39 protein-coding genes and 1 pseudogene are annotated in these 45789 nt (G+C 70.5%); 16 read left to right on the top strand and 24 right to left on the bottom strand.

What is annotated here, in order from left to right:
• Positions 1–78: 78 nt before the first annotated feature.
• From NOD94_RS20495 to NOD94_RS20460, 8 genes are all read right to left on the bottom strand, one after another.
• The gene (locus tag NOD94_RS20495; RefSeq protein WP_281207456.1) at positions 79–2667 is read right to left on the bottom strand and encodes a SpoIIE family protein phosphatase; all 2589 of its coding nucleotides are present in this window, start codon (positions 2665–2667) and stop codon (positions 79–81) included.
• Positions 2668–2852: 185 nt separating this feature from the next.
• Positions 2853–3281, bottom strand: a complete 429-nt coding sequence (locus tag NOD94_RS20490; RefSeq protein WP_281207453.1) for an ATP-binding protein — start codon at positions 3279–3281, stop codon at positions 2853–2855.
• A gap of 154 nt (positions 3282–3435) precedes the next feature.
• On the bottom strand, positions 3436–3870 hold the full coding sequence (locus tag NOD94_RS20485) for a (deoxy)nucleoside triphosphate pyrophosphohydrolase (RefSeq protein WP_281207452.1): 435 nt from the start codon (positions 3868–3870) through the stop codon (positions 3436–3438).
• A 94-nt stretch (positions 3871–3964) separates the two neighbouring features.
• Complete coding sequence (locus NOD94_RS20480) at positions 3965–4159, bottom strand: SPOR domain-containing protein (protein WP_281207451.1); 195 nt, start codon at positions 4157–4159, stop codon at positions 3965–3967.
• A gap of 160 nt (positions 4160–4319) precedes the next feature.
• Positions 4320–6002, bottom strand: coding sequence for a hypothetical protein (locus tag NOD94_RS20475; RefSeq protein WP_281207450.1), 1683 nt, complete (start codon positions 6000–6002; stop codon positions 4320–4322).
• A 173-nt stretch (positions 6003–6175) separates the two neighbouring features.
• Entirely contained in the window at positions 6176–6928 is a 753-nt protein-coding gene (locus NOD94_RS20470) for a GntR family transcriptional regulator (protein ID WP_281207449.1), read from the bottom strand.
• 150 nt (positions 6929–7078) lie between these two features.
• A complete protein-coding gene (locus NOD94_RS20465; protein WP_281207448.1) occupies positions 7079–8236 on the bottom strand; it encodes a DUF4190 domain-containing protein in 1158 nt (385 codons plus the stop codon).
• A 146-nt stretch (positions 8237–8382) separates the two neighbouring features.
• The gene (locus tag NOD94_RS20460; protein WP_281207447.1) at positions 8383–9957 is read right to left on the bottom strand and encodes a S8 family peptidase; all 1575 of its coding nucleotides are present in this window, start codon (positions 9955–9957) and stop codon (positions 8383–8385) included.
• Between the two features lie 209 nt (positions 9958–10166).
• Here NOD94_RS20460 and NOD94_RS20455 point away from each other — a divergent pair, with 209 nt between their 5' ends.
• The 3 genes from NOD94_RS20455 (at position 10167) to NOD94_RS20445 (ending at position 13262) form a co-directional block, all read left to right on the top strand.
• Positions 10167–11279: a pyridoxal-phosphate dependent enzyme gene (locus tag NOD94_RS20455; RefSeq protein ID WP_281207446.1), complete on the top strand. Its 1113-nt coding sequence runs from the start codon at positions 10167–10169 to the stop codon at positions 11277–11279.
• Between the two features lie 120 nt (positions 11280–11399).
• Entirely contained in the window at positions 11400–12218 is an 819-nt protein-coding gene (locus tag NOD94_RS20450; RefSeq protein WP_281207445.1) for an isocitrate lyase/phosphoenolpyruvate mutase family protein, read from the top strand.
• 45 nt (positions 12219–12263) lie between these two features.
• The gene (locus tag NOD94_RS20445) at positions 12264–13262 is read left to right on the top strand and encodes an EamA family transporter (RefSeq protein WP_281207444.1); all 999 of its coding nucleotides are present in this window, start codon (positions 12264–12266) and stop codon (positions 13260–13262) included.
• Here NOD94_RS20445 and NOD94_RS20440 read toward each other — a convergent pair.
• The 4 genes from NOD94_RS20440 to NOD94_RS20425 all read right to left on the bottom strand — a co-directional run bounded on the left by NOD94_RS20440 (position 13238) and on the right by NOD94_RS20425 (position 16974).
• On the bottom strand, positions 13238–14005 hold the full coding sequence (locus NOD94_RS20440) for a trypsin-like peptidase domain-containing protein (RefSeq protein ID WP_281207443.1): 768 nt from the start codon (positions 14003–14005) through the stop codon (positions 13238–13240). The two genes, NOD94_RS20445 and NOD94_RS20440, sit on opposite strands and share 25 nt — an antisense overlap.
• A 17-nt stretch (positions 14006–14022) precedes the next feature.
• Positions 14023–15102 (bottom strand): alpha/beta hydrolase-fold protein, encoded by a 1080-nt coding sequence (locus NOD94_RS20435; protein WP_281207442.1) that lies wholly within the window; start codon positions 15100–15102, stop codon positions 14023–14025.
• 175 nt (positions 15103–15277) lie between these two features.
• Positions 15278–16399 (bottom strand): alpha/beta hydrolase-fold protein, encoded by a 1122-nt coding sequence (locus tag NOD94_RS20430; RefSeq protein WP_281207441.1) that lies wholly within the window; start codon positions 16397–16399, stop codon positions 15278–15280.
• Positions 16400–16536: 137 nt separating this feature from the next.
• Positions 16537–16974 (bottom strand): MarR family transcriptional regulator, encoded by a 438-nt coding sequence (locus NOD94_RS20425; RefSeq protein ID WP_281207440.1) that lies wholly within the window; start codon positions 16972–16974, stop codon positions 16537–16539.
• 83 nt (positions 16975–17057) lie between these two features.
• Here NOD94_RS20425 and NOD94_RS20420 point away from each other — a divergent pair, with 83 nt between their 5' ends.
• The gene (locus NOD94_RS20420) at positions 17058–18038 is read left to right on the top strand and encodes an SMP-30/gluconolactonase/LRE family protein (protein WP_281207439.1); all 981 of its coding nucleotides are present in this window, start codon (positions 17058–17060) and stop codon (positions 18036–18038) included.
• Positions 18039–18055: 17 nt separating this feature from the next.
• Here the strand turns inward: NOD94_RS20420 and NOD94_RS20415 are convergent, their stop codons facing one another.
• Positions 18056–19786, bottom strand: coding sequence for an AAA family ATPase (locus tag NOD94_RS20415; RefSeq protein ID WP_281207438.1), 1731 nt, complete (start codon positions 19784–19786; stop codon positions 18056–18058).
• A 368-nt stretch (positions 19787–20154) separates the two neighbouring features.
• Between NOD94_RS20415 and NOD94_RS20410 the strand changes: the two genes are divergently transcribed.
• Both NOD94_RS20410 and NOD94_RS20405 read left to right on the top strand, forming a co-directional pair.
• Positions 20155–20736 (top strand): Uma2 family endonuclease, encoded by a 582-nt coding sequence (locus NOD94_RS20410; RefSeq protein ID WP_281207437.1) that lies wholly within the window; start codon positions 20155–20157, stop codon positions 20734–20736.
• Positions 20737–20861: 125 nt separating this feature from the next.
• Positions 20862–21194, top strand: a pseudogene (locus tag NOD94_RS20405) (DNA-binding protein).
• Between the two features lie 13 nt (positions 21195–21207).
• Here the strand turns inward: NOD94_RS20405 and NOD94_RS20400 are convergent.
• From NOD94_RS20400 to ychF, 4 genes are all read right to left on the bottom strand, one after another.
• Complete coding sequence (locus NOD94_RS20400) at positions 21208–24354, bottom strand: DEAD/DEAH box helicase family protein (RefSeq protein WP_281207436.1); 3147 nt, start codon at positions 24352–24354, stop codon at positions 21208–21210.
• Positions 24354–25532, bottom strand: a complete 1179-nt coding sequence (locus tag NOD94_RS20395) for a hypothetical protein (RefSeq protein WP_281207435.1) — start codon at positions 25530–25532, stop codon at positions 24354–24356. Before NOD94_RS20395 ends, NOD94_RS20400 begins: the two co-directional genes overlap by 1 nt.
• 17 nt (positions 25533–25549) lie before the next feature.
• Positions 25550–27295 carry a class I SAM-dependent DNA methyltransferase gene (locus NOD94_RS20390; protein WP_281207434.1) on the bottom strand — a complete coding sequence of 582 codons (1746 nt, stop codon included), beginning with the start codon at positions 27293–27295 and terminating at the stop codon, positions 25550–25552.
• 289 nt (positions 27296–27584) lie between these two features.
• Positions 27585–28673 (bottom strand): redox-regulated ATPase YchF, encoded by a 1089-nt coding sequence (ychF, locus tag NOD94_RS20385; protein WP_281207433.1) that lies wholly within the window; start codon positions 28671–28673, stop codon positions 27585–27587.
• A gap of 288 nt (positions 28674–28961) precedes the next feature.
• Here ychF and NOD94_RS20380 point away from each other — a divergent pair, with 288 nt between their 5' ends.
• Positions 28962–29360: a DUF6542 domain-containing protein gene (locus NOD94_RS20380; protein ID WP_281207432.1), complete on the top strand. Its 399-nt coding sequence runs from the start codon at positions 28962–28964 to the stop codon at positions 29358–29360.
• A gap of 47 nt (positions 29361–29407) precedes the next feature.
• Here NOD94_RS20380 and ppgK read toward each other — a convergent pair whose 3' ends face one another.
• Complete coding sequence (gene ppgK / locus NOD94_RS20375; protein WP_281207431.1) at positions 29408–30154, bottom strand: polyphosphate--glucose phosphotransferase; 747 nt, start codon at positions 30152–30154, stop codon at positions 29408–29410.
• 55 nt (positions 30155–30209) lie between these two features.
• Complete coding sequence (locus NOD94_RS20370) at positions 30210–31217, bottom strand: 4-hydroxy-3-methylbut-2-enyl diphosphate reductase (protein WP_281207430.1); 1008 nt, start codon at positions 31215–31217, stop codon at positions 30210–30212.
• 86 nt (positions 31218–31303) lie between these two features.
• On the opposite strand from NOD94_RS20370, the gene NOD94_RS20365 reads away from it, so the two are divergent.
• The 4 genes from NOD94_RS20365 to NOD94_RS20350 all read left to right on the top strand — a co-directional run bounded on the left by NOD94_RS20365 (position 31304) and on the right by NOD94_RS20350 (position 35028).
• Positions 31304–32701, top strand: a complete 1398-nt coding sequence (locus NOD94_RS20365) for an APC family permease (protein WP_281207429.1) — start codon at positions 31304–31306, stop codon at positions 32699–32701.
• 9 nt (positions 32702–32710) lie between these two features.
• Positions 32711–34033 carry an exodeoxyribonuclease VII large subunit gene (xseA, locus tag NOD94_RS20360; RefSeq protein ID WP_281207428.1) on the top strand — a complete coding sequence of 441 codons (1323 nt, stop codon included), beginning with the start codon at positions 32711–32713 and terminating at the stop codon, positions 34031–34033.
• 56 nt (positions 34034–34089) lie between these two features.
• On the top strand, positions 34090–34338 hold the full coding sequence (locus tag NOD94_RS20355; protein ID WP_281207427.1) for an exodeoxyribonuclease VII small subunit: 249 nt from the start codon (positions 34090–34092) through the stop codon (positions 34336–34338).
• Between the two features lie 99 nt (positions 34339–34437).
• Entirely contained in the window at positions 34438–35028 is a 591-nt protein-coding gene (locus NOD94_RS20350; RefSeq protein ID WP_281207426.1) for a malonic semialdehyde reductase, read from the top strand.
• A gap of 109 nt (positions 35029–35137) precedes the next feature.
• On the opposite strand, the gene NOD94_RS20345 is transcribed toward NOD94_RS20350, so the two are convergent.
• Complete coding sequence (locus tag NOD94_RS20345) at positions 35138–35665, bottom strand: DUF4245 domain-containing protein (protein ID WP_281207455.1); 528 nt, start codon at positions 35663–35665, stop codon at positions 35138–35140.
• A gap of 229 nt (positions 35666–35894) precedes the next feature.
• Here NOD94_RS20345 and glpX point away from each other — a divergent pair, with 229 nt between their 5' ends.
• Positions 35895–36926, top strand: a complete 1032-nt coding sequence (glpX, locus tag NOD94_RS20340; RefSeq protein ID WP_281207425.1) for a class II fructose-bisphosphatase — start codon at positions 35895–35897, stop codon at positions 36924–36926.
• 138 nt (positions 36927–37064) lie between these two features.
• Here glpX and NOD94_RS20335 read toward each other — a convergent pair whose 3' ends face one another.
• The gene (locus NOD94_RS20335) at positions 37065–37442 is read right to left on the bottom strand and encodes a WhiB family transcriptional regulator (RefSeq protein WP_281207454.1); all 378 of its coding nucleotides are present in this window, start codon (positions 37440–37442) and stop codon (positions 37065–37067) included.
• 194 nt (positions 37443–37636) lie between these two features.
• The gene (locus NOD94_RS20330; RefSeq protein WP_281207424.1) at positions 37637–38290 is read right to left on the bottom strand and encodes a DUF1707 domain-containing protein; all 654 of its coding nucleotides are present in this window, start codon (positions 38288–38290) and stop codon (positions 37637–37639) included.
• A 147-nt stretch (positions 38291–38437) separates the two neighbouring features.
• Here NOD94_RS20330 and NOD94_RS20325 point away from each other — a divergent pair, with 147 nt between their 5' ends.
• Positions 38438–40105 (top strand): fumarate hydratase, encoded by a 1668-nt coding sequence (locus tag NOD94_RS20325; protein WP_281207423.1) that lies wholly within the window; start codon positions 38438–38440, stop codon positions 40103–40105.
• Here the strand turns inward: NOD94_RS20325 and NOD94_RS20320 are convergent.
• Positions 40102–40473 carry a hypothetical protein gene (locus NOD94_RS20320; protein WP_281207422.1) on the bottom strand — a complete coding sequence of 124 codons (372 nt, stop codon included), beginning with the start codon at positions 40471–40473 and terminating at the stop codon, positions 40102–40104. The two genes, NOD94_RS20325 and NOD94_RS20320, sit on opposite strands and share 4 nt — an antisense overlap.
• A gap of 53 nt (positions 40474–40526) precedes the next feature.
• Here NOD94_RS20320 and NOD94_RS20315 point away from each other — a divergent pair, with 53 nt between their 5' ends.
• Complete coding sequence (locus tag NOD94_RS20315) at positions 40527–41294, top strand: glycerophosphodiester phosphodiesterase family protein (protein WP_281207421.1); 768 nt, start codon at positions 40527–40529, stop codon at positions 41292–41294.
• Between the two features lie 88 nt (positions 41295–41382).
• Here the strand turns inward: NOD94_RS20315 and NOD94_RS20310 are convergent, their stop codons facing one another.
• Positions 41383–42915: a ricin-type beta-trefoil lectin domain protein gene (locus NOD94_RS20310; RefSeq protein WP_281207420.1), complete on the bottom strand. Its 1533-nt coding sequence runs from the start codon at positions 42913–42915 to the stop codon at positions 41383–41385.
• Between the two features lie 107 nt (positions 42916–43022).
• Here NOD94_RS20310 and NOD94_RS20305 point away from each other — a divergent pair, with 107 nt between their 5' ends.
• Both NOD94_RS20305 and NOD94_RS20300 read left to right on the top strand, forming a co-directional pair.
• Entirely contained in the window at positions 43023–44426 is a 1404-nt protein-coding gene (locus tag NOD94_RS20305; RefSeq protein ID WP_281207419.1) for a class II fumarate hydratase, read from the top strand.
• 113 nt (positions 44427–44539) lie between these two features.
• Positions 44540–45259 (top strand): DUF402 domain-containing protein, encoded by a 720-nt coding sequence (locus NOD94_RS20300; protein WP_281207418.1) that lies wholly within the window; start codon positions 44540–44542, stop codon positions 45257–45259.
• The last annotated feature ends 530 nt before the right edge of the window (positions 45260–45789 follow it).

Genomic DNA, 45789 nt, shown 5'->3' with positions numbered 1-45789 from the left:
CCCCCCCCCCCCCCCCCCCCCCCCCCCCCCCCCCCCCCCCCCCCCCCCCCCCCCCCCCCCCCCCCCCCCCCCGCCCGGCTATCCGTACATGCCGAGGAGTTGTTCCGCCGTCAGTTCGGTGACGGACTCACCGGGACCGCCCGCCATGGGCAGGGGCAGTTCGAACCAGACGGTCTTGCCGCGGTGGGTGCGGCGGGTGCCCCAGCCCGCGGAGAGCAGGCCGACCAGTTGGAGGCCCCGCCCGCCCTCGTCGGTGTCCCGGGCCCGACGGCGGCGGGGCTGGGCCAGGTTCGCGTCCCACACCTCGCACACCAGGGTCCGGTCCAGCAGCAGCCGGAGCCTGATCTCGCCCTCCCCGTACCGCAGGGCGTTCGTCACCAGTTCGCTGACCAGCAGTTCCGTGGTGTCGAGCAGGCCCTCCAGACCCCATGCGGGCAGTTTGCCCCGGGCCAGTTCACGGGCGCGGCCGACCGAGCGGGCCTCGCGCGGGAGCTGCCAGTCACCGACGGCGTCCAGCGGCAGTCCCTGGACGCGGGCCATGAGCAGGGCGATGTCGTCCTCCCCGTGGCGCGTGTCGAGGGTGTTCAGCACGTGGTCGCAGACGTCCTCCAGCGGGCGCACCGGGTCCGCGAGGGCCTCGCGCAGTCCCCGCAGCCCCTCCTCCAGCGGGTGGTCCCGGGATTCGACGAGTCCGTCGGTGTAGAGGGCCAACAGGGCGCCCTCCGGCAGTTCCACCTCGACCTCCTCGAAGGGCTCGCCGCCCACGCCGAGCGGCATCCCGGTGGGGATCTCCAGGAGCAGGCCGGGGCGGGGGACGCCGCCGTCCTCGGCGGGCTCGACCAGTACGGGCGGCATGTGGCCCGCGTTGGCGATGGTGCAGCGCCGGGTCACCGGGTCGTAGACGGCGTACACGCAGGTGGCGAGGTACACCTCGGACCGGTCGGCGTCCCGGGAGTGCAGGGCTGCGCGGGAGGCCTGCTGGGAGCCGCCGGGGGCGCCGAGACCGCGCGCGACCTCGTCGAGCGCGGTGAGCACCTCCGCCGGTTCGAGGTCCAGCAGGGCCAGGGTGCGCACGGCGGTGCGCAGTTCTCCCATGGCGACGGCGGCCCGCAGGCCGCGGCCCATCACGTCGCCGACGACGAGCGCCGTGCGGTGTCCGGGCAGTTCGATGACGTCGAACCAGTCCCCGCCGACCTCGGTCGCCGCGTTCCCCGGCAGGTACCGACAGGCGATGTCGAGTCCGGCGGCCTCCGGGTCGCCGGGGGGCAGCAGGCTGCGTTGCAGTATCAGGGCCCTTTCGTGTTCCCGCCGGTAGAGGCGGGCGTTGTCGATGCAGACGGCCGCCCGCGCGGCCAGTTCGACGGCGACGGCCCGGTCCCGCTCGCCGAAGGGCTCGCTGCCCTTCGTACGGGAGAACTGGGCCAGGCCGACCACCGTGTCGTGGGCCACCATCGGCACGAGCAGCGTGGACTGCACGAGGTCGTCCGATCCCCCGGCGGGTGCGAGCCGGGGCCGTGCCGTGCGCAGGGCGAGCGCCCCGGGCGAGGCGGCCGGATAGCGGTGGATCTCCCCTACGGAGACCAGTGCGCCGGGCCCCGACAGCGGGGCGTCCGACACGGCGGAGGCGAAGGCGACCCGCCGCAGCGGCGCGGACGGGGCGCGCCCGGCGCCCTGCCCGGGCAACGAGGGCACCCCGGGCCCCTGCGGGCGGGCGGGGCGGTCGTCGTCGCCGAGCAGCAACCCCTGGTAGAGGTCGACGGCGGCCAGGTCGCAGAAGCCGGGGACGGTGACGTCGAGGAGTTCCCGGGCGGTGGTCTCCAGGTCGAGGGAGTTCCCGATCCGGTGCCCGGCCTCGTTGAGGAGGGCCAGGTTGCGGCGCACCCCGGCGGCCTCGCGGGCCGCGAGGTGACGGCGGGTGACGTCGGTGCCGAGGCCGGCGATGCCGATCGGCAGGCCGGTGCCGCCGTGGACCCGGTAGAGGTTGATGGACCAGTGGCGCTTCTCGCGGCTGCCCGGGGCCGCGCCGGTGATCCGCAGGTCGGTGACGGATTCGCCGGTCTCCAGGACCCGGCGCAGGGCTTCGGCCATCCGGTCGGCCTCGTGGGCGGGCAGGTAGTCGTGGACGGTCCGGCCGCGGTGCTCCTCCACGGCTCCGCCGAAGACGGTCGCGAAGCGGCGGTTGGCGCGCTGCACTGTGAGGTCCGTGCCGAAGAGCAGGAACCCGAAAGGAGATTGGCCGAATATCGCCTGTGAGGCCGCGAGATCGGATTCAATCCGCCGCAGCGCGCGGACGTCGACCACGACGCACAGCGCCGCCCGCTCGGCGGTCTCGGTGAGCGTCGGCATCACATAGATCTCGGCCACCCCGTGCGCCCCGTCCCCGTCGGGGATCCGGAAGGGGATCAGGCCCGTCCACTCCTTGCCGTCGAGGATCTCCGCGACCTTGCGGTGCCCGCCGGCCCGCAGCTCCGGGGGCATGAAGGCCTCGACCGGATCGCGCCCGACCGCCTGGGCGGCGGTGAGCCCGAACAGCTCCTCGGCGCGCAGGCTCCATTGGTCGACGAGCCCGTCGGGACCGATCGAGAAGGAAGCGACCTTTATGTAGTCATATATCGAGCCAGGCGGACTGCTGTGCCACAAGGAGTCGTGCCATGTCTCCCTGGGCACTCGGCCCTGATGTGCCTGCGCAGGTATCTCGCTCACGCGACCGTCCCCTCCAGCTCACCGCAACCGGACCGGCCATGACCGAAGTATTCAGCACCACGGCCCCGGACGGCACGGCGTTCACGATCACAAAAAGGTCCCGTTGTTTTCGAGCCACGTCCGGTGATCGTTGGCCACCCTTCACCTTGTTACTCACCAGGAAGAGCCAACTCGAACCACACAGTCTTGCCCGATTTCCCGTGGCGGGTTCCCCAACGTTGCGCCGAGACGGCCACGAGGTGGAGTCCCCGGCCCCCTTCGTCGTCCGGCTGGGCGACCTTCGCGCGGGGCGGATCCGGAAGCGGATCGGAAACTTCCACGAGCAGCGCGTCGCCGCCCACCGTATCCCCGGCGGCCGGTTTGCGCCGTACCAGACGGACCCCGATGGGGCCGGAGGCGTAGCGCAGGGAGTTCGTCACCAGCTCACTGACCAGCAGGACGGTCACGTCTCCGACGGAGTCCAGGCCCCAGGAGCGCAGCGTGCCGCGGACTGCGTGGCGGGCGGTGCGGACGGCACCGGGTTCGGCGGGGAAGGCCCATTCGGCACGTTCACCGTCTGCGTCGATCACGCCGATCACTTCCCGGGCCAGCAGTGACCCCAGTCCGGTTCGTCGGGGACGAAAGGGGGACGAGATAGGGATTAATAGCGACATACCCGATATTCGGGGCGTCGTACCACTCGATCCCCCACGCACCGGCGCACGGTGGCGCAGACGGCCTACCGCGTGAGCGTCACGCGCCCCGGTGCGCCCCGTCGTGCGGCTCCGGGAGCGCGGCGGCGCGCAACCGGCGCCCGGCCTCGGCGACCGCGGGCCGGTCCTGATCGAGCCAGTCCACGGAGTCCAGCTCCGCCGGCTCCAGCCAGCGCAGCTCGTCGTGGTCCTCCAACGGGGCGGGCTCCCCCGACACCAGCCGGGCCGTCCACACGTGCAGTACGAGCCCCGGCTTGAGCGGCCACTCCCCCGGGATCCGTTCCAGCGCCTCGGTCTCGACCCCGAGCTCCTCGCGCAGTTCGCGCACCAGGGCCTCGGGTACGGATTCGCCGGGCTCGGCCTTGCCGCCGGGGAGTTCCCAGCGGCCGGCCAGCTCGGGCGGGGCGCTGCGCCGGGCGGCCAGGAGGCGCCCGTCACGGCAAAGGGCTCCGCCCACGACCACGCGTTCAGTCATGGACGGAGCCTATGCCAGTGCCGTCGGCGTCCGGCTCGCCGGGACCGCGGCGGCGGGCCCGCGCCCGGTCGACCGTCGGCCCGACCGCCGGGACTCAGTTCGTCGTGGCGGTCTGCGTGCCCTGCCCGATCCGCTCGACCCAGTAGAGCTGCTTGTGTCCCCGGTCGTCGAGGCTGTCGACGACCTTCTGGGCCTCGGCCCGGGTGGGGTACCGGCCCACCCGGTAGCGGTTGCCGTTGTCGTCCTGACGTATGACCAGCCACGGGAGCAGGGCACCGCTGTCGTTCATCGCGCTTCACCCTCCGCCGATGTACCTGCCCAGGAAACCGCATTGCGCATATGCCCGAGCTTACGCCCGACCTTTACTGTGCGGATACGGTTTTTCACGAAGAGGTACCTCGGGGGCGTACGCATCCGGCCAGGCGTACGAAAGGGCCGTGCAAGCCGGTTCAGACCCGGCGCACGGAAGGCATCGGCAGGACCACCGCCCCGGCCGCGGACCCCTTGCGGCAGACGTCGCCGCAGGTGGCGTCGAGGGAGCAGCACAGCGAGCAGATCGGCCCGGCCTGGGCCGGGCAGTCGGCGATGTCCGGGAGCTCGTACGCCGTTTCGCAGACGGAGCAGGTGTGCGTGGCGGTGATGTCCGCGACCTCCACTCCGGGACCGTTCACCACGTTCGGCCTGGCCAGGTAGTACTTCCCGCGGGTCGCCCACGCGATCAACGGGCACAGGACGAGGGAGAGTCCGGCGGCGATGAAGGTGGAGAAGGCCTCGGCGTGGGTCCCGAAGAGTCCGAAGAAGGCGAGGATCGACACGGTGGAGGCGATCACCATCGCGCCGAAACCCGCCGGGTTGACGGCGTACAGATATGCCCGCTTGAACTCGATGTACGGCGGGCTCAGCCCGAGCCGCTTGTTGATCACGAGGTCGGCTGCGACGGCGACGATCCAGGCGATGCCGACGTTGGAGTAGAACCCCAACAGCTTGCCGAGCATGGCGAACATGTTGAGTTCCATCAGCGTCAGCGCGATGCCGAGGTTGAGGAAGATGTACCAGACCCGGCCGGGGTGGCGGTGGGTGACGCGGGAGAAGAAGTTGGACCAGGAGAGCGAGCCGCTGTAGGCGTTGGTGACGTTGATCTTGATCTGGGACACGATCACGAACAGTGCGGCGGCGGGCAGGGCGAGGCCACCGAGCCACGGGCGCAGCGCCTCGATCTGCGGGGCGATCGGCTCCAGGGCGTGCGTCCTGCCGACCGCCTCCAGCGCGACGAAGGCCAGGAAGGCGCCGCCGAGCTGCTTGGCGGCGCCGATGACCACCCAGCCGGGTCCGGCCGCGAGCACGGCGAGGTTCCACCGGCGGCCGTTCTCGGCGGTCTTGGCGGGCATGAAGCGCAGGTAGTCGGCCTGCTCGCCGATCTGCGCGATGAGCGAGAGGGCGATTCCGGTCCCGAAGCCGAAGCCGATCCAGGAGAAGCCCGCGCCGGCGCCCTCCGTGCCTCCGAAGTGGGTGAAGGCCCCCCAGGACTCGGGCGCCTCGAAGGCGAGCACGAGGAAGGGCAGCGCGAGCCCGACCAGCCACACGGGCTGCGTCCAGGCCTGCACCTTGGCGAGGGCGCCCATGCCGCGGAAGACGACGGGGATCACGATCAGGGTGGTGACCAGGTAGCCGATCTCCACGGGCAGGCCGAAGGCCTGGTGCATGGCCTGCGCCATGATCGAGCCTTCGAGGGCGAAGAAGATGAAGGTGAACGAGGCGTAGATGAGCGAGGTCAGGGTCGACCCGAAGTACCCGAAGCCGGCGCCGCGCGTCACCAGGTCCATGTCCAGCCCGTACGTCGCGCAGGCGCGCGCGATCGGGATGCCGGTCAGGAAGATGACGGCCGCGGCGGCCAGGATCGCGGCGGCGCCGCTGGTGAATCCGTAGGCGAAGACGATGGACGCGCCGATCGCGAAGTCGGCGAGGTAGGCGATCCCGCCGAGCGCGGTGCCGGCGACGGTGCCGGGTCCCCACCGGCGGAACGCGTGCGGCGCGTACCTCAGCGAATAGTCCTCGCGGCTCTCGTCGGCCGCGAGCTTGGCGTAGCTGCGGGCCGGCGGCGCGGAGTCGGGGGCGGTGGCGGTGTCGGTCATGCCGTCCGACGCTAGGTGCGGCACGTGACGGCCCGTCACTCCCGCGCGTTGCCCCGGGGTAACGCCCACCCGCCCGGCGTCACCGCCCGGTAAACACCACCGCACCCGCCGTCCGCTCACCGGTACGCACCCCGCCGGCCCCGGAGCACCGCCCGGGCCCGGCCACCGCGCGGCTACCTCACCGGCAGGTGGTAGGCGAGGCGGTAGCGGTCCGCCGGGACGACGACGTCGGCCGTCTCCACCGCCCGACCGGAGGCGAAGTAGGTACGGCTGACGACGAGGACCACGTGTCCCGGGACGCCGCCGAGCGACATGATCTCCTCGGCCAGCCCCGGCCTGGCGCCGACCTCCTCCACCACGTTGTCGACGACGACGTCGATCGCGGCCATCCGGTCCACCACCCCGGATCCGCCCAGCGGCCCCTCCTCCGGCAGCATCACCGGGGTCCGGCCGGTCACGGCGAGCGGCTCCCAGGAGGTGGAGAGCATCATCGCCTCCCCCGCGTCGCGGAACACGTACCGCGTGCGCATGACCCGGTCACCCGGTTCGATGCCGAGCCGCTTCGCGATCTCGGCCGGCGCCTGCGCCTGCTCGCTGTTCGACTCCCACGTGCCGCGCGCGCCCGTCTCCGCCTGCTCCTGCCGGAACGGCGTCGACGCGCCGCCCGTGCGGTAGCCGGAGCGCGCGACCCGGCGCGGTACGGGCTGCTCCCGCACGTAGGTCCCGGAGCCGGAACGGCCCTCGACCAGCCCCTCGGCCATGAGGACCTTGCGGGCCTCCAGGGCGACGGTGTCGGAGACCCCGTACTCCTCTCGGATCCGGGCCTGTGAAGGTAGCCGGGCGTGCGGGGGCAGGGACCCATCGACGATCTTCCGTCGCAGATCACCGGCGACACGAAGATAGGCCGGCTGCTCACCGAAAGTCACTGGCCACTCCCATCAGGTTGACAGACAGCTACACCCTGGCAACCGACGGTTGTACTGCGCAAGCACGGGCCAGAGTTTCACCCGAAGTGATGAAGCCAGGTCACTCAAACCCGTTACCGCGCGTTACCCACAAGGCCTCGAACCGATTCCTCAGACCGACTCCGCCGAGGGCGCGCCCCCCGCATCCTCGCCCGCGTCGCCCGGGTAGTCCTCGAGCCACTCCGGAACCACGGTCGACAAACCGTAGGCGCCGCGCAGCGCCTTCTCCGTGTCCACCGAGACCGCCGCCAGCGCCTGGTCCCACGCGGCCTGGAAATCCGCCGGCCGCGACGCCCCCGACGCCTTCTGCCACGCCCCGCGCGCCGCCTCGATCTCCCCCAACTGCGCGGCCGCCGCCGGGCCCGTCCCCGGCCTCCGCGTCACGTCCTGGAGCATCCGGACCTCCGCGCCCAGCGCCTCCTCGACCTCCCGCGCCCACGTCCGGTACCGCGGCAGCGCGTCGGCGACCTCCGCGTCGGGGCCGCGCCCCAGCGCCTGGTCCGCCGTGTTCAGCGAGCGCAGCAGGGTCACCTGCTCCGGCGTCAGCATCCCCTCGTCCTCGCGCAGGCTGCCCCGGTGCTCCTGCTCCGCGGTGCCGATCACGCAGATCAGGCGCCGGTCGCCCGCGCGCCAGGATTCGTGGGAGGGCGCGAAGTAGAACATCTCCGCGTAGGCGGGCAGCGCCCACGTGTCCATCGCGTACGCGTCCTGCGCCTTCCAGCACATGTCGGTGACCGTCTGCTGGAGCTCCTGCGTGCCGGGGAAGGACGCGATGTCGAGCAGGGTCGTGGAGGTCACCTCGGCGTCGTGCACCCGCCCGCAGCCGATGCGGTGGGCGAGCGGGTCCTCGTCGAGGAGGTCGCCGCCGGGGACGTTGAAGCACTCGCCCGCCCGCAGCTCCTCCATGACTGCCGGCTCGCCCTCGGCCTCCTCGTACGTCCGGGACGGGCCCATCCGGTCGAGGAAGGTCCTCCCGTAGGCGTCGATGCCCACCGCCGCGACGACGGTCATCACCAGCGAGACCACCAGGCCCACGACGGCCAGGACCCTGCCCCGCTCCCGCTTGCGCGCGATCTGCACCAGCGCCACGACCCCGAAGACGATCCCGAGCGGCGGGAAGCACAGCAGCCCGACCAGCAGCGAGGCCAGGGCGAACCCGTTGAGCGCGGGCGGGTACGCGTGGGCCGGCGGCCCCCACACCGGCAGCGGGGACGGCGGGGGCCACTGGTGGCCGGGACCGGGGGCCTGCGGTCGGGGCGGGGTGCTCACGGGGTGAGGTGCTCCATCACGGGGGGCGCGAACGAATGCGCGAAATAGTACGCAGCGGGGACGACCGGCCATCCGGTCGCCCCCGCGTTCATCGCGCGATCCAGCCTGTTATCGCGCCCCTTGCCACCCGGTCGCCCGGGAGGTCGTCAGAACTGCAGCGCCCACGAGTCGATCTTGCCGACGTCGGCGCCCGCCAGGTCGGCGACCCGCAGCTTCCAGACCCCGTTGGCGACCTCGGAGGAGGCGTTCACGGTGAAGGTCTGGATGATGTTGTCCGCGCTGCCGCCGGTGCGGTTGCGCAGGTTGTAGACGGTGCCGTCGGGGGCGACGAGGTCGACCTTGAGGTCACCGACGTAGGTGTGCTTGATGTCGACCGGCACGCTCAGCGTGGCCGGGGCGTTGCCGGTGATCCCGCTGACCGTGATCGGCGACTCGACGGTGGAGTTGTCGTTGATCGCGTAGTCGTTGAGGTTCTCGAAGCGGGTGCCCGGGTTCGGCGGGGTGGTGCCCGCGCCCACGTTCAGCAGCCGGTTCGGGGAGCCGGTGCCGGGACCGGTGACCACGTTCGGGGTGGCCGCGGCGACCAGGCCAGCGGAGACCTGCGCCGGGGTGCTGGCCGGGTTCTGCGAGAGGTAGATCGCGGCCGCGCCCGCGACGTGCGGGGAGGCCATCGACGTGCCCGAGATGGTGTTCGTCGCGGTGTCCCCGGTGCCCCACGTCGAGGTGATGTTGGAGCCCGGCGCGAAGATGTCCAGGATGCTGCCGTAGTTGGAGAAGCTGGACTTGGCGTCGGTGTTGGTGGTGGAGCCGACGGTGATGGCCTCGCCGACGCGCGCCGGGGACTTCGTGCTCGCGTCGGTCGACTCGTTGCCCGCCGCGACCGCGTACGTGATGCCGGCGGCTATGGAGTTGCGGACGGCCGTGTCGAGCGCGGAGTCCGCGCCGCCGCCGAGCGACATGTTGGCGACGGCCGGCTTGACGGCGTTGCGCGTCACCCAGTCGATGCCGGCGACGACCTGGGCCGTGGTGCCCGAGCCCTGGTTGTTGAGCACGCGGACGCCGACGATCTTGGCCTTCTTGGCCACGCCGTGCGCCGTGCCGCCGACGGTGCCCGCGACGTGGGTGCCGTGGCCGTGGCCGTCCTGGGCGGTGTTGTCGTTGTCGATCGCGTCGTAACCGTAGGAGGCCCGACCGCCGAAGTCCTGGTGGGTGATCCGGACCCCGGTGTCGATGATGTAGGCGGTGACGCCCTCGCCGGCCTTGTCGGGGTACGTGTAGCTGTTGTCCAGCGGGAGCGCGCGCTGGTCGATGCGGTCCAGGCCCCAGGACGGCGGGTTGGGCTGGGTGGCGTCGACGGTGAAGACGCGGTTCTGCACGACCGACTTGACGGCGGGGTCGGCGGCGAGCTTTCTGGCCTGCGCCTCGGAGACCTCGACGGAATAGCCGTTGAGGGCGGAGCTGTAGGTCCGGTCGATCTTCGCGCCGTACCGCTTGGCGACGGCCTTGCCGCTCTCGGCGGTGGAGCGGGCGGCGGCGTCGTTCAGGGTCACGATGTAGCTGCCGGAGATCGCTCCCTCGACACCTGCGTTCTCGATGACGCCCAGTGCGCCGTTGTCGGCCGCCGAGGCGGGGAGGGCGGCGGCCGCGCCGAGCGCGAGGGCCACGACGGCGGTCGCGCTGATGCCGGCGAGCTTCCGGCGGGTTTGACGCATCACGGACATGTGAGGGGTCCTCCTCATAGGTGGTGCGCTGCGGGGGGTGTGCGACGGCACACGAAGACCCTGAAAGGCATGTCCATGACAATGAACGGTGCCCAACAGGCCGTCGCTCCCGAAAGGTTGACCCACCTGTGCGGCATCCCACAAGAGGACAACGGACGCGTAACATCCGTGCCATACAACGGCCATGATTGAGCAAAGGCGTTCCGCACATGACGCACGCACTCCCTGGTTACCTCTGCCCCGAGGACGGTACCCGCGCGGACGTGCGGACCGCCCCCTGGTGCTGTCCGGTCTGCGGTGGCCCCTGGGACCTCGACTTCGCACCTGATCCGGCCATCGCCCTGGAGCCGGCCGCCGGCCCCCATTCCCTGTGGCGCTACGCGGCCGTGCTGCCGCTGCCGGGGGCGTTCTCGGTCTCCCTGTCCGAAGGGCACACGCCGCTGGTCCCGTTGGCGGAACGGATTCACGCCAAACTCGACTTCCTGATGCCGACCCTGTCCTTCAAGGACCGCGGCGCCGTCATGCTCGCGGAACTGGCCCGCCGGCTGGCGCCCGAGCGGGTCGTCGCGGACAGCAGCGGCAACGCCGGGACCTCCGTCGCGGCGTACTGCGCGCGTGCCGGGCTCAGTTGTGAAGTTTTCGTGCCGGAGGGCACCTCGGATAAGAAGACCGAGCAGATGCGGGCCCACGGGGCGACCGTACGGATCGTGCCGGGCGGCCGCGAGGCCACCGCGCGAGCCGCCCGGGCCGCCGCCGACGCCCCCGGCGTCTTCTACGCGAGCCACGTCTTCAACCCCTACTTCCTCCAGGGCACGAAGACGTACGCGTACGAGATCTGGGAGGCCATGGCGGGCCGGCTGCCCGAGGTCCTGGTGGTCCCGGTCGGGAACGGGACCCTGCTGCTCGGCGCCGCGCTGGCGGTGGAGGAGCTGGCCCGGCGCGGGGTACGGCCCCCCGCGCTGATCGCCGTGCAGGCGGCGGCGGTCGCCCCACTGGCCACGGCGTTCGCCGCCGGGTCGGAGGACGCCGAGCCGGTGCCCCAACTGCCGACCCTGGCGGAGGGGATCGCGATTCCGGCGCCGCCCCGGGCCCGGCAGATCCTGGCGGCCGTACGGAAGTCCGGCGGCACCTTCCTGACCGTCCCCGACGACCGGCTGCGCGCGGCCCAGCGGGACCTGGCCGGCCGCGGCCTCTTCGTCGAGCCGACGGCGGCGGCCTGCTGGGCGGCGGTCCGCCCGGGCGCCCCCGGCGACCCCTTGCAGGGCCGCACCGCAGTGATCCCCCTGTGCGGCGCGGGCGCGAAGACGGGCCTGGCGGCGTAACCGGCCGGGGCTCCGGCCTCCCCCGGCGTAACGTGCCGTGACGTGCCGTGACGTGCCGCGACGTGACATGGTGTCGGAATTTCGCCGGCCTCCGCGGTGGCGCTCTGATGGACTGCGCCCATGACCGACACCCGTGACCTCGCCTCCCGCGCCGCCGCCTTCGCCGCGCTGCACACCCCCGCCGCCCCGCTCGCCCTCGCCAACGCCTGGGACGTCGCCAGTGCCCGCGTCGTCGAGGCCGCCGGATCCCGCGCGGTCGCCACCACCAGCGCCGGCGTGGCCTGGTCCCTCGGGTCGCCCGACGGGGACGCCCTCGCCCGCGAGCGGGCCCTCGACCTGATCGCCCGCGTGGTCGCCGCCGTGTCCGTGCCCGTCACCGCGGACATCGAGGGCGGCTTCGGCGCCGACGCCGCCGGGGTCGGGGAGACCGTCACCGGGGTGCTGGCCGCCGGGGCCGTCGGCGTGAACATCGAGGACGGCGACCGCGCCCCCGCCGACCACGCGGAGCGGCTGACCGCGGCCCGCGCCGCCGCGCGGGCCGCCGGGGTCCCCCTCTTCATCAACGCCCGGATCGACACCTACCTCCGCGGCCTCGGCGCCCCGGAGACCCGGCTCGACGAGACCCTGGCCCGCGCCGCCGCCTACCTCGAAGCCGGCGCCTCGGGGATCTTCGTGCCCGGCGTGGTCGACCCGGCCACCCTCGCCGAGCTCGCCAAGGGCATCGACGCCCCGCTCAACGTCCTCGTCGGTCCCGCCGCGCCGTCCGTCGCCGAGCTGGGTGCCCTCGGGGTGGCCCGGGTCAGCCTCGGGTCCTGGGTCGCGGAGGCCGCGTACGCCGTGGCCCGCCGCGCCACCGAGGAGCTGCTGGCCGGCGGCACGTACGGCTCGCTCGCCGACTCGCTGTCGTACGGCGAGCTGAACGGCCTGCTCAAGGGCTGAGATATCGAGAAGCCTGCATGGGCCAACGACCTTAGGATCCCGGGCATGCGCACCTCGATGACGACCACGACCGGGAGCGGCCCGACCGCTCCCCCGCACCGCAGGATCACCGGCGCGGTCTGGACCGCCCTCGCCCTGGTGTACGTCGTATGGGGCTCGACCTACCTCGGCATCCGGATCGTCGTCGAGACCATGCCGCCGTTCCTGTCGGCCGGGGCCCGTTTCATCACCGCCGGTCTGCTGCTGGCCGGGATCGTCGCCTGGCGGTCCGGGCCGGCCGCGCTCAGGGCCACGGGCGCGCAGTTGCGCTCGGCGGTCCTGGTCGGGCTGCTGCTGATCCTGGGCGGCAACGGGCTGGTCGTGCTCGCCGAGACGCACGTGCCGTCCGGGTTGGCCGCGCTGCTGGTGGCGAGCGTGCCGATGTGGGTGGTCGTGCTGCGGGCGGCCACCGGGGACCGGCCGCCGGCGCGGACCCTGGTCGGCGTGCTGGTCGGGCTCGCCGGGCTGGCGGTACTGACCGGCCCGGGGCTCAGCGGGCAGGTTCGGCTGTCGGGGGTGTTGATGGTGGTGGTCGCGGCGGTGCTGTGGTCGCTGGGGTCGTTCTCGGCGTCGAAGCTGCCGCTGCCGGGCAATCCGTTCACCGGCAGCGCCTACCAGATGCTCGCGGGCGGGACCGGCGGGATCGTCGTCGGCCTGCTGCGCGGCGAGCAGCACGGCCTGGACCTCGGCGCGTTCTCCACCGCCTCCTGGGTGGCCCAGGCCTACCTCGTGCTGATCGGGTCGGTGGTCGGTTTCACCGCGTACGCGTGGCTGCTCCGGGCGGCGCCGCTGTCGCTGGTGTCCACGTACGCGTACGTCAATCCGGTCGTCGCCGTCGCGCTCGGCGCGCTGATCCTGGACGAGGCGCTGACCTGGCCGATCCTGCTCGGCGGCGGGATCGTGGTGGCGGGGGTCGGTGTGATCGTCAGTACGGAGCGGACGGGACGGCGGGCGACCCGGGGGGCGGGGGGCGGCGGGGATCAGCCGCCGGCCGCCCGTTCGTAGAGGGCCTTGGCGCGCTCGTCGTACAGGGCCGCCGTGGAGTCGACGTCCGTCTCGCCGCCGCTCAGCACCCCGATCAGCCGGCCGGGTCGGCCCGTGCCGCCGCGGTCGGCGATCCAGGGGCTGCCGCTGGTGCCCGTCCAGAATCCCGAGCAGCTGATGTACAGCATGTCGGGGTCGTCGTCGTCGTGGCGGGTCTGGGTGGTGCAGGAGACGGGCTTGTTCTGCGGGTTGTGCTCGGACTCCGGGTAGCCGATCACGGTCACCTCGCGCTCGTACCCGGAGGTCCAGTCGGGCCGGGGGGCCTCGCCGCCGCCGACGCGCTGTTGGAGGCTGCGTCCCTCCTCGTCCGGCTCGATGGTGAGGAAGGCGAAGTCGGCGGTGTCGTCGCCCCACTTCGTCCAGCGTTCGTCCACGTGGATCGAGCTGACCTTCCACACGCCCAGGGGCTGGGTGCCCTCGCCCTCGCCGGAGAAGGCGGGGGCGAAGGCGAGCTCGCCGATGGCGAGGCCGTCGTGGGCGACCTCGCCCGGCTGCCCGTCCTCGCCCGCGGGGGCCACGCAGTGCGCGGCGGTGGCGACGACGTTGCCCCGCGGGCTGTCGACGACGCTCGCCGTGCACCAGTGCTCCCCGCCCGCCATGAGCACGCCCACGGTGGGGAACGGGTGCACCGACCGGTCCTCGGACGCCTTGAGGAGGACGACGGCGGCCACCGCCGCGATCCCCGCCACCGCCGCGGCCGACACGCTCCTCACCACCGGGCTCAGCGCACGGCGGGTTCGGGCGTCGGCGCTCGCAACACCTTGCTGATCCACGCCAGCGAACCCTCCCTCATGCCGCGTACGTACGACTTTCCGTTGTGCTCACCATCCTGGATCACCTGGAGCCGGGTGTGCACGGGGCCCTTGCCGTACTGCTTCATGAACTTCTCGGCCATGTCCCGGCCGCTCTCCTTCGTACCGATCTGGAAGTTGATGTAGACGTCCGGACCGCCCGCCTTGATCAGCTTCTCGGCGAGCTTCTCCGGGTTGTTCGCGTCCATGGCCTGCCGGTTCCCCTTCCACAGCGGGGAATCGGGGACGAAGTCGACGCCGCTGGCGATGACCGCCTTGAAGCGTTCCGGGTACTTCAGGACGTGCTTGAAGGCCCCGAAGCCGCCCGAGGAGGACCCCATGAAGGCCCAGCCGTCGCGGGAGGTGAAGGTACGGAAATTGGCCTTCGCGAAATCCGGGACGTCATCGGCCATCCAGGTGCCCATCTTCGGCTGGCCGGGGATGTCCGAGCCGTCGAAGTGGTTCTTGGTGTCGGCGTTGATCACCGGCATGACCAGGATGAAGGGGTGGCTGGTGCCTTCCCGCGCCCCGTCGATCACGGCCTGCTGGAGGCCGAGGCCGGGCCCGGTGCCCCAGTAGTTCTTGGGGTAGCCGCGGCCGCCGGGCAGGGCGATCAGCACCGGGAAGCCGCTCTTGGCGTACCGCGGGTCGTCGTACTCCTTGGGCACCCACACCCACACGTCGCCGGTGAACCCCGACTTCGCCCCGGTCAGGGTGGTCACGGCGATCTGGGTGCCGTCCGGCAGCCTGCTGGTGCGGCTGAAGCCGGCCTTCGGACCGGTGGGCATCAGCACCTCGGGCCGGATGTCCTCGGCGGCCGCCGACTCCTGGATCTTCCCGAAGGACACCGGATCCCCTATGTCCGAGAAGAGGCCGGTCATGTACGCCGCCCCGCCGCCCCCGGCGACGAGGAGGAGGGCGAGTCCGCCGATCAAAAACGGACGCCGGCGCTTCGGGCGACGACGACCCCCGGTCGTGGGGCTGTCGTCGCCTTGCTGGTCATGCTGCACGGATTGTTCCCGTTCCTTCTGCGGCGCCCTGGTTGGGCGCGAGTCGGACCGATAGGTCCCCCTTACACACCTGACAGAGGTGTGAACGACCGTAAGGGTTGCCTGGGAGCGGTGCGACGTGGCGAGGGCCACGCGGGGAGGGCGGGAACGGGGGCGGGGCGGGGGCAGGGGCGGGTCAGCCCGCGTCGGGCTTCGGGGCCTTCAGCACCTTGCTGACCTCCGCCAGGGCGCTCTCCTTCATGCCCCGGACGTAGTCCCAGCCGTTGTGGTCGCCGCCCACGATCTCGTGGATGCTGACCTTGACGGGGCCCTTGCCGAACTGCTGCTGGAACTTGTCGAGGCGGGCGCGGCCGCCCTCCTTGGTCCCGTACTGGAAAGCGACGAGGACCTCGGGGCCCTTGGTGTCGATCAGCTTCTGCGCCAGCTTCTCCGGATTGTTGGCGTCCATGTCGGCCTGGTGGCCCTTCCACAGCGGGGAGTCGGGAACGATCTCGCCGCCGTTGGCGATCACGGCCTTGAACTTGTCCGGGTGCTGCATGACGTGCTTGAGGCCGACGAAGGCGCCTGAGGAGTTGCCCATGAAGGCCCAGCCGTCGCGGGACTTGTACGTGCGGAAGTTGGCGCGGGCGAAGTCCGGTATGTCCTCGGAGATCCAGGTGCCCATCTTCGGCTGCCCGGGTATGTCGGAGCCGTCGTAGTAGTACTTGGCGTCGGGGTTGAGGACGGGCATGACGAGGATGAAGGGCAGGCTGGTGCCGGCCTTGACGCCCTCGCTGACGGCCTTCTGGAGGCCGAGGCTGCGGTCGGACCAGTAGTTGGCCGGGTAGCCGTTGCCGCCGGGGAGCGCGATGAGGACCGGGAAGGCGCTCTTGGCGTACTTCGGGTCGTCGTACTCCTTGGGGGCCCAGACCCAGACGTCGCCCTCGAAGCCCGATTTGGCCCCGACCAGCCGGGTCTTGGCGATGACCGTGCCGTCGTCGAGCTTGGCGGTCTGCTTGAAGGCGGCCTTCGGCCCGGAGGGCAGGAGCACGTCCGGGTCGCCGCTCGGCGTGGCCGGGGCGGCGGCGTCGGGGGACTTGGCCTTGGCCCCGCCGCCCGCGGCGCCCTGGTTGTTCTTGCCGAAGCTGACGGCCTCGCCGTTGCCGGAGAACCACTCGTACTTCCAGGCGGCGAAGCCCCCGCCGCCGAGGACCAGCGCGCAGGCGACGCCCGCGCCGATCCATATCGCGCGCCGGGACCGCTTGGGCGCGCGCTGGGGCTCGCCACTGGACGGCGGCTGCTGCTGGTACTCGTGCACGAACTTCGCTCCGAACGATCATGGCTGTCCCGGGCGGGACAGAGCGGCTGGACATCCCGTTGGTTCTGATGGGCGAAACGCCCGGGAGAGTTCCACAACGCGGCGAGAACTTGCCCCGAACCTCCGGGGCACGGCGGTTACCTCAGGGTGTCGAGCACCTCGGCGCAGCGGCCCAGCAACCCGACGAGCTGCTTGCGCTCCTCCTCGGAGAAGGCGGCGGCGAGCGCGCGTTCGACCCGTACGGCAGCCTCGTCGGCCTGGTCCAGTACGGCGCGCCCCTCCTCGGTGAGGCGGGTCTCCAGGACGTTGCGGTGCCACGCGTGGGGGGTGCGTTCGATGAGGCCGCGTTCCTGGAGGTTCTTCAGCACCGTGTTCATGGTCGGCGGGGTGACCCCGCAGAGGCGGGACAGGGCGGCCGCCGAGATGCCGGCGTTCTCGCCGAGCCAGTAGAGGGCCGCGTACTGCGGAACCGTTACTGCGGCCGGCTTGAGGGCGGCGTTCTTCGCCCCGAGGAGCGCCTGCTCGGCGCGCTTGACGTGCGAGCCGATGCGCTCCTCGGCGGGCATGGAAGTCATGGAGGCATCCTACGACCCTTGCCAAGCATTAGGGTTCTAACTAGTGTGCGTACTCACCTGATCAAAAGAGGACACCTGTGCCCATGTGGTCGAAGTTCATGCCCGTACCCCTCGCGCTGGCCGCCGCGCTGTCGCTGGGGGCGGCCCCCGCACCGTCCGCGCCGTCCGGGGCCGACGTCCGCGTCACCACCGCCTTCACGCTGCCCGGCGCGAAGGTCTACCCCGAGGGCATAGCCGCCGACGCCCGTACGGGGACGGTCTACGTCGGCTCGTACGCGGACGGCACCGTCTACCGCGCCCGCCCGGGAACCCGCAGCGCCGAGGTCTTCCTCCCGGCGGGCACCGACGGCCGCACCACCGCGAACGGCCTGCGCGTGGACGCGCGCGGCCGCCTCTGGGTCACCGACTCCACCAAGGGCGTCACCGTCTACGACACCCGGACCGGCTCGCGCCTGGCCCGCTTCGACGTCCCCGGGAACGCTCCCCGCTTCGTCAACGACCTCACCGTCACCCCCGACGGCGCCGCGTACCTCACGGACAGCGTGCGCGGGGTGATCTACCGGGTCACTCCGGAGCAACTGGCCGCCGGCGACGGCCCGCTGCTCGTCGCGTACGACCTGACGCCGGCCCTGCGGCCCCGTCCGGCCGGCGGCTTCAGCCTCAACGGCATCGTCTCGGACCCGGCGGGCCGCTTCCTCCTCACCGTCGACATGCCGCAGGGCGAGCTCCACCGCGTCGACCTGCGCACCGGGGCCCTCAGCCGCGTCACCCTGACCGGCGGCGACCTCACGTCCCCCGACGGGCTGGACCTCTCCCCCGACGGGACGCTCCGGGTCGCCCAGAACGTCCCCAACACCCTGACCCGCTGGAAGCTCTCCCCGGACGGCACCCGGGGCCGACTGACCGGCACCCTGACGGACCCGTCCCTGCAGATCCCCACGACGCTGACGCACCGCCCGGGCCGCACCCTGGTGGTCCGCTCCCAGTTCGACAAGGACGGGCCGCTGACCCCGTCCACGGGCGCGCCGACGACGTTCACGATCGCCGCGGTCCGGGGCTTCTGAACCGACGGGACCTGCTGTCACCAGTCCGGCTCGGCGCCCTCCGCGAGCTCCCGGTACGCCTGCGCGACGTCGTGGACGTGGACGGTGGTCGCCTCGTCGATCGACGGGTCCCGGGAACCATCGAGCATGTCGATGACCCTCAGGTCCCGCACCTTGGCCGCCTTCGAAGCCAACTCCCGGGCGAAGCGGCCGTTGCCGAGCCGGTCGATGAGCGCGTCGAGCACGACGCGTTCGCAGCAACCGCGCAGCGCCGCCGCCGCGTCGTCGCTGAGGACGTCGTTCTGTCGGCGGAAGAAGGACTCGGCGATCAGAACCAGTTCGTCGGCCGAGTAGGCCGGGAAGTCGACCCGCGTGTTGAACCGGGAGATGAGACCGGGATTGGCCGACAGCAGCTCCCTGATCTCCTGCGGGTACCCGGCGAGCACGACGACCAGGCGGTGCCGGTCGTCCTCGGCCCGCTTCAGCAGCACCTGGAGCGCCTCGTTGCCGAAGGCGTCCCCGCCGCTGTACCCGTCGTTGACCAGCGCGTACGCCTCGTCGACGAAGAGGACCCCGCCCAACGCCCGGTCGATGGCCCCGGTGGTCTTCAGCGCCGTCGATCCGAGGTGCTGCCCCACGAGGTCCACCCGCTGGACCTCGACGACGTGACCGCGTTCCAGCATGCCGAGCCCGGCGAAGATCTGGCCGACGATCCTGGCGACCGTCGTCTTGCCGGTGCCGGGCGGTCCCGCGAACACCAGGTGCACGGGCTCCGGCGCCGCGCCGATCCCCTGCGCCCGGCGTACCGCGGCCATCCTGAGCTGGGCGGACAGGGTGCGGACCTGCCGCTTGACGGGGGCCAGGCCCACCATCGCGTCCAGCTCGGCCATCGCCGCGTCGAGCATCGCCGTACGGTCCTCGTCGCTCAGCTCCCCCGCCCCGTCCGGCCGCACGGGCGGGGGGCCGGCCTGGGCGGGAACGGGCCGTACGACGGGCGGTGTCGCGGGAGGGGGCGGCGGAGTGACCGCCCGGGCCCGCTGGGCGACGTCGGCCAGCCCGGGGCTGTGGCGGAACGCCGTCTGGAACTGCTTGAGCGCCTCCTCGGCCCGCCCGAGCTCCTCGTACGCACGGCCGCGCAGGTAGCAGACCTCACCGAGGAAGCCGGCGTTCTCGCGCAGCGCGTGCGGCAACGGACGCAGCACGTTGAGCGCCTCGTGGTGGACGCCCTGCGCCACCAGGCCGGCGGCGACGTAGAGCTGCGACTCGTCGAGCAGGAAGGCGTCGCCGATGCCCGGCGCGAACCTCAACAGAAGGGGCCAGTCCCGCTTGACGAAGGCGTACCGGGCCAGCACGAACCGGGTCTCGTCGCAGTCGAGCACCGCGGACGACAGCATCTGCCAAGCCTCGTCGGGCCGGTCCTCGTCCAGCAGCCTCGCGGCCTTCGCGAGCCACAGGTCCCGGCGCGACTCCAGGCGGAAGTCCACGTACCCGCCGATCTGGAACCGCGAGACCAGCGGCGTACGGAGCCGCGCGCGCAGGGCCCCGAAGGCGTGCGACCACGCGTACATCGCCTCGACGGCCTCGCCCCTGCGCAGACCCGCGGCATGCAGGCCCAGCCAGGCGTCGGCGGCCGACGGATCGTGCCCGACGGCCGCCTCGAAGGCCTCCCCGGCCGCCCGCGGGTTCCCCTGCCGCAGGAGCTCGACGCCCCGGACCCACGCCTGCTCGCACTTCCTCGCCGCCCGCCCCGACACGGCCGATCCCGACATCACGCGCTCCCCCGCTTCCACCCGATTCCCGCTGACCCTACGTCAGTTGCCCCACCCCCAGCGGCAGCCGCGAGCGGCCGGACACCGGCCTCGACCCCCCGCCGGACGACCGCGCCCGGCTCGCCGATCCGGGCGCCCCCTCCCCCTCCTGCGAACATCGCGGCTCGACGCCAAGCCTGATTCCCACGGGATCCGCCCCGCCCGCCTCCGGGAGGACGACGGGGTCCGGCCCCGCCGGCCGACCATGGGCGGTGGGGCGAACAGGGCCCCGGATCGAGTTGCGCCGAGTCGCCGGAACTCCACTCCCCACCGCACTCGCCGGGACCGTTCGCTCCTCGACCTGAGCTGCGGCCCGCTACCGTGAAGCCATGACCGCACTGCCCGACTGGATGCGCCCGCCGCGCGCGGAAGGCTGGTTCGCGGAGGACCTCGACCGCCTCCCCGAGGCACCCCGCCACACCGAGCTGATCGACGGAGCCCTCGTCTTCATGATGTCGCCCCAGAGGTCCTGGCACGGCCGCCTCGTCACCGCCCTGACCACCACACTCATGGCGCAGGCACCGGCCGGATTCGAGGTCGAGCGGGAGATGACGATTCGCCTCGATGCCCGCAACCGCCCCGAGCCGGACCTCTTGCTGACAGACCTGCCCTACGACCCCGACCGCACCTGGTACGCCCCGGAGGACGTGAAGCTCGTCGTGGAGGCCGTATCCCCGGAGTCCGCCCATCGCGATCGCACGGTAAAGCTGCGCAAGTACGCGGAGGCCGGCATCCGGCACTACTGGTGCATCGAGGACGAGGACGGGGCGCCCGTCGTCCACGTCTACGAGCTCGACGAACCCACCGGCGCCTACGCGCCCGCCGGGATCTTCCGGGGCACCCTCCGGCGCCCGGTGCCCTTCGAGGTCAGCCTGGACCTCGACAAGCTCACGCCGCCCCGCAACAGCTGAAAAGTCAGCACGGGAATGCGGAAGGGGTCGGACTCGCCAGAGTCCGACCCCCTCTTCCGACCTGCAGAGCTCCCACTTGCGGGGAGCCTGCGGCCAGGTCGCTGGTGCTGCGCAACGATCGCCGGATGATCACCCGGATCGAGGCTGCTCGGCGCGTGGGCGTAGCCGTCCTCGTGTCGGGCCCCGACGGCGGTGGATGCCGTCTACGGGAAGACGGATACCGCCCGACTGCGCTGGCTGCTCTCCCGCCTTAGGTCCAGGAGGTCACCCAGGCGGACAGTCTCACCGCGGTGCAGCTGCTGAGCGACGCCGGCGGCCTGCACGGCCACAAGTACGCCATCGACGCCCTCATAGCCGCGATGTCGCTCCGCTCGCCGGCACCCGTCCTCGTGCTGACCTCGGATCGCGACGGCTGGTCGAAACTGTGCGGCGACCGCGTACAGATCAAGGACGTCTGACCTCGGCGTCTACTCAGGTGTCCACCTGCTGATCGACTGCTGATTCGTAGAAGGCATCCGCAAGGGCAACGATGATCGCGTTGATGGCCGGCCCATCGGTGAAGAAGTAGTCAGCCATCGTGTTGTGGGCGTCCTGATTCTCTGCGACTGCCTCCGTGACGGCGGCTTGAAAATCCTGTGACTCCAGGAACTGCTTCTTGGAATTCACCTTGGTCTGCTGGACCAAGTTCGGGTCAGCGAGCAGAAGCTGCACGAGGCCATGTACGAACTCCCTGACCTGGGAGGCAGCGAACGTTTCAGCGCCGAATAGGTCATTCATCTTGTCTATGACGACCTGAAGGGCGACATACTTCGGGTCCTTCTTCGCCCCCGTGCCGGCGGCGCTGATGCCCTTCAGTTGTCCGTCACCCACGAGTGAGATGTCGACCGGGATCGTCTTGCTGTGCTTGACCCCGACCAGCACAACCTCGGAGAGATCCACGTCGGCCGCCCAAGCAGACTCGGCAATCACCTTCTCCAGCAGGCGCAAGAAGATCGAAAGCATCTCCATGTAGGGATCGCCGTAGTCGACGATCTGGGACATGAAGTCGTAGAGCCGTACGTAGGTAGAGACGTCCTTGCGAAACAGGTCGAGCTCTTGGAGCTTGACCTTGTCTTCCTCCTCGATCGCCCGCGTGTAGCGGCGCCGGAAGTCGTGCTGCGCCGGGCTGATCGCCGCCGAGAGAGCGTTGTTTCCCTTCCGCGTCACCCACAGTTCGGCGACCCTGCGGACATCGTCCTCGGTGTACATCCCGGCCTGGGCGAGCTTGTTGGCCAGGTGCACGACGACATACGGGTCGGTCTCGGTCTCCAGAGTCGCGTTTTTGAAATACGGCTCGAAGGCCGTCTTGATGTCCTCGGGCTTGTTGGCGAAGTCGATGACGAACGTCTTGCGCTTCTGCTCCCCACCAGCGGTGCGGTGGGTGCGGTTGAGGCGCGAGAGCGTCTGCACGGCGGTGACGCCCGACAGCTTCTTGTCGACGTACATCGCCGAGAGTAAGGGCTGGTCGAACCCGGTCTGGAACTTGTTGGCGACCAGCATGATCTTGTACGTGTCGCCCTTGTACGCGGCCGCCAGATCGGCCCCGGCACCGGGGTTCATGTTGGCCTCGGTGAACTCGTCGTCCTTCGACGGCTGCGGACCCCAGTCGGTATGCCAGGTCTCATCCTCTGGCATCGCCACCCCGCCCGAAAAGGCGACCAAAGTGCGGTAGTTGTATGAGGCGTCTTCGGCGCGACGCTTGGCGATGTAGGCGTCTATCGCCAGCTTGTACTTCACCGCGGACTTGCGCGAATCGGTCACCACCATGGCCTTCGCCTTGCCTTCGAGGAGGTAGGCGACGTTGGCGTGGAAGTGCTCGACGACGATCTGCACCTTTTGGCTGACGTTCGTCGGGTGGAGCTGAACCCACCTCATCAGTCCCTTGCGGGCGGCGGCCTCCTCGACCTCTCCCCCGTCACCGCTCTCGGCCCTGCCGGCGATCTTCAGCGCGGTGTCGTAGGACTGATAACCCTTGAGAACGTCGAGGATGTAGCCCTCCTCGATCGCCTGCTTCATCGAGTACAGGTGGAACTCGCGCGGCTTGCCGTCGGGCTCCTTGCGGCCGAACAGTTCGAGGGTCTTGTTCTTCGGCGTCGCGGTGAAGGCGAAGTAGGAGATGTTCTCCGACTCGGCCCGCTCGGTCATCTCCGATGCCAGCACCGACTCCACATCGACCTCGCCGCCCTCCTCGATCTCCTTGAGCTCCTCGGCCGTCAGTACCTGCTTCAGCTTCGAGGAGATCTGCCCCGATTGGGAGGAGTGCGCCTCATCAGCGATCACGGCGAATCGCTTGCCCTTCAGGCCGGTGTCGGTCCGGATCTCTTCCAGCGCATGCGGGAAGGTCTGCACCGTCACCGCGATGATGAGCTCGCCGTTCTTCAGCGCCTGCGCAAGCAGACCCGACTTTGACTTCGCGCCGGCCTTGCGGACGTCCTCAGGGCTGATCGTCGCGACAATCTTCTTGTTCCCGTCGATCTGCCGGATCGCATCCTGCAGCTGGGAGTCGAGCACGGTACGGTCCACGACCACGATGACGGAGTCGAAGACCTTCTTGTCGTCGGCATCATGCAGGCGGGCCAGCCCGTGGGCGGTCCAGGCGATGGTGTTCGTCTTTCCTGACCCGGCCGAGTGCTCAATCAAGTACCGGTGCCCGACACCCTCCTCCTTCACTGCGGCGACGATGCTCGTGACGGCCTCCCATTGGTGGAAGCGCGGGAAGAGCATGCTCCTACGCCGCACCGAGGTGCCGGTGGTGACGTCCCACTCCTCTTTGGTCTGCACGATCATCAGCCGCCCGATGACGTTCAGCCAGGCGTGCTTCTCCCAGACGCGTTCCCATAGGTACGCCGTCGCCGACCCGCCGTCCGCACCGGGCGGGTTGCCAGCACCACTGTCGAAGCCGATGTTGAACGGAAGGAAGTGGGTCTTCTCGCCCTCCAGCCTCGTGGTCATGGCCGCCAGGCCGTTGGAGACCGCGAAGTGCACCAGCGCCCGGTGGCCGAACGACAGCAGCGGCTCCGGGCGCCCGTTCGTCAATGGATTGCGGCGATGCTTGTACTGGTTGATCGCCTCGTCCAGCGACTGGGTGAAGTCGGTCTTCAGCTCGACCGTGGCCACCGGGAGCCCGTTGACGAAGAACACCAGATCAAAGGTGCGCTGGTCGGCAGTCGAGAAGTGCACCTGCTGCACCACCCGCACCCGCATCGCCTCGTAATGCGACACAGTGGTCGCGTTGAGAGAGGTTTCGGGGCGGAACTGTGCCATCTTCAACCGGCCGCCACCGATGTACTGAACCCCGTTGCGCAGGATGTTCAGCGTCCCGCCGCCATGCTCAAGCGGCTTATCCAAAGCTGCGGTCAGCACGTCAAGGAACTTCTCCTGCGAACCTGCCGCCTTCAGTGCCTTCTCATACGCCGTCTTCTGCGTCGCCTCCAGCCACGCGAACAGATCCGCCGGGAACAGCGCCCGCTCGCGGTCGTACTCGCCGCCGTCGTGGTCGTTCACCGAGTGCAGCCAGCCGCGGGCCCCGAGGTACTCGCAGATCTCTTTCTCGAAGACCTCCTCATTGTGGTCGGCCATTACGCCACCTCTCGTACGTCGATCTGCCCTGTCACGGCCGCCGTGATCAGCGCGGATCGGTGTTCGCGAGCGAGCTGGATGAACCGCTCAGTCTCGGCGATCAACGAGTTGATCTTAGCCGTCTGATCATCAAGATCTGCAACGATTCGACGTTGCTCATCCAACGGCGGAAACTGCAGAATTAGATTCCTGATATCCCGCTGCGAAATCTTCTGCATCGTTGGACTGGTCCCCTTTGATGCAAGGCTGATCTGGTATCTGGCGTGACCAGATCGGAGAGCATAGGAAACAAACTCCGGATCCACTCCACTGGAAACGGTCAGCCCGTAATTAAGATCACTGAGCATCAAGCGCGGATAGGCGCGGTCCACCACAGCGGAGGCCCCGACCAATTCCTTAGTATTAGCCCTGGACATGACGATCTCTCCAGGCTCGACCACAAACTCTGACCTGGGCGTTGTCTCATCCGGTAGCCGTTTACTCTGCGTCGGGTCGAACCTCCCACTGTTTGAGCATCCAACTTTCAGCACCCCCCACTCCGTCACCCCATTCACAGCGGCGGAGTCGCAGTTGGGGCTCCACCCCTGGCGGATCCGGGTGACGACGCGCCTAAGCGCGACCGGTTCCCCGCTGGCAGTGGCCATTGCCATGACAGCCGCCTTCCGCTCATGGAGCATCTCGATCAACCGCTGCTGCTCCTCGATCAGTGTGTCGACGCGGACCGTCTCGCGGTCGAGATAGTCAGCGATGGCCCGCTGTTCGGCGCGGTCGGGAATGTAGGCATCGATCGTCTTCAGGACCGAGAACGGCACCTCCGTGGTCCGAACGTTGGCTTGGTCGCCTGCACCGATTCCCCGCTCGCGCTTGATGAGTTCCGCGGTGAACCACGAAGACTTCATCAGGTACGCGACGAAGTGTGGGTCGGTCCCTTGGCGTGGTCGCATGACCTCGTAGTGGTATGTAACCAACCCATCCTCTGCCGCGACGCCCATAGCGCCAGAGCGGATGCTCATCTTGTTGAAGACAAGATCGTTGGCTCGGCACACCTTGTAGTTGTCGAGGGACTCAGCGCGCTGAGGGGCGTCCGTCAACTCGCTTCGCCGGATGACACCTCGCGTCTGGGACACCGACATGAGCGGAAGTTCGACACCCGGGATCCGCTCGTCGATTTTCTCCATCGCGTGACCGAAGCGCGTCACTGCTCTACCTCCCGCAGCAGGTCAAGAATCTTGGCAACCTGCTTTTCCAGGTCGGCATCGATCTCGGCTAGAGGGCGAGGTGGAACGTACTTATAGAACTGGCGGGTGAAGGGGATTTCGTAGCCGATCTTGGTCTTGGCCCTGTCGATCCAGGCGTCAGGCACATGCGACTTCACCTCTGCGTTGAAATACGCCTGGACGACTTCAAGCTCCCCTGCCGCACCGGCGATTGAGCCGCCGTAGGTGAAGGGCACGTTTTCGGTGTCACGCTTCTTCGGGTCGGGCTTCGGGATGCCTTTGCGGTCGACGACAGGCTTCCCGTCCTCATCGAGCAGGGGACGCTCGACGGTGACAGTCCAGTAGCCGAACTCGTCGTTGCGCAGCACCTTGGAGTAGTCGGGATCGGCGTCCTCGAAACCGTCGTACAGCCGCACAATCTCGGCGCGGTCATGGTCGCTGATCTCACGTCCCTTGGATCCGAGGTTCTTGCGCATCTTGGTCCAGAACGACGTGCCGTCGATCAGCTGCACCTTGCCCTCGCGGTCGGGGTGCTTGGTGTTGCCCAGAATCCAGATGTAGGTGGCGATGCCGGTGTTGAAGAACATGTTGGTCGGCAGGGCGACAATCGCCTCGACAAGGTCCTTCTCCAGCAGCCACCGGCGAATGTTGGAAGGGCCGGATTCGGCGGCGCCACTAAAGAGCGGAGAGCCGTTCATGACGATGCCGACGCGGCCGCCGCCATCCTCGGGTGCGCGCATCTTGTGGGCGAGGTGGAGCAGGAAGAGCATCTGCCCGTCGGATGTCGCGGGGAGGCCCGGTGCGAAGCGGCCGCAGGGGCCGGCCGAGTCGCGCTCCTCCTTGACCGCCTTGGCGTACTGCTTCCAGTCCACACCGTAAGGCGGGTTGGACATGCAGTAGTCGAACTGGCGGCGCCTGAAGGCATCGTCGGTCAGCGTATTGCCGAAGGCGATGTTGGTCGCGTCGTGGCCCTTGGCGAGCAGGTCGGACTTGCAGATGGCATACGACTGCGGGTTGTACTCCTGACCGTACAAGCCCAGTTTCGCGCCAGGATTCTCGGCGAGCAGGTGCTCCTCGGCCAGGGAGAGCATGCCGCCGGTGCCGGCGGTGGGGTCGTACAGCGATCGGATAATGCCGCCCTCGGTGAGGTCGACGTCCTTCTCCGCGAAGAGCAAGTCGACCAACAGCCGGATCGCGTCACGCGGCGTGTAGTGGTCGCCAGAGGTCTCGTTCGCTGCCTCGTTGAACTTGCGGATGATGTATTCGAAGGCGTCACCCATGTCGGAGTTCGACACCACATCAGGGTGGAGGTCGACCTTACCGAAGGACTTGACGATCTCGCGTAGGAGCCCGGCCTTCTCCAGAGCCAGGATCTCCTTCTTGAAGTCGAAGTACTCGAACACGTCCACGTCGCTGGAGAACCGGTCGATGTAGTCGGCCAGGTTGTCCGCCAGCCCGTCCGCGTCGGCCAGCAAGTTCGCGAACGAGTAGTTGGAGGTGTTGTAGAAGGTCCGCCCTGTGGCCTTCTTGACTTCGACCTTGAGCCGGTTCGGGTTCTCGAACTTCGCTGCCAGTTCTCGCACCGTCGCCTGATCGGGCTCAAGGATGCAGTCGAGCCGCCGCAGGATCGTGAACGGGAGGACCACAGTCCCGTACTGGTTGGGGCGATAGGGGCCCCGAAGCTGGTCAGCGATGGACCAGATGAAGCTACCGAGCGTGCTCACAAGTTCCTCACGAGAATCGTCTAGCAGTGCCGATCACTTTGCCAGAGCCAGCAGCCACCGTCCCACGGTTCAGCCACTCACCGGTGCGGATCCCAGCACCGGCAGCGCATCCGCGTGCCAGCACAATCCCAGCACGGTACGAATGGCCAGGGATGACGACAGGTGACTAGGAGTCAGTTATCCCAGCACCATCCCAGCACGGGAATATGCAAAGGGCCCGGCTCCGAAGAGTCGAGCCCCATCTGACCTGCATGTTTGCCAGGTCAGCGACGTCGCGATAAGTCAGCCGCTACACGTTGAAGCGGAACTCCACCACGTCGCCGTCCTGCATGACGTACTCCTTGCCCTCCATGCGGGCCTTGCCCTTCGAGCGGGCTTCGGCCACCGAGCCGCATTCGACCAGGTCGGCGAAGGAGATGACCTCGGCCTTGATGAAGCCGCGCTGGAAGTCGGTGTGGATGACGCCCGCCGCCTCGGGGGCCGTGGCGCCCTTCTTGATGGTCCAGGCGCGGGTTTCCTTCGGGCCGGCCGTCAGGTAGGTCTGGAGGCCCAGGGTCGTGAAGCCGACGCGGCCGAGGGTGGCCATGCCGGGCTCCTCCTGGCCGACCGACTGGAGGAGTTCGAGGGCCTCGTCGTCCTCCAGCTCGATGAGCTCCTGCTCCAGCTTCGCGTTCAGGAAGATCGCCTCGGCCGGGGCGACGAGCGCGCGCTGCTCGTCCTTGAAGGCCTCGTCCGTCAGCTCGTCCTCGTCGACGTTGAAGACGTACAGGAACGGCTTCGTCGTCAGGAGGTGGAGCTCGTGGAGGAGGTCGCCGCGCTCCGTGCCCTTGGTGATGCCCTTCGAGAAGAGGGTGTCGCCGGCTTCGAGGATCTTCTTCGCCTCGACGACGGCCGCGAGGACCGCGACCTTCTCCTTCTGGAGGCGGGACTCCTTCGTCAGGCGGGGCTCCGCCTTCTCGATGGACTGGAGGTCGGCGAGGATCAGCTCGGTGTTGATCGTCTCGATGTCGTCCTTGGGCGAGACCTTGCCGTCGACGTGCACGACGTTCTCGTCCTTGAAGGCACGGATGACCTGGCAGATCGCGTCCGACTCGCGGATGTTCGCGAGGAACTTGTTGCCGAGGCCCTCGCCCTCCGACGCGCCGCGCACGATGCCGGCGATGTCGACGAAGTCGACCGTCGCCGGGAGGACCTTCTGCGAGCCGAAGATGCCCGCGAGGACGGCCAGGCGCGTGTCCGGGACGCCGACGACGCCGACGTTCGGCTCGATGGTGGCGAACGGGTAGTTGGCCGCCAGCACGTCGTTCTTGGTCAGGGCGTTGAACAGGGTCGACTTGCCGACATTCGGCAGGCCGACGATTCCGATCGTGAGCGACACGTTGGCGACTTCCCGTAGCTGGAGGGGGCGGCGGCCCGGAGGTGGGCCACCGGACAGTTTACTTTCAGATGAGTGCCACTCGATGTACGCGTGTCCGGGCGGCCGTACGGGGGGCGTCCCGCCTAGTTTGGTGGGGTGGAGCAATACAGGATGCGTTCGGTACGTCACCCTCAGGCGCCCCAGCCGCCTCAGGAGCCCCCGGCGCCCCGGCGCCCGGCGCCCGTCGGGGGCGTACCCGCGCAGGCGCAGCGGCCCCGGCCCCGGACGCCGGACGGGCGTCGCCGCCGGATGCCCCGGCCCCGGCTGACCGGGCTCGGCGGCGGGCTGCTCGCGTGCACCGGCATGCTGCTGGCCGCCGGGATCTCCTGGCTGCTCTTCGGTTCCTCGCTGTTCGTGTACGGGCTGCTCTTCCTGCCCGTCGCCGCCGCGACCGCGCTGTGGGTGCGACCGGCCGACCTGGTCACGGCGCCCGTCTCCGTCCCGATCGCCTTCGCCGCCGGGGTGTGGCCCGTGTCCGGCGGCTCCGGCGGCTTCGCCGGGGAGCTGATGGGGGTGGTGTCCGCGCTCTCCCTGCACGCCGGGTGGCTGTACGCCGGCACCCTGGTCGCCGCCCTCATCGCGCTGACGCGCCGCGCGGTGCTGAGCGGCCGCCGCCGCGCCGCCCGTCGCGGCACGGCGGCCTACTAGGGCCTGCCCCCCCCAGCACCTCCGGAGGGCCGGCCGCCCGGGGGGGCCTACTCCGCCAGGTCCCGCGCCGCCATCGCCGCGCCGACGATGCCGGCGTCGTTCTGCAGCTTCGCCGGGACGATCTCGGCCCGGATGCCCTCGATCAGCGGGAGGAACTTCTCCGGCTTGCGGCTGACGCCGCCGCCGAGGACGAAGAGGTCCGGGGAGAACAGCATCTCCACGTGGGCCAGGTACTTCTCCAGGCGGCGGGCCCAGTGCTGCCAGCTGAGGTCGCCGTCCTCCTTGGCCTTGACGGAGGCGCGGGTCTCCGCGTCGTGGCCCTTCAGTTCGAGGTGGCCGAGCTCGGTGTTCGGTACGAGCAGGCCGTCCCGGAAGACGGCGCTGCCGATGCCCGTGCCGAGGGTGAGCAGGATGACCGTGCCCGAGACCCCTCGTCCCGCCCCGTAGGCGATCTCGGCGATTCCCGCCGCGTCGGCGTCGTTGAGGACGGTGACCTTCCGGCCGCCCAACCGCGAGGACAGCAGGGACGCGGCGTCCAGGCCGATCCATCCCTGGTCCACGTTGGCGGCCGACCGGGTGATGCCGTGCGTGACCACGCCGGGGAAGGTGACCCCGACCGGGCCCTTCCACGAGAAGGCGTCCACCACCTCGGCAACGCAGCCGGCCACCCCCTCGGGGGTGGCCGGGTGCGGTGTCAGTACTTTGTGGCGTTCCTGCGCCAGCTCGCCGCGGTCCAGGTCCACGGGAGCGCCCTTGATCCCTGAACCGCCGATGTCCACACCGAAGATCTCCATGGGATCACCGTACGAAGCGGGCGCTCCGGGAGCTAGTCGTCCGCGCCGCCGGGACCTAGGACCTGTCGTCGAGCAGCCCCGCCGCCTCGGCGCGCAGGTCGCGGCGCAGTTCCTTCGGCAGGGAGAAGACGATCGACTCCTCGGCGGTCTTGACGATCTCGACGTCCGCGTAGCCGCGCTGCGTCAGCCATTCCAGGACCTCCTCGACGAGCACCTCCGGCACCGAGGCGCCCGAGGTGAGGCCGACGGTGGTGACGCCCTCCAGCCAGGCCTCGTCGATCTCCGACGCGAAGTCGACCAGGTGGGCGGCGCGCGCGCCCGCGTCGAGGGCGACCTCGACGAGGCGGATCGAGTTCGAGGAGTTCTTCGACCCGACGACGATGACGAGGTCGGAGTCGGCGCCCATCACCTTGACGGCGGCCTGCCGGTTCGAGGTGGCGTAGCAGATGTCGTCGCTCGGCGGGGAGACGAGCAGCGGGAACTTGGTCTTCAGGGCGTCGACCGTCTCCATCGTCTCGTCGACGGAGAGGGTGGTCTGCGACAGCCAGACGACCTTCGACTCGTCGCGCACCTTCACGTTCGCGACGTCGTCGGGGCCGTCGACGATCGTGATGTGGTCCGGTGCCTCGCCGGAGGTGCCGATGACCTCCTCGTGGCCCTCGTGACCGATGAGGAGGATGTCGAAGTCCTCGTTGGCGTAGCGGATCGCTTCCTTGTGCACCTTGGTGACCAGCGGGCACGTCGCGTCGATCGTCGCGAGCTTGCCGCGCGCGGCCTCCTCGTGGACGACGGGGGCCACGCCGTGCGCCGAGAACATCACGATGGAGCCCTCGGGGACCTCCTCGGTCCGCTCGACGAAGATGGCGCCCTTCTTCTCCAGCGTCTGGACGACGTACTTGTTGTGCACGATCTCGTGGCGTACGTAGACCGGCGCACCGTACTGCTCCAGGGCCTTCTCGACGGCGATCACGGCTCGGTCCACGCCCGCGCAATAGCCGCGGGGGGCGGCGAGCAGGACGCGGCGGGATGCGGGAGCGGGGGCGGGTGCAGTCATGTCCTCCATCGTACGGGGGGCTTCAGCAGGCCGTACGTCCCCCGTCCGGCACACACTTGCCCGAAAGCCTGTCCCGCCTATCCCTCGGAGGACGGATGGCGTCCGTCACGGATTCCGGTACGCCCGCGCCCACCGCCCTGCGGCGGAGCCTCGGCTTCCGGGACCTGGTCGTCTACGGTCTGCTCTTCATCGCGCCCATGGCGCCGGTCGGGGTCTTCGGCACCCTGGACGCCAAGTCGCACGGGGCGGTCGCGCTCGTGTACCTGGTCGCGACGGTCGCGATGGCCTTCACGGCGTTCAGTTACGCGCAGATGGTGCGGGTGGCCCCGCAGGCCGGTTCGGTCTTCACGTACGCCCGCAAGGGCCTCGGGGAGGGGCCGGGGCTGATCGCCGGGTGGATGGCGATGCTGGACTACCTGCTGATCCCGGCCGTGGCGTACCTGTTCTCCGGGATCGCGATGAACGCGCTGGTCCCGGAGGTCTCCCCGTGGGTGTGGACGGCCCTCGCCGTGGTGATCACGACCCTGCTGAACCTGTGGGGGGTGCGGGCCGCCGCCCGGGTGGGGTTCGCCGTGCTGGCCATGGAGATCGTGGTCCTGCTCGTCTTCCTGGTCGCGGCGGTGGTGGCACTGGCGGACGGCGGGGCGCGGCGCGGCTGGCTGTCGCCGCTGACGGGGGACGGTTCGCTGGGCTTCTCGGCGGCCGCCGTGCTGGGCGCGGTGTCGGTGGCGGTCCTGTCGTACCTGGGCTTCGACGCCATCGCCTCGTTCGCCGAGGAGGTGACGGGCGGTTCCGCGCGGGTGGCGCGGGCGGTGCTGTTCTGCCTGGCGGTGACCGGGGTGCTGTTCGTCGCGCAGACCTACCTGGCGGCGCTGCTGACCCCGGTGTCCTCGGCGGAGCTGGCCGCGGATCCGGGGCTCCAGGGGCCGGCGTTCTACGACACCGTCGAGTCCGCGACGGGGTCGTGGCTGCACGACCTGGTGGCGGTGAGCAAGGCGATCGGGGCGGCGTTCGCGGCGCTGGCCGGGCAGGCGGCGGCGGGCCGGCTGCTGTTCGCGATGGCCCGGGAGGGCCGGCTACCGCGGGTGTTGGCGCGTACCTCGGACGGCACCCCGCGGGCTGCGCTGCTGGTGGCGGCGACGGTGACGCTGGTGGCGGCGGTGTGGGCGGCGCGGCGCGACGACGGTCTCGATCACCTGGTGTCGGTGGTGGACGTGGGGGCGCTGGTGGCGTTCACGCTGCTGCACGCCTCGGTGGTGGGCTGGTTCGTGGTGCGGCGCGCGGACGGCCCGCCGAACTGGTGGAAGCACCTGGTGGTGCCGGTGCTGGGCGCTCTGGTGACCGTCGCCGTGATCGTGGAGGCCTCCTGGGAGGCACAGGTCGTGGGGGCGGTGTGGCTGGTGGTGGGTCTGGGGGTGCTGGTGGCCCAGCGGGGCCGACGCGCCGCGGAACGGTCCGACGGGCCCGGTACCGGTGTCGGCCCCGGCGACTAGCCTGCGTGCATGGGTCTGAATACGTCGGCTGATGCGCCGCTGCCGGTCGGTCAGGTTTCCCGGCTCATCGGGGGCTGGATCGACCGGTTGGGTCAGGTGTGGGTGGAGGGGCAGATCACGCAGCTGTCCCGGCGGCCGGGTGCGGGGGTGGTGTTCCTGACGCTGCGCGATCCGTCGCACGACATCTCCGTCAGCGTGACCTGCTTCCGGCAGGTCTTCGAGGAGGTCGCGGACGCGGTGACGGAGGGCTCGCGGGTCGTCGTACTGGCGAAGCCGGAGTGGTACGCCCCGCGCGGGCAGCTGTCCCTGCGGGTGACGGAGATCCGGCCGGTCGGCATCGGCGAGCTGCTGGCCCGGCTGGAGCGGCTCAAGCGGTCGCTGGCCGCGGAGGGCCTGTTCGCGATGGACCGCAAGAAGCCGCTGCCGTTCCTGCCGCAGCTGATCGGGCTGGTGGTGGGCCGCGCGTCCGCGGCCGAGCGCGACGTCCTGGAGAACGCCCGGCGGCGATGGCCGGCCGTCCGCTTCGAGGTCCGCAACGTGGCCGTCCAGGGGGTGCACGCGGTGCCCCAGGTGGTGCGGGCGGTCGAGGAGTTGGACGCCCGCCCCGATGTGGACGTGATCATCGTGGCGCGCGGCGGCGGCAGCGTGGAGGACCTGCTGCCGTTCTCGGACGAGGAGGTCGTACGGGCGGTCGCGGCGGCCCGTACTCCGGTGGTCTCGGCGATCGGGCACGAGCCGGACTCCCCGCTGCTGGACCTCGTCGCCGACCTGCGGGCCTCGACGCCCACGGACGCGGCGAAGAAGGTGGTCCCGGACGTCGGGGAGGAGCTGGAGCGGGTACGTCAGCTCCAGGGCCGGGGGCTGCGGGCCCTGCGCGGACTGCTCGACCGGGAGGAGCGGGGGCTCGCGCACGCCCTGGCACGCCCGGTCTTCGTCCATCCGCAGCGGATGGTGGAGACCCGGGAGGCCGAGGTGGAGGCCTTGCTGGCGCGCGGCCGTCGCACGCTCGGGCACCTGCTGGACCGGGCCGACTCGGAGCTGGCGCACACCCTGGCGCGGGTGGTGGCGCTGTCGCCGGCGGCGACGCTGGAGCGCGGGTACGCGGTGCTCCAGCGGGCGGACGGGCACGTGGTGCGCGCCCCGGGGGAGGTCGCGGCGGGCGACGTGCTGCGGGCGCGGGTGGCGGCGGGCACGTTCTCGGTGGCGGTCGTGGAGGTTCCGGACGGCGGCGACGCGACGCGGGCCCCGGACGGGGCCGACGACACGCGGGCGCCGGACGGCGCGGAGGCGGTCGCGGAAGGCGCCCGGAGCACCGGAAGCGACGCCTCCTGAAGCGACACACTGCGGCAACAAATTCGATGTACGACACACATACGATGGGAACGGGAATGACTGACACCGAAACGGCGCTGGGTTACGAGCAGGCCCGCGACGAGCTGATCGAGGTCGTCCGCAAGCTGGAGGCCGGCGGGACCTCGTTGGAGGAGTCGCTGGCGCTCTGGGAGCGCGGCGAGGAGCTGGCGAAGGTGTGCCGGCACTGGCTGGAGGGGGCTCGCGCCCGACTGGATTCGGCGCTGGCCGCGCGGGACGCGGAGTCGGACGGGGCCGGCCCGGACGGGGCGGGTCGCCCGGAGTGACCCCGATCACCCCGCGCCGATTTAGTTGAAAATTCACCTACTTTCGCCGTAGAGTCGGAGACATCGCGCTTCACCTCCGTTAAAGAAGAAGGCTTTCCGATGTCTCTCGTTCTCGACGCCGCCGCTCAGGACCTGCTGTTCCGCGAGGCCCGCACCGCCAACACCTTCTCCGACGAGCCGGTGACCGATGAGCAGGTCCAGGCCATCTACGACCTGGTGAAGTTCGGCCCCACCGCGTTCAACCAGACCCCGCTGCGCATCACCCTGGTCCGCTCCCCCGAGGCCCGCGAGCGCCTCGTGAAGAACATGGCCGAGGGCAACCAGGCCAAGACCGCCGCCGCCCCGCTGGTCGCGATCCTGTCCGCCGACAACGAGTTCCACGAGGAGCTCCCCCAGCTGCTGCCGCACTTCCCGCAGGCCAAGGACGCCTTCTTCTCCGAGCGTCCGGTCCGCGAGCAGTCCGCGCTGGTCAACGCCGCGCTGCAGGCCGCGTACTTCATAGTCGGCGTCCGCGCCGCCGGCCTCGCCGCCGGCCCGATGACCGGCCTGGACTTCGCCGGCCTCCAGAAGGACTTCCTGGACGCCGACCACACCCCGCTGATGGTCATCAACATCGGCAAGCCGGGCGAGGACGCCTGGTTCCCGCGCAGCCCGCGCCTGGCCTTCGACCAGGTCATCACCACCGTCTGAGCACCGCCCGGCGGCCGCCGGGAGCACGACGAAGAGGCCGCCCGCCCCCGGTATTGCGGGGGCGGGCGGCCTCTTCGCGTACGCGTACGCGATCCCTCGCGCTCGGGGACTACCGGGCGTCCGGGCCCTGCTTGAACTCCAGCGCCCCCACCATCCGCGCCAGCTGTTCGAAGGGGGCAGTCCCGGTCACGACGGTGACGTAGCCCTGCTCCTGCCGGACGAGCGCGTCGTACTTCTCGCCCTCCCAGCGTTCCCAGGTCCGGTCGCCGATCTGCTCGGTCCGCCCGGCGGCCCGCGCGCCCTGGGTGACCTTCGACAGGTACTTCGGCGAGACGTCGGTGGACTGCTCGACCGCCACGTACTCCTTGCCCGAGGCGAGGAAGCCCAGGTGCCAGGCGTTCGCGTTCTTGCGCTCGTAGGTCACCGAGGTCGCCCGCCACTCCTCGGGCAGCCCCACGGGAGCCGCCACCGGGTACGGCGCCGCGCGCCGGGCCGTGATGGTCTCCACCCGGTAGTCGACCGTGCGCGTCGGATCGGCGTCCTCGTCGTGCGGGACGAAGATGTAGATCCCCGCCACGACCAAGCCGATCACCGCCAGCGATCGGACCATGTCCCAGATCGTCTGCTTGCCCTTCATACCTGCCACCGGACCATCGTCCCGCATCCCGCGGGGGCGATCACCGCCGGGGTGGCCGTGTCGGGCCCGCACGCGAAAAGGGCCGTCCGAGCGCAAGATGTCCGCTCACGCCAACCCCTTGACCGATATTCCGCTCATACGTGACCCGGCCTGCTCAATATGTCGACGTACCGATAGAGTTCCAGCACCCTCACATCCCGGCCGTCGTCGTACAGAAAGGTGCGCTCCGATGACCGAGCACAACCTGCCGCCCCAGCTCGAAGTCCATCCCGACTCCCCCGACCGCAACCTCGCCCTGGAACTCGTCCGGGTCACCGAGGCCGCAGCCCTGGCCGCCGGCCGGTGGGTCGGCCGCGGCGACAAGATCGGCGCCGACGGCGCCGCTGTCAACGCGATGCGCACCCTGATCTCCACCGTCTCGATGAACGGCGTCGTCGTCATCGGCGAGGGGGAGAAGGACGAAGCCCCCATGCTCTTCAACGGTGAGCGGGTCGGCGACGGCACCGGTGCCGAGGTCGACATCGCCGTGGACCCGATCGACGGGACCACGCTCAACGCCAAGGGCATGCCCAACGCCATCGCCGTCCTGGCGGCCGCCGACCGCGGCACCATGTTCGACCCGTCCGCGGTCTTCTACATGGACAAGCTCGTCACCGGCCCCGAGGCCGCCGACTTCGTCGACATCAACGCCCCCGTCGCGGTGAACATCCGCCGCGTCGCCAAGGCCAAGAGCATCGCCGTCGAGGACGTCACCGTCGTCATCCTGGACCGCCCCCGTCACGAGGGCATCGTCAAGGAGATCCGCGAGACCGGCGCGCGCATCAAGTTCATCTCGGACGGCGACGTCGCGGGCTCGGTCATGGCGGTGCGCGAGGGCACCGGCGTGGACCTGCTCCTCGGCATCGGCGGCACGCCCGAGGGCATCATCTCGGCCTGCGCCATCAAGTGCCTCGGCGGCACCATCCAGGGCAAGCTGTGGCCCAAGGACGACGCCGAGCGCGGTCGCGCGATCGACGCCGGCCACGACCTGGACCGCGTCCTGACCACGACCGACCTGGTGTCCGGCGAGAACGTCTTCTTCGTCGCCACCGGCATCACGGACGGCGAGCTGCTGCGCGGCGTCCACTACCGCTCGGAGACCGCGACGACGTCCTCGCTGGTCATGCGCTCGAAGTCGGGCACGATCCGGCAGATCGACTCCACCCACCGGTTGTCGAAGCTGCGCGCGTACAGCGGGATCGACTTCGACCGCGCCAAGTAGGAGCGGCCGGTAGGAGCGGCCGACCCGAGGGCGGTACGACGTGAGGGGCGGTCCCGCGTGCGGCGGGCCCGCCCCTCTCGCGTCCGTACGTACGTCGTACCGCGCGCCCGGCCGGGGCCGGGGCGCGGCGGGTCGGGCTCAGCCCGCCGCGGCGATGGGCCCGGGCCCGGCGGCGCCGGGCAGCAGTTCGGTGGCGCGCCGCCTGCGCCGACCCAGCACGACCCGCCGCTCGGCGGCGGTGAGACCGCCCCAGACCCCGTAGGGCTCGGGCTGGAGCAGGGCGTGTTCGCGGCAGGCGACCATGACGGGGCAGCGCGCGCAGACCCGCTTGGCGGCCTCCTCGCGGGCGAGCCGGGCCGCGGTGGGTTCCTTGGAGGGGGCGAAGAAGAGCCCCGCCTCGTCCCTGCGGCACACCGCCTCCGCGTGCCAGGGGCCGTCCTCCTCCCGAGCCGGCACCCGCGGCTTCGGCACGGCGGCCGTCCGCGTCGGAAGGCTCTGGACGACGGCTGCCTGCAGGGACTGATGCGGCGGATGCGGCACGGTCTACTCCTGACGACGTATACGCGAGCGAGAGACGATGCACCAGTCCCTACCCGCTGGGCGTGCCCCTATGCCCCACGGGCCGCCGGGCGCGGGAGGTTCGACCGAAATACGACGCAGGCCCGAAACCCCCGTGCGTCCCCGCGCGCGACGCCCGGCGCGCGGACCGCTCAGCCCTCCGCGCGCTTGCGGAGCTTGAGGGCCAGGTCGACCAGTCGGGCCCCGGGCTTGGGGCGGGCCTCGATGTTGCCGAGCAGTGAGAAGCCGCGGACGATCACGACCGGCGCCTGCGGATCGGTGGCTCCACGGGCCTGACCGCCGACCTCGAAGTTGCCGAGGACCCCGCTGCCGTAGCCGCGCAGGGTGACGTTCTCCGGGACGATGATCTCGACGTTGCCGAGCACCGACGTCACGTTGATCTCGGTGATCTGCTGCTCGAAGACGGCCTCGGTCAGGTCGATGTTGATGTCGCCCATGACCGAAACGGCCCGGGTGCGGGCTCCCGGGCGCCAGCGGCCCTTGCGCGCGGAGGCGCTGCACACGGCGACGACGGTCTCGGTCCAGCCCGAACCCGGGGCCGTCACGGGGGCGGCCGCCGCGGACCCGGGGGCGGCCGGGAGGTCCCGTACGAGCACGTCCAGCTCGCCGACCGTCTTGAAGGCGTAGAGGGAGTCCAGCCGATCGGAGTGCTCCTCGGCGGTCAGCCGGCCCTCGGCGAGGGCGTCGGAGAGGATCTGCGCGATCCGGTCCCGGTCGGCGTCGGAGGCGCGCAGCTCGGAGGGCGCGGCGGCAGCGGGGGCGGCGGGGTGCTTTTCCAGGTCCACGACGCCAGCATAGCGAGACACGATAGATCGCGATACTACTGAGTGAGCCCTACCTCACAGACATGGCGCCGCCGGGAGGTCCTACGCTTGATACCGCGCTGCCAAATTGGTCGCCAGCGCCGTCTGCCGATTGAAGGAATGCCCCCAATGCCGGAGTTCGCGTACACCGACCTGCTGCCCCTGGGCGAGGACACCACCCCCTACCGGCTGGTGACCGCCGAGGGCGTGTCCACCTTCGAGGCGGACGGCCGTACGTTCCTCAAGGTCGAGCCGGAGGCGCTGCGCAAGCTCGCCGAAGAGGCGATCCACGACATCCAGCACTTCCTGCGCCCCGCGCACCTGGCACAGCTGCGTCGCATCATCGACGACCCGGAGGCCAGCGCGAACGACAAGTTCGTCGCGCTGGACCTGCTGAAGAACGCGAACATCGCCGCGGCCGGCGTGCTGCCGATGTGCCAGGACACGGGCACCGCGATCGTCATGGGCAAGCGCGGCCAGAACGTGCTCACCGAGGGCGGTGACGAGGCGGCGCTGTCGCGCGGCATCTTCGACGCGTACACGCGCCTGAACCTGCGCTACTCGCAGATGGCCCCGATCACCATGTGGGAGGAGAAGAACACCGGCTCGAACCTGCCCGCGCAGATCGAGCTGTACGCGACCGACGGCGGCGCGTACAAGTTCCTCTTCATGGCCAAGGGCGGCGGCTCCGCCAACAAGTCCTTCCTCTACCAGGAGACCAAGGCGGTCCTCAACGAGGCCTCCATGATGAAGTTCCTGGAGGAGAAGATCCGCTCGCTCGGTACGGCGGCCTGCCCGCCCTACCACCTGGCGATCGTCGTCGGCGGCACCTCCGCCGAGCACGCCCTCAAGACCGCCAAGTACGCCTCCGCGCACTACCTGGACGAGCTGCCCCGCGAGGGCTCGCCGCTCGGCCACGGCTTCCGCGACGAGGCCCTGGAGCAGCAGGTCTTCGAGCTGACCCAGAGGATCGGCATCGGCGCGCAGTTCGGCGGCAAGTACTTCTGCCACGACGTGCGCGTGGTGCGCCTGCCGCGCCACGGCGCATCCCTGCCGGTCGCCATCGCCGTGTCCTGCTCGGCCGACCGACAGGCCACCGCGAAGATCACCGCCGAGGGCGTCTTCCTGGAGCAGCTGGAGACGGACCCGGCTCGCTTCCTGCCGGAGACCACCGACGAGCACCTGAACGAGGCCGCGGACGTCGTCTCCATCGACCTGAACCAGCCGATGGACGACATCCTGGCGACCCTGACCGAGCACCCGGTCAAGACCCGCCTGAGCCTGACCGGACCCCTGGTCGTGGCGCGCGACATCGCCCACGCCAAGATCAAGGAGCTGCTGGACTCGGGCGCGGAGATGCCGCAGTACCTGAAGGACCACCCGGTGTACTACGCCGGCCCGGCGAAGACCCCCGAGGGCTACGCCTCCGGCTCCTTCGGCCCGACCACGGCCGGCCGCATGGACTCCTACGTCGAGCAGTTCCAGGCGGCGGGCGGCTCCAAGGTCATGCTGGCCAAGGGCAACCGCTCGCAGCAGGTGACGAACGCCTGCGGCACGCACGGCGGCTTCTACCTCGGCTCCATCGGCGGCCCGGCGGCACGACTGGCGCAGGACTGCATCAAGAAGGTCGAGGTCCTGGAGTACGAGGAGCTCGGCATGGAGGCGGTCTGGAAGATCGAGGTCGAGGACTTCCCGGCGTTCATCGTCGTGGACGACAAGGGCAACGACTTCTTCCAGAACCCGGCCCCCGAGCCGACGTTCACCCACATCCCGGTCCGCGGTCCGGGACTCGGCTAGGGGCTGTCCGCCACCCCGGCCGAGGCCGCCCCGCGCAGCAGGGCCGCCTCGACCGGGGTGGCGTCGACGCCGTTCGCCCGCGCTTCGCGCAGCTCGGGGAGGCTGAGCCGGTACAGGGCGCGGACCGCGATGAGCGGGACGCCGTCCGGGCCGCCGACGGGGAGGTGGACCGTGCCCTCGGCGGCGATGATCCGCTCGCGCACCCAGGGTGGGGTCGGGGCCCGGCCCTCGTCGCACGCCCGGACCTCGTACCGCGCGCAGCACATGCTCTCCTCCCAGCGCAGCCGGCCGTCGACGATGCGCTGCCGCGCCTCGAAGCGGCAGGACGGGCAGGGCTCGCAGTGAAGTGTCACGAAGTGTTCAGCCACGGGTGGAGCATGCCGTCCGGGGCCGGCCCGCGCACCGGGATAACGTCGGCGGCATGACGCAGTCGTTCCTTCCCGCCGCCCGTGACGTGCGGGTCGTCGCCCACCGGGGGGCCTCGCACGAGCACCCCGAACACACCCTCGCCGGCTACCGGCAGGCCATCGCCGACGGGGCGGACGCCCTGGAGTGCGACGTGCGGCTGAGCGCCGACGGGCGGCTCGTGTGCGTGCACGACCGGCGGGTGGAGCGGACCTCGGACGGGCGCGGGGTCGTGTCGGCCATGACGTACGAGGAGCTCGCCGCCCTCGACTTCGGCGGCTGGAAGGGCCCGGAGCACCGCGGCGCGCGGGTGCTGCTCTTCGAGGACCTGCTGCGGGAGGTACTGGCGGCGCCCCGGCCCGTCGGGCTGGCCGTGGAGACCAAGCACCCCACGCGGGCGGGCGGGCGGCTGGAGGCCGAGCTCGTCCGGGTCCTGCGGGCGCACGGCCTCGCGGACGGCTCCGACGGTCGCGTCGAGGTGATGAGCTTCTCCCGGAACGCCCTGGTCCGGCTGCACCGGCTGGCGCCCGGTCTGCCCGCCGTGTACCTGATGGAGCGTCGCCTCAGGCCCGCGCGGCCGCCGTACGCGACCCACGCGGGACCGGGCATCGATCTGGTGCGCCGGGATCCGGGGCTGGTGGGGCGGCTGAAGGCCAAGGGGCTGGCGGTGCGGGTGTGGACCGTGGACGAGCCCGAGGACGTGGCGCTGTGCGTACGGCTCGGCGTGGACACGATCATCACCAACCGGCCGCGGGACGTGCGCAAGGTGCTGCGCGACCTGTGAGGCCGCGGGCCGGAAGACACCCGGCCGACGCGTGCCGGCCGGGCGTGGGGGCGGGTATGGGGATCGGGGGCGGTCGGAAGGCGTGCGGTTACGCGAAGCGCTGGTTGGTGGAGCCGTCGCAGGTCCGCAGGCGCAGTTGCTCGTGCGCGGCCGACACCGTCAGGCACATGCCCGTCGCGGCGGCGGGGCGCAGGGTGGCGCCGTCACGGACGAACTGCTGGTTGGCGCCGCCGTGGCAGTTCCAGAGGATGAGGCCGGTGCCGTTGCCGTAGGAGGCGCCGGGGACGTCGAGGCAGCGGTCGTGGGTCAGTTCGACGCGGAGGGACTTGCGGGCGGTGTCGTACCACCAGCCCTGGTTGCGGCCGCCGTGGCAGTCCCAGCCGACGACCTTGGTGTTGTTGGCGCTCGATCCGCCGGAGGCGTCGAGGCAGTTGCCTGTGGCCGCGTTCGTCAGTGGCGCGTACAGGTCGTCCCAGGCACCGGCCTGCAGGACGGGGGTGCCGGTGCTCGCCGGGTCGGCGCAGGAGGCCTCGCGCAGGCCGGAGTCGTAGAACTGGGTGAGGCAGGACGCGAAGGCGCCGTGGCCCCGGTAGTTGGGGTGGAAGGACTGGCGGGCGGTGTTCTCGTCCCACGGGAAGTGGTCGCCGAGGTCCAGGTAGAGGCCGCGGGCCCACGTGTCCTCCATGCAGACCTCGTGGCCGTGGAAGAGCCGCGAGTTGTCCAGGTAGAGGGCGCCGGAGTCGCGGGCGGCGGCGCGCATGCCCTTCTCGAAGGTGGGGACGGCGTGGTTGCGGCCCCAGGTGGCGTCCGAGTCGTAGCCGGCGCAGCCTCCGGGGAGCTTGCCGGGGAAGTTCGGGTTGTCGCCGAAGTCGGGGCCGATGGGGCTGGGGTAGCCCATGACGACGAGCTTGTAGTCGGAGTCGGCGTAGCCGGCGTCGCGCATGACGGTCCGCAGGTCCCCGACCGTCGACTGGACCTTGGGCTTCAGGCCGTCGACGCGGGCCTGCCAGCCGGGGGCGTACTTGGGTTCGCAGGTGCCCTGGATGAGCACCCAGCGGGTCACGCAGTCGGTCATGACGGGCCCGAACTGGAGGTCGTCGTTGGCGCCGGCGACCAGCAGCACCATTTTGATCTTCGTGTTGCGCGCCTTGATCGCCAGGCTGTCGCTCTGGACGAGCTCGTCGGCGTACTGCTTGGCGCCGCCGATCCTGATGTTGCCCGTGTACCCGCCGGAGCAGGCTACGTTGAAGGTCAGGTCGGCCTGGATGCCCGTGCGGTGGATGGCCGCGTCGGGCGAGCGGTGGCACTGGTTGTTCGGTGTGTTCGTCGCGGGGTCGTAGTTCCCGACGCCCTCGCCGGAGATCTCGCTGTCGCCGAGCGAGATGAGCCCGGTCCTGCGTTGGGCGGCCGGGCGGATCGCCGGGTCCCCGTAGATCCGGGTGGCCTCGGCGGCCCGGATGGCCTCCAGTTCCGGCGACAGGGGGGTGACCGCGCCCGCGGTGGCGGCGGGGGCGGCCTGGGCCATGGGGGTGATGACGGTGACGCCCCCGAGGGCGGCCGCGATCGCCGCGACCGACGCGAAGGTAGATCTGAGCCTGGATTTCGTACGCGCACGTGCCATGAACGCCTCCCCGAAATCGGTGTTACCCACGGTATTTACTGGTGGGTAGGGGAGTTGGGAACACTTCGAACAAGACAATTGCTCAACTTTTTCAGGAGGTCACGAACATGACTGAAGATCAGCAAGCCGAAGCGTTCCGGATCGAGCACGACTCGATGGGTGACGTACGGGTCCCCCTCCACGCCAAGTGGCGCGCGCAGACCCAGCGCGCGGTGGAGAACTTCCCCCTGTCGGGCCAGCGGCTGGAGCGCGCCCACATCTCGGCACTGGCCCGGGTCAAGGCGGCCGCCGCCGTGGTGAACGCCCGCCTCGGCGTGCTGGACGCGGACATCGCGGAGGCCGTCCGGTCGGCCGCCGAGGAGGTCGTGGACGGCCGTTGGGACGACCACTTCCCCCTCGACGTGTTCCAGACGGGTTCCGGCACCTCGTCCAACATGAACGCCAACGAGGTGATCGCCACCCTCGCCACCGAGCGGCTGGGGCGCGAGGTCCACCCCAACGACCACGTCAACGCCTCGCAGAGCTCCAACGACGTGTTCCCCTCCTCCATCCACATCGCCGCCACCGCCGCCGTCACCGGCGAGCTGATGCCGGCGCTGGAGCACCTGGCCGCCGCGCTGGAGCGCAAGGAGACCGAGTTCGCCGAGGTGGTCAAGGCCGGGCGCACGCACCTGATGGACGCCACCCCTGTCACCCTGGGGCAGGAGTTCGGCGGGTACGCCAGCCAGGTCCGCTACGGGGTCGAGCGGCTGCGGGCGGTCGTCCCGCGGCTTGCCGAACTGCCGCTGGGCGGCACGGCCGTCGGGACCGGCATCAACACCCCGCCCGGGTTCTCCTCCGCCGTGATCGCCGAGGTCGCCAAGGCCACCCGACTGCCACTGACCGAGGCCCGCAACCACTTCGAGGCGCAGGGCGCGCGCGACGCCCTCGTGGAAACCTCCGGAATGCTGCGGACCATCGCCGTATCACTCACCAAGATTTCGAACGACCTTCGCTGGATGGCCTCGGGGCCGCGCACAGGATTGGCCGAAATCAATCTCCCGGATCTGCAACCGGGGTCCTCGATCATGCCCGGAAAGGTCAATCCGGTCGTCCCCGAGGCCGTTTTGATGATCGCCGCCCAGGTGATGGGGAACGACGCGACGGTCGCCGTGGCGGGCGCCGCCGGCAATTTCGAGCTCAACGTGATGCTCCCGGTGATGGCCCGGAACCTGCTCGAATCGATCCGCCTGCTCAGCAACGGAAGCCGGCTCCTGGCCGACCGCACCGTGGACGGGATCACCGCGAACGCCGAGCGTGCCAGGGAGTACGCCGAGTCCTCGCCCTCCGTGGTGACCCCGCTGAACCGCTGGATCGGCTACGAGGAGGCCGCCAAGGTCGTCAAGAAGGCGCTCGCGGAACGCAGGACGATCAGGGAGGTCGTGCTGGAGTCCGGCTACGTCGAGCGCGGAGACCTCACCCTCGAACAACTCGACGAGGCGCTGGACGTCCTGCGGATGACCCGCCCCTGACCCGGCCCTGAGCTGTTACCGGACAGGGGCCGAATCCGGTCGTTTACCGTCCCCGGGCACCTCGGTGACCTGCACCGCAGCCACCGTAGGGGCGCCAGCCCTAAGATCTGCGCATGACAGGTACCTTCCGGCCCGGGGACGGCCCGGCGCGGCGCGGAGCGCGCGACGGGACGCGGGACACGCTCTGGACGCCCGGGGAGCAGATCCTCTGGCGCTACCGCGACCACGGCCCCGGGCTGACGGGCCCGGTCCACATCTGCCGCCCGGTCACCGTCGTGCAGGACACCGACGAACTGCTGGCGGTGTGGATGGCGCCGGGCACCGAATGCGTCAAGCCGGTGCTCGCCGACGGCAGCCCCGTGCACCAGGAGCCGCTCGCCACCCGCTACACGGCGCCGCGCACCACCGTACGGTCGCGCTGGTTCGGCAGCGGCGTGCTGAAGCTGGCCCGGCCCGGGGAGCCGTGGTCGGTGTGGCTGTTCTGGGACCGGGGCTGGCAGTTCAAGAACTGGTACGTGAACCTGGAGGAGCCCCGCGTCCGATGGGCCGGCGGGGTGGATTCCGAGGACCACTTCCTCGACATCGCCGTCTACCCGGACCGCAGCTGGAAGTGGCTGGACGAGGACGAGTTCGCGCAGGCCCAGCGGACCGGCCTGATGGACCGCCGGCAGGCACGGCGGGTCCGGGAGGCGGGTCGCGCGGCGGTCGAGGTGATCGACGCGTGGGGGGCGCCGTTCTCCGGCGGCTGGCCCGACTGGCGGCCCGATCCGAGCTGGGACGTTCCCCCTCTTCCTGAGGACTGGGACCGCACCCCGGCTCATATGACCTCATGAGACCCTTGATGCGCCCCCGGGGTTGAAACGTAGGATCGTCCTCCGCCGGTCGTGCGCGGGGCCGCCACCAGGTCCCGCAGTCGTAAATGACCTGCGGCGACCGGGACTTGACCGGGGGTCAACGCTGAACGAGAGGTAACGAGCGGGACGCGGAACCAGGGGGCGGAGGTGTCCCCGCCGCTGAGCGGGTATACCGCGACTGACCGAGTTGAGTGCAGCGCACATCCAGCGCAAACGGACGGAATTCCACGCGTGACGGAGTATCCCACCTCCCAGGAGGGCCCGCAGCCCGCCGGTGCCTCCGGCGGAGGTTCGGACGAGGCAGGCCACGGCAAGGCCCCGATCGCGGCCGCCGAGGCCGTACGCACGCATGCGCAGGTTCCGGTCTCCGGCCAGGGCGGCGCCGAAGTCCCGCGCCCGCGCGGCACCGCCGCCCCGGCTCCGGGCCCCGGACAGCCCGCGGAGGCCTCCCGGGCGTCCGGGCAGTTCCGAAGAGCACACCTCAGAACACCACACACAATATAAAATCG

The organism is Streptomyces sp. Isolate_45 (assembly GCF_024721315.2).
In the GTDB taxonomy this organism is placed as follows: domain Bacteria; phylum Actinomycetota; class Actinomycetes; order Streptomycetales; family Streptomycetaceae; genus Streptomyces.
This window is presented reverse-complemented; position numbering and strand designations above follow the sequence as displayed.

Coding starts and splice junctions, on each gene's coding strand:
- NOD94_RS20485 (WP_281207452.1), bottom strand. CDS start 3,870: ATGACTGAACGCGTGGTCGTGGGCGGAGCCCTTTGCCGTGACGGGCGC.
- NOD94_RS20480 (WP_281207451.1), bottom strand. CDS start 4,159: ATGAACGACAGCGGTGCCCTGCTCCCGTGGCTGGTCATACGTCAGGAC.
- NOD94_RS20475 (WP_281207450.1), bottom strand. CDS start 6,002: ATGACCGACACCGCCACCGCCCCCGACTCCGCGCCGCCGGCCCGCAGC.
- NOD94_RS20460 (WP_281207447.1), bottom strand. CDS start 9,957: ATGTCCGTGATGCGTCAAACCCGCCGGAAGCTCGCCGGCATCAGCGCG.
- NOD94_RS20455 (WP_281207446.1), top strand. CDS start 10,167: ATGACGCACGCACTCCCTGGTTACCTCTGCCCCGAGGACGGTACCCGC.
- NOD94_RS20450 (WP_281207445.1), top strand. CDS start 11,400: ATGACCGACACCCGTGACCTCGCCTCCCGCGCCGCCGCCTTCGCCGCG.
- NOD94_RS20445 (WP_281207444.1), top strand. CDS start 12,264: ATGCGCACCTCGATGACGACCACGACCGGGAGCGGCCCGACCGCTCCC.
- NOD94_RS20425 (WP_281207440.1), bottom strand. CDS start 16,974: ATGACTTCCATGCCCGCCGAGGAGCGCATCGGCTCGCACGTCAAGCGC.
- NOD94_RS20420 (WP_281207439.1), top strand. CDS start 17,058: ATGTGGTCGAAGTTCATGCCCGTACCCCTCGCGCTGGCCGCCGCGCTG.
- NOD94_RS20415 (WP_281207438.1), bottom strand. CDS start 19,786: ATGTCGGGATCGGCCGTGTCGGGGCGGGCGGCGAGGAAGTGCGAGCAG.
- NOD94_RS20410 (WP_281207437.1), top strand. CDS start 20,155: ATGACCGCACTGCCCGACTGGATGCGCCCGCCGCGCGCGGAAGGCTGG.
- NOD94_RS20400 (WP_281207436.1), bottom strand. CDS start 24,354: ATGGCCGACCACAATGAGGAGGTCTTCGAGAAAGAGATCTGCGAGTAC.
- NOD94_RS20395 (WP_281207435.1), bottom strand. CDS start 25,532: ATGGAGAAAATCGACGAGCGGATCCCGGGTGTCGAACTTCCGCTCATG.
- NOD94_RS20380 (WP_281207432.1), top strand. CDS start 28,962: ATGCCCCGGCCCCGGCTGACCGGGCTCGGCGGCGGGCTGCTCGCGTGC.
- ppgK (WP_281207431.1), bottom strand. CDS start 30,154: ATGGAGATCTTCGGTGTGGACATCGGCGGTTCAGGGATCAAGGGCGCT.
- NOD94_RS20370 (WP_281207430.1), bottom strand. CDS start 31,217: ATGGAGGACATGACTGCACCCGCCCCCGCTCCCGCATCCCGCCGCGTC.
- NOD94_RS20365 (WP_281207429.1), top strand. CDS start 31,304: ATGGCGTCCGTCACGGATTCCGGTACGCCCGCGCCCACCGCCCTGCGG.
- xseA (WP_281207428.1), top strand. CDS start 32,711: ATGGGTCTGAATACGTCGGCTGATGCGCCGCTGCCGGTCGGTCAGGTT.
- NOD94_RS20355 (WP_281207427.1), top strand. CDS start 34,090: ATGACTGACACCGAAACGGCGCTGGGTTACGAGCAGGCCCGCGACGAG.
- NOD94_RS20350 (WP_281207426.1), top strand. CDS start 34,438: ATGTCTCTCGTTCTCGACGCCGCCGCTCAGGACCTGCTGTTCCGCGAG.
- NOD94_RS20345 (WP_281207455.1), bottom strand. CDS start 35,665: ATGAAGGGCAAGCAGACGATCTGGGACATGGTCCGATCGCTGGCGGTG.
- glpX (WP_281207425.1), top strand. CDS start 35,895: ATGACCGAGCACAACCTGCCGCCCCAGCTCGAAGTCCATCCCGACTCC.
- NOD94_RS20325 (WP_281207423.1), top strand. CDS start 38,438: ATGCCGGAGTTCGCGTACACCGACCTGCTGCCCCTGGGCGAGGACACC.
- NOD94_RS20315 (WP_281207421.1), top strand. CDS start 40,527: ATGACGCAGTCGTTCCTTCCCGCCGCCCGTGACGTGCGGGTCGTCGCC.
- NOD94_RS20310 (WP_281207420.1), bottom strand. CDS start 42,915: ATGGCACGTGCGCGTACGAAATCCAGGCTCAGATCTACCTTCGCGTCG.
- NOD94_RS20305 (WP_281207419.1), top strand. CDS start 43,023: ATGACTGAAGATCAGCAAGCCGAAGCGTTCCGGATCGAGCACGACTCG.
- NOD94_RS20300 (WP_281207418.1), top strand. CDS start 44,540: ATGACAGGTACCTTCCGGCCCGGGGACGGCCCGGCGCGGCGCGGAGCG.